The organism is Stenotrophomonas sp., from assembly GCF_050737075.1.
Classification (GTDB): domain Bacteria; phylum Pseudomonadota; class Gammaproteobacteria; order Xanthomonadales; family Xanthomonadaceae; genus Stenotrophomonas.
This window is the reverse complement of the sequence record NZ_JBOHXV010000004.1, coordinates 1-57,671: the sequence shown is the minus strand read 5'-3', so window position 1 is coordinate 57,671 and position 57,671 is coordinate 1. Positions and strand designations below refer to the sequence as shown.

Annotated in this window: 46 protein-coding genes (1 of these 46 running past the window's edge); 24 read left to right on the top strand and 22 right to left on the bottom strand. The window is 68.5% G+C overall.

Going from position 1 to position 57,671, the window contains the following annotated elements; translation table 11 throughout:
* The 6 genes from ACREPD_RS01730 to ACREPD_RS01705 form a co-directional block, all read left to right on the top strand.
* On the top strand, positions 1-2,911 hold the end of the coding sequence (locus ACREPD_RS01730) for a hemagglutinin repeat-containing protein (protein WP_431597681.1). The gene continues 7,856 nt to the left of window position 1, outside the view; only the last 2,911 of its 10,767 coding nucleotides appear in the window; the start codon falls outside the window, past its left edge; its stop codon occupies positions 2,909-2,911.
* A complete protein-coding gene (locus tag ACREPD_RS01725) occupies positions 2,908-3,324 on the top strand; it encodes a hypothetical protein (protein WP_431597680.1) in 417 nt (138 codons plus the stop codon). The genes ACREPD_RS01730 and ACREPD_RS01725 overlap by 4 nt, the downstream gene beginning before the upstream one ends.
* A gap of 118 nt (positions 3,325-3,442) precedes the next feature.
* Positions 3,443-4,255: a bifunctional DNA-formamidopyrimidine glycosylase/DNA-(apurinic or apyrimidinic site) lyase gene (gene mutM / locus ACREPD_RS01720; protein ID WP_431597679.1), complete on the top strand. Its 813-nt coding sequence runs from the start codon at positions 3,443-3,445 to the stop codon at positions 4,253-4,255.
* Positions 4,256-4,320: 65 nt separating this feature from the next.
* Positions 4,321-4,887: an ECF-type sigma factor gene (locus ACREPD_RS01715; protein WP_431597678.1), complete on the top strand. Its 567-nt coding sequence runs from the start codon at positions 4,321-4,323 to the stop codon at positions 4,885-4,887.
* 74 nt (positions 4,888-4,961) lie between these two features.
* Entirely contained in the window at positions 4,962-7,835 is a 2,874-nt protein-coding gene (locus ACREPD_RS01710; RefSeq protein WP_431597677.1) for a protein kinase domain-containing protein, read from the top strand.
* Between the two features lie 48 nt (positions 7,836-7,883).
* Positions 7,884-9,485, top strand: coding sequence for a glucan biosynthesis protein (locus ACREPD_RS01705; RefSeq protein ID WP_431597676.1), 1,602 nt, complete (start codon positions 7,884-7,886; stop codon positions 9,483-9,485).
* A gap of 39 nt (positions 9,486-9,524) precedes the next feature.
* On the opposite strand, the gene ACREPD_RS01700 is transcribed toward ACREPD_RS01705, so the two are convergent.
* A complete protein-coding gene (locus ACREPD_RS01700; RefSeq protein ID WP_431597675.1) occupies positions 9,525-10,145 on the bottom strand; it encodes a thymidine kinase in 621 nt (206 codons plus the stop codon).
* Between the two features lie 171 nt (positions 10,146-10,316).
* On the opposite strand from ACREPD_RS01700, the gene ACREPD_RS01695 reads away from it, so the two are divergent.
* The gene (locus ACREPD_RS01695) at positions 10,317-12,293 is read left to right on the top strand and encodes a UvrD-helicase domain-containing protein (protein ID WP_431597674.1); all 1,977 of its coding nucleotides are present in this window, start codon (positions 10,317-10,319) and stop codon (positions 12,291-12,293) included.
* A gap of 131 nt (positions 12,294-12,424) precedes the next feature.
* A complete protein-coding gene (locus ACREPD_RS01690) occupies positions 12,425-12,967 on the top strand; it encodes a GNAT family N-acetyltransferase (protein WP_431597673.1) in 543 nt (180 codons plus the stop codon).
* A 69-nt stretch (positions 12,968-13,036) separates the two neighbouring features.
* Here the strand turns inward: ACREPD_RS01690 and ACREPD_RS01685 are convergent, their stop codons facing one another.
* Positions 13,037-13,702: a YceH family protein gene (locus tag ACREPD_RS01685; protein ID WP_431597672.1), complete on the bottom strand. Its 666-nt coding sequence runs from the start codon at positions 13,700-13,702 to the stop codon at positions 13,037-13,039.
* Positions 13,703-13,812: 110 nt separating this feature from the next.
* Between ACREPD_RS01685 and ACREPD_RS01680 the strand changes: the two genes are divergently transcribed.
* The 5 genes from ACREPD_RS01680 (at position 13,813) to plsB (ending at position 20,375) form a co-directional block, all read left to right on the top strand.
* The gene (locus tag ACREPD_RS01680; protein ID WP_431597671.1) at positions 13,813-14,736 is read left to right on the top strand and encodes a 5'-nucleotidase, lipoprotein e(P4) family; all 924 of its coding nucleotides are present in this window, start codon (positions 13,813-13,815) and stop codon (positions 14,734-14,736) included.
* On the top strand, positions 14,733-15,452 hold the full coding sequence (gene pyrF, locus ACREPD_RS01675; RefSeq protein ID WP_431597670.1) for an orotidine-5'-phosphate decarboxylase: 720 nt from the start codon (positions 14,733-14,735) through the stop codon (positions 15,450-15,452). The genes ACREPD_RS01680 and pyrF overlap by 4 nt, the downstream gene beginning before the upstream one ends.
* Positions 15,453-15,669: 217 nt before the next feature.
* Positions 15,670-16,491 (top strand): S1 family peptidase, encoded by an 822-nt coding sequence (locus ACREPD_RS01670; RefSeq protein WP_431597669.1) that lies wholly within the window; start codon positions 15,670-15,672, stop codon positions 16,489-16,491.
* A 201-nt stretch (positions 16,492-16,692) separates the two neighbouring features.
* Positions 16,693-17,679: a hypothetical protein gene (locus ACREPD_RS01665; RefSeq protein ID WP_431597668.1), complete on the top strand. Its 987-nt coding sequence runs from the start codon at positions 16,693-16,695 to the stop codon at positions 17,677-17,679.
* Positions 17,679-20,375, top strand: a complete 2,697-nt coding sequence (gene plsB, locus ACREPD_RS01660; protein WP_431597667.1) for a glycerol-3-phosphate 1-O-acyltransferase PlsB — start codon at positions 17,679-17,681, stop codon at positions 20,373-20,375. Before ACREPD_RS01665 ends, plsB begins: the two co-directional genes overlap by 1 nt.
* Positions 20,376-20,620: 245 nt before the next feature.
* Here the strand turns inward: plsB and ACREPD_RS01655 are convergent, their stop codons facing one another.
* Entirely contained in the window at positions 20,621-20,824 is a 204-nt protein-coding gene (locus tag ACREPD_RS01655; protein ID WP_421568292.1) for a YdcH family protein, read from the bottom strand.
* Between the two features lie 96 nt (positions 20,825-20,920).
* Here ACREPD_RS01655 and ttcA point away from each other — a divergent pair, with 96 nt between their 5' ends.
* The 3 genes from ttcA to ACREPD_RS01640 all read left to right on the top strand — a co-directional run bounded on the left by ttcA (position 20,921) and on the right by ACREPD_RS01640 (position 23,728).
* The gene (gene ttcA, locus ACREPD_RS01650) at positions 20,921-21,820 is read left to right on the top strand and encodes a tRNA 2-thiocytidine(32) synthetase TtcA (protein WP_431597666.1); all 900 of its coding nucleotides are present in this window, start codon (positions 20,921-20,923) and stop codon (positions 21,818-21,820) included.
* A gap of 50 nt (positions 21,821-21,870) precedes the next feature.
* A complete protein-coding gene (locus tag ACREPD_RS01645; RefSeq protein ID WP_431597665.1) occupies positions 21,871-22,776 on the top strand; it encodes a recombination-associated protein RdgC in 906 nt (301 codons plus the stop codon).
* Positions 22,777-22,948: 172 nt separating this feature from the next.
* Complete coding sequence (locus ACREPD_RS01640) at positions 22,949-23,728, top strand: M48 family metallopeptidase (RefSeq protein ID WP_431597664.1); 780 nt, start codon at positions 22,949-22,951, stop codon at positions 23,726-23,728.
* A gap of 359 nt (positions 23,729-24,087) precedes the next feature.
* Here the strand turns inward: ACREPD_RS01640 and ACREPD_RS01635 are convergent, their stop codons facing one another.
* Entirely contained in the window at positions 24,088-24,966 is an 879-nt protein-coding gene (locus ACREPD_RS01635) for a methylglyoxal synthase (protein ID WP_431597663.1), read from the bottom strand.
* A gap of 242 nt (positions 24,967-25,208) precedes the next feature.
* Here ACREPD_RS01635 and ACREPD_RS01630 point away from each other — a divergent pair, with 242 nt between their 5' ends.
* On the top strand, positions 25,209-25,478 hold the full coding sequence (locus ACREPD_RS01630; RefSeq protein WP_431597662.1) for a hypothetical protein: 270 nt from the start codon (positions 25,209-25,211) through the stop codon (positions 25,476-25,478).
* Positions 25,479-25,652: 174 nt separating this feature from the next.
* Here ACREPD_RS01630 and ACREPD_RS01625 read toward each other — a convergent pair whose 3' ends face one another.
* The 3 genes from ACREPD_RS01625 to ACREPD_RS01615 all read right to left on the bottom strand — a co-directional run bounded on the left by ACREPD_RS01625 (position 25,653) and on the right by ACREPD_RS01615 (position 32,099).
* A complete protein-coding gene (locus ACREPD_RS01625; protein ID WP_431597661.1) occupies positions 25,653-27,098 on the bottom strand; it encodes an FAD-dependent oxidoreductase in 1,446 nt (481 codons plus the stop codon).
* An 18-nt stretch (positions 27,099-27,116) separates the two neighbouring features.
* Positions 27,117-31,571 carry a glutamate synthase large subunit gene (gene gltB / locus ACREPD_RS01620; RefSeq protein WP_431597660.1) on the bottom strand — a complete coding sequence of 1,485 codons (4,455 nt, stop codon included), beginning with the start codon at positions 31,569-31,571 and terminating at the stop codon, positions 27,117-27,119.
* A 165-nt stretch (positions 31,572-31,736) separates the two neighbouring features.
* Positions 31,737-32,099, bottom strand: a complete 363-nt coding sequence (locus tag ACREPD_RS01615; protein WP_431597696.1) for an I78 family peptidase inhibitor — start codon at positions 32,097-32,099, stop codon at positions 31,737-31,739.
* A 186-nt stretch (positions 32,100-32,285) separates the two neighbouring features.
* On the opposite strand from ACREPD_RS01615, the gene ACREPD_RS01610 reads away from it, so the two are divergent.
* Complete coding sequence (locus tag ACREPD_RS01610) at positions 32,286-33,347, top strand: DNA topoisomerase IB (protein ID WP_431597659.1); 1,062 nt, start codon at positions 32,286-32,288, stop codon at positions 33,345-33,347.
* 15 nt (positions 33,348-33,362) lie between these two features.
* Here ACREPD_RS01610 and ACREPD_RS01605 read toward each other — a convergent pair whose 3' ends face one another.
* On the bottom strand, positions 33,363-33,704 hold the full coding sequence (locus ACREPD_RS01605; RefSeq protein ID WP_431597658.1) for a hypothetical protein: 342 nt from the start codon (positions 33,702-33,704) through the stop codon (positions 33,363-33,365).
* A 174-nt stretch (positions 33,705-33,878) separates the two neighbouring features.
* On the opposite strand from ACREPD_RS01605, the gene ACREPD_RS01600 reads away from it, so the two are divergent.
* The 3 genes from ACREPD_RS01600 (at position 33,879) to ACREPD_RS01590 (ending at position 37,354) form a co-directional block, all read left to right on the top strand.
* Entirely contained in the window at positions 33,879-34,985 is a 1,107-nt protein-coding gene (locus ACREPD_RS01600) for an SDR family oxidoreductase (protein WP_431597657.1), read from the top strand.
* Between the two features lie 137 nt (positions 34,986-35,122).
* Complete coding sequence (locus tag ACREPD_RS01595) at positions 35,123-35,509, top strand: BlaI/MecI/CopY family transcriptional regulator (protein WP_431597656.1); 387 nt, start codon at positions 35,123-35,125, stop codon at positions 35,507-35,509.
* A gap of 3 nt (positions 35,510-35,512) precedes the next feature.
* The gene (locus ACREPD_RS01590) at positions 35,513-37,354 is read left to right on the top strand and encodes a M56 family metallopeptidase (protein WP_431597655.1); all 1,842 of its coding nucleotides are present in this window, start codon (positions 35,513-35,515) and stop codon (positions 37,352-37,354) included.
* 98 nt (positions 37,355-37,452) lie between these two features.
* Here the strand turns inward: ACREPD_RS01590 and ACREPD_RS01585 are convergent, their stop codons facing one another.
* The 3 genes from ACREPD_RS01585 to ACREPD_RS01575 all read right to left on the bottom strand — a co-directional run bounded on the left by ACREPD_RS01585 (position 37,453) and on the right by ACREPD_RS01575 (position 41,386).
* Complete coding sequence (locus ACREPD_RS01585; RefSeq protein WP_431597654.1) at positions 37,453-37,782, bottom strand: I78 family peptidase inhibitor; 330 nt, start codon at positions 37,780-37,782, stop codon at positions 37,453-37,455.
* Between the two features lie 68 nt (positions 37,783-37,850).
* Positions 37,851-38,909, bottom strand: a complete 1,059-nt coding sequence (locus ACREPD_RS01580; protein WP_431597653.1) for a ribonuclease H-like domain-containing protein — start codon at positions 38,907-38,909, stop codon at positions 37,851-37,853.
* Positions 38,906-41,386, bottom strand: coding sequence for a DEAD/DEAH box helicase (locus ACREPD_RS01575; protein WP_431597652.1), 2,481 nt, complete (start codon positions 41,384-41,386; stop codon positions 38,906-38,908). Before ACREPD_RS01575 ends, ACREPD_RS01580 begins: the two co-directional genes overlap by 4 nt.
* Before the next feature lie 182 nt (positions 41,387-41,568).
* On the opposite strand from ACREPD_RS01575, the gene ACREPD_RS01570 reads away from it, so the two are divergent.
* Both ACREPD_RS01570 and ACREPD_RS01565 read left to right on the top strand, forming a co-directional pair.
* Positions 41,569-42,009, top strand: coding sequence for a hypothetical protein (locus tag ACREPD_RS01570; RefSeq protein ID WP_431597651.1), 441 nt, complete (start codon positions 41,569-41,571; stop codon positions 42,007-42,009).
* Between the two features lie 39 nt (positions 42,010-42,048).
* Positions 42,049-42,717 (top strand): hypothetical protein, encoded by a 669-nt coding sequence (locus ACREPD_RS01565; protein ID WP_431597650.1) that lies wholly within the window; start codon positions 42,049-42,051, stop codon positions 42,715-42,717.
* A gap of 8 nt (positions 42,718-42,725) precedes the next feature.
* Here the strand turns inward: ACREPD_RS01565 and ACREPD_RS01560 are convergent, their stop codons facing one another.
* The 9 genes from ACREPD_RS01560 to ACREPD_RS01520 form a co-directional block, all read right to left on the bottom strand.
* On the bottom strand, positions 42,726-44,555 hold the full coding sequence (locus ACREPD_RS01560) for a hypothetical protein (protein ID WP_431597649.1): 1,830 nt from the start codon (positions 44,553-44,555) through the stop codon (positions 42,726-42,728).
* Positions 44,552-46,708, bottom strand: coding sequence for a hypothetical protein (locus ACREPD_RS01555; RefSeq protein WP_431597648.1), 2,157 nt, complete (start codon positions 46,706-46,708; stop codon positions 44,552-44,554). The genes ACREPD_RS01560 and ACREPD_RS01555 overlap by 4 nt, the downstream gene beginning before the upstream one ends.
* Positions 46,705-47,826 (bottom strand): BatA domain-containing protein, encoded by a 1,122-nt coding sequence (locus ACREPD_RS01550; protein ID WP_431597647.1) that lies wholly within the window; start codon positions 47,824-47,826, stop codon positions 46,705-46,707. Before ACREPD_RS01550 ends, ACREPD_RS01555 begins: the two co-directional genes overlap by 4 nt.
* Positions 47,823-48,713 carry a DUF58 domain-containing protein gene (locus ACREPD_RS01545; RefSeq protein WP_431597646.1) on the bottom strand — a complete coding sequence of 297 codons (891 nt, stop codon included), beginning with the start codon at positions 48,711-48,713 and terminating at the stop codon, positions 47,823-47,825. Before ACREPD_RS01545 ends, ACREPD_RS01550 begins: the two co-directional genes overlap by 4 nt.
* Positions 48,714-48,720: 7 nt before the next feature.
* Positions 48,721-49,707, bottom strand: coding sequence for an AAA family ATPase (locus ACREPD_RS01540; RefSeq protein WP_431597645.1), 987 nt, complete (start codon positions 49,705-49,707; stop codon positions 48,721-48,723).
* A gap of 61 nt (positions 49,708-49,768) precedes the next feature.
* Entirely contained in the window at positions 49,769-50,470 is a 702-nt protein-coding gene (locus ACREPD_RS01535; protein ID WP_431597644.1) for a DUF4159 domain-containing protein, read from the bottom strand.
* Positions 50,471-50,513: 43 nt separating this feature from the next.
* Entirely contained in the window at positions 50,514-51,848 is a 1,335-nt protein-coding gene (locus ACREPD_RS01530; protein WP_431597643.1) for a TldD/PmbA family protein, read from the bottom strand.
* A gap of 21 nt (positions 51,849-51,869) precedes the next feature.
* On the bottom strand, positions 51,870-53,504 hold the full coding sequence (locus tag ACREPD_RS01525) for a TldD/PmbA family protein (protein ID WP_431597642.1): 1,635 nt from the start codon (positions 53,502-53,504) through the stop codon (positions 51,870-51,872).
* Positions 53,505-53,527: 23 nt separating this feature from the next.
* On the bottom strand, positions 53,528-55,156 hold the full coding sequence (locus ACREPD_RS01520) for a TldD/PmbA family protein (RefSeq protein ID WP_431597641.1): 1,629 nt from the start codon (positions 55,154-55,156) through the stop codon (positions 53,528-53,530).
* A 138-nt stretch (positions 55,157-55,294) separates the two neighbouring features.
* Here ACREPD_RS01520 and ACREPD_RS01515 point away from each other — a divergent pair, with 138 nt between their 5' ends.
* Complete coding sequence (locus ACREPD_RS01515) at positions 55,295-55,915, top strand: DUF938 domain-containing protein (protein WP_431597640.1); 621 nt, start codon at positions 55,295-55,297, stop codon at positions 55,913-55,915.
* Here the strand turns inward: ACREPD_RS01515 and ACREPD_RS01510 are convergent, their stop codons facing one another.
* Both ACREPD_RS01510 and ACREPD_RS01505 read right to left on the bottom strand, forming a co-directional pair.
* The gene (locus ACREPD_RS01510) at positions 55,916-57,193 is read right to left on the bottom strand and encodes a type II toxin-antitoxin system HipA family toxin (RefSeq protein WP_431597639.1); all 1,278 of its coding nucleotides are present in this window, start codon (positions 57,191-57,193) and stop codon (positions 55,916-55,918) included.
* On the bottom strand, positions 57,190-57,671 hold a 482-nt coding region (locus tag ACREPD_RS01505), incomplete at its 5' end, for a helix-turn-helix transcriptional regulator (RefSeq protein ID WP_431597638.1). The genes ACREPD_RS01505 and ACREPD_RS01510, both read right to left, overlap by 4 nt.

Sequence of the window (57,671 nt, the reverse complement as noted above, 5' to 3'; positions counted from 1 at the left end):
GGCCGTGGTGGTACAGGCAGGCAGCCACCGTTCCAACAGCGCCGAGAACGGAAGCACCAGCGACGCGCGCGTCAGCCAGCTCACCGCCGGCGGCAACCTCACCCTGATCGCCACCGACGGCTCCATCACCAGCCAGGGCGCGCAGATGTCGGCCGAGGGCAACGCGGTGCTGGCGGCCAGCAAGGACATCGTCTTCGACGTCGCCCACAATACCGCCGCCAGTGGCAACAACAGCGACGGCAAGGGCTGGGGCATTGCCAACAATACCGCCCACCTTCCGGTTGGCATGCACAACAACAAGGGCAACGGTGCCGGCGTCAGTGACACCATCACCGGCACCCAGCTGTCGGTAGGCGGCAACGCGACCCTCACTACCACGCAAGGCGACATCAGCCTGACCGGCAGCAACATTGCCGCTGACGGTAATGTCAACGTCCATGCTGCCGGCGACCTGACCATACGCAGTGGCCAGGACACCCGCAGCAACGCCAACCAGTCCGACAACAAGGCCATCGGTACCGTGGTGGTGTCCGACACCGAGCGTTTCTCGGGATACCACACCGAGCGGCACCGCGACGCCAACGACCAGGTCACCCAGGTGGCAAGCAACGTGGCCAGCCTGGGCGGCAATGTGTCGTTGTCGGCGGGAGGCACCTATACGCAGCAGGCCTCCAACGTACTGGCGGCCAACAGCGTGGACGTCACCGCGCGTGACATCCAGCTGCTGACGGCCGAGAACAGCGGCAGCCAGATGAGCCGCGACGACAGCCTGAAGGTGGGCGTCTTCGCCCGCGTCAGTTCGCCACTCATTGATCTGGTGAACAACGTGGACGCCGCGCGCCAGGCCGATGGACGCCTGCAGAACATGCAGGCGCTCGCCGCTGTTGCCACGGGGTGGAATACCTACAAGGCCGCCACCAGCGGGACCCTGGCCAGTGCCGAGGCCGGTGTCGGCTTTGCCACCAGCAACAGCCAGTACGACGCCAACTACCAGACCTCGCAGGGCTCGACGATCAGCGGTGGCGGGAATGTCAGCATGACCAGCACCGCAGGGGACATCCACGTGGTGCAGGGGAATCTGAAGGCAGGCAACACCCTGAGCCTGGATTCGGCCAACGACATCCTGCTGGAAGCGGCGCGCAATGAAGCGGCCGAGAAGGCACGCAGCAGCTATTCCGGTGCCGAGGTAGGCGTGGGCGCATCGGTCGGCGCACAGACCGGCGTGTACGTCTATGCACAGGCCAGCGTGGGCAGCAGCCGCAGCGACGGACAGTCGTCCACTTACCAGAACACGCAGCTGACCGCCGACAATCTGCAGCTGACCTCGCGGGGCGACACCACGCTGCGCGGCGCCTCCGCGCAGGCAAACACGATCTCGGCGGACATCGGCGGCGATCTCAACATCGAGTCGCTGCAGGACCGCATCACCCAGGAGTCCAAGAGCAGTGAAGTGGGTGGTCGTGTGCAGATCTCCTTCGGTACTGCCTGGAGCGCCGGCGGCAGCGCCAGCTCGTCGAAGGCCAACAGCGACTACACCGGCGTAAACGGTCAGTCCGGCCTGTTCGCCGGCGATGGTGGCTTCGACATCCGCGTCGGTGGCAACACCGACCTGAAGGGTGCCGTGATTGCCAGCACCGCCGACCCGAGCAGGAACTCCCTGTCTACCGGGAGCCTCACCGCGTCGGACCTGGCCAACGAAGCCAGCGGCAAAGCCAGCAGCGCCAGCTATTCGGTCAGCAACGACATGCTGAGCGGCAGCAAGTACGGTGCGGCCATGGGCATCATCAAGAACACGATGGGCGAGGGTAGCGACAGCGAGGGCCGTTCAAGCACCACCCGCAGCGACATCGCGGCCGGCACCGTGGTCATCCGCAATGGCGATACCACCGCGTTGGATGGCATGGAGCGCACCGCAACCACGCCGGCCGAATCGCTGCAGCAGATCGATCTGCAGAAGCTGCAGAACAATGCGGCCGCCGAGCAGATCGGCAAGGCGCTGGTGTATGAGCAGGCGCAGAAGTTCACCGACGAGGCCTACAGGACCATGTTCCTGGAGGAGGCGAAGGTTTACGTGGTCGACCGCGACGAAGAAGGCAATGTCAGGAGGGATGCAGAAGGCAAGGCCGTTATCCGTGAGTTGACGGGGGACGAGAAGAAGAACCTGAAACCGGGCAAGGACGGAAAGATCCACATCGCGGACAACGGGATCAATAACGTACTTGAAGGTGCCGAAAAGTACGCAGATCAGCACTCCACGGCGGACGGTCCGCAGTACTTCATTCATTTCCCCAAGGCAACCAACGGCCTGTCCGAACTGCTGATCGCCGGCTATCAGAAGTACATGGAAAGTGACCTGCTTGGGCTGGCCAATGCTACCGAGCTGACCAAGCAGTACATGCTCGAGTACGGTCAGACCGGGCTCCATCTTGATGGCCACAGCCGCGGGTCGTTGACCATCGGAAACGCGATGGAATCCCTGTTGAACATGGAAAACCCCGTCGGAAAGCTCAGTGGCACCACCATCAGCTTCCTGGGCCCGGCATACAACGCCGCCGCCGCTGACAACCTGTTGTCCAAGTTGCAGGACCGAAATTCCTGGGAGGTTCCGCAGGAAGGCGTACTGACCCTGCAGAACCATGCAAACGATCTTGTCGGTCGCTTTATCGGAAAGAATCCGATTACAGGGGGCGGCACGCCCGACGACTCGTCGTCGCTTTGGGAGAAGCTTCGCGTTCTGGGCGGCACCAATACACCGCACAACTGCTATGGTGCTGCGCCTGAGGCTTGCCAAAGGTTGTGGGAGGGGTCGCCTGGCCTTCAGTCCGCTCCGATCCCGATCAACCAGATTGACATGACAAACGCGAACAAGTTCTGGTACGAGTTCGAGAAGCGTCGGGGAGCGTTCAAGTGATCCGGCAAATCATGGTGATTGTCGCGGTCATTACGATGGCCGGATGCCTTCCTCGGAATGCGTTCGCGCCGCCGCCGGACAACTGGGAAATGTGGAGGAAGCCAGGGACCGAGCAGGTGGTGCTATGGAAGGACCTGCTGAACTGCGGCTATGACAGCCCTTTCGGCGGCCTGCGGGTGAAGGAGCGCGTGCCAAGAACGCTCAGCCAGGTTGCAGGCTCGATGATCTGCATGGAGCAGCTTGGTTATATCCATTCTCCGGGAGGACATGACAAGCCGATCTGCCGCAGCAGCGGCTGGAAGGCGACAGATGCGTGTCTGTCGGGGAAAGATATTCCGACACCCGATCCCCAAAGGCGGTTGAACGGCGCCTATTGCAAACAGTACCCAAAGTCGCGCGCGTGCCTTCCCTGATCAGCATTGCGCTGCTGGAAACCGTAGAGCGGGGCTCTGCACCGCTGCACGTGCGCCATGCAGCGGGGCAGAGCCCCGCTCTACGGCGGTTCACCGGGAGACCCCTTAAAATCCCCCCATGCCCGAGCTCCCCGAAGTCGAAACCACCCGCCGCGGCCTGGCCCCGCACCTGGAAGGCCGCAGCATCCACGGCGTGATCCTGCGCAGGCCCGACCTGCGTTGGCCGATTCCCGACGAAATCAGCGCGCTGCTGCCGGGGCAGGCCATCCAGGGCGTGCGCCGCCGCGCCAAGTACCTGCTGCTGGATACCGCCATCGGCAGTGCGTTGCTGCACCTGGGCATGTCCGGCAGCCTGCGTGTACTACCGGGGGACACCCCGGTGCGCGCGCACGATCACGTCGACATCAGCTTGGACAACGGCCGCCTGCTGCGCTTCAACGACCCGCGCCGCTTCGGCAGCCTGCTCTGGCAGCCGGCCGGTGAAACCCATGACCTGCTGGCCGGGCTCGGTCCGGAGCCGCTGGACGACGCCTTCGACGGCGACTACCTGTTCCGGCGCAGTCGCGGCCGCAGCGCCTCCGTGAAGACCTTCCTGATGGACCAGGCCATCGTGGTGGGGGTGGGCAACATCTACGCCGCCGAGAGCCTGTTCATGGCGGGGATCAACCCGCTGCGCGAGGCCGGCAAGATCTCGCGTGAGCGCTACCAGCGCCTGGCCACGGCGGTGAAGCAGATCCTGGGCCACGCCATCACCCGCGGCGGCACCACCCTGCGCGATTTCATCAACCCGGACGGCGCGCCGGGCTATTTCGAGCAGGAACTGCTGGTGTACGGGCGTGAAGGCCAACCCTGCCGCCAGTGCGGGCGCCCGCTGCGCCACGCCACAATCGGCCAGCGCGCCAGCGTCTGGTGCGGCCACTGCCAGCGTTGAACCGTCGCACGCACGAGTACCTACGGGCGTTATAGTCGGCCCAACGTCACCGGCGGGGGTGTGCGATGGACGAAAGCCCGGATATCACCGTATGGCTGGACTCGGCCAGGGGGGGCGACCGTGCGGCGCTGGACCGGGTGCTGACCCTGCTCTACCAGGAACTGCACAGCATGGCCCGGCGCCAGCTGGCCGGCCAGCAGGGCCGCACGCTGGATGCCACCTCGCTGGTGCATGAGTCTTACCTCAAGCTGCTCGGCGCACGCGGCGCGGCGCGCTTCGAGGACCGCGCCCACTTCTTCGCTTATGCCGCCTCGGCGATGCGCAGCGTGGTGGTCGATTACGCGCGCAACCGGCTGGCCCGCAAGCGCGGTGGCGACCTCAAGCGGGTGGCCGAAATTCCCGAGAACAGCAGCAGCGGCGTGCGCCTGGACGAAGACCTGTTGGCGCTGGATGTCGCGCTCGCGCGCCTGCAGGCGGTCGATGGCCACCTGGCCAAGGTGGTGGAGCTGCGTTACTTCGCGGGGCTGTCCGAACAGGAAATCGCCGATCTGTGCCAGCGCTCGGAGCGCAGCATCCGGCGTGACTGGCAGAAGGCGCGCATGTTCCTGCTGGCCTCGGTCCGCGAGGACTGACACCGGCAGGCTGGGAGCCCGCGCAGGCGTGCGGGCAATGACACGATCGTGGGGCCAGGGGCGGGAGCGGGCCAATGGACGCAGTGCGCTGGCGGCAGGTGTCCATGCTGCTGGATCAGTTGCTGGAAATGCCTCCGGACCAGCGCGCGGCGCGGCTGGCGCACCTGCGCGCGGCCGATCCCGCGCTGGCCACCGACCTGCAGCGCCTGCTCGACCATGAGCAGGAAAGCCAGGAGTTCATGGCGCAGCCGCTGTGGACCGCCGCGCCGGAAGACAGCCGCGCCGGCAGCCACATCGGCCCCTACCGCTTGTTGCGGCAATTGGGCGAGGGCGGCATGGGCGAGGTCTGGCTGGCCGAACGCGCCGACGGCCTGTACCAGCGCCAGGTGGCGCTGAAACTGCTGCGCAGCGGCTATGCCGACCCGGGGCTGCGCCAGCGCTTCAGCCGCGAACGCGAAATTCTGGCCCGCCTGCAGCACCCGCACCTGGCCCAGCTGCTGGACGCCGGTGTGGACCTGCAGGGCCAGCCCTATCTTGCGCTGGCCTATGTGGAAGGCGAGCCGATCACCGACTACTGCCAGCGCCTGCAGCTGCCGCTGGAGCGCCGCCTGCATTTGATGCTGCAGGTGTGCGCGGTGGTGAGCCACGCGCACGCCAACCTGATCGTGCACCGCGACCTGAAGCCCTCCAACATCCTGGTCACCGCCGACGGCGAGGTGAAGCTGCTGGATTTCGGCATCGCCAAGCTGCTCGACGACGAAGAAGCCCGCATCAATGCAGCACATCCGCCGACCGAGGCGCGCGCCTTCACCCTGCACTACGCCGCGCCAGAGCAGGTGCGTGGCGAGGCGGTGACCACGCTGACCGACGTGTATTCGTTGGGGGTGGTGCTGTTCGAGGTGATTACCGGGCGCAAGCCCTACCGCCTGCGCCGCCATAGCGATGCCGAGTGGGAACGGTCGATCCTGGAGGTCTCCGCACCGCGCGCGTCCAGCGTGGTGCTGCGCGGCGACACCGCCGATGCGGCGCCGTCGGTCGCCACCCGCCGCCTTGCCCGGCGCCTGCGCGGCGACCTGGACACCATCCTGCTCAAGGCGCTGCAGAAGGAGCCGGCGCAGCGCTATGCCTCGGTGGAGGCGCTGGCGCAGGACCTGCGGCGTTTCCTCGAGGGTCGCCCCATCCATGCGCGGCCGCAGCGCGCGCTGTACCGCCTGCGCAAGTACCTGGGGCGGCATCGCTGGGGCGTGGTGCTGGGTGCGATCTGCGTGCTGGCACTGGTCGCGCTGGCGGTGCTGGCGCTGTGGCAGATGCAGCAGGCGCGGCGTGAGATCGCCCGCGCGCAGGCCATGCAGGACTTCACCATCGGCCTGTTCGACCGTGCCGCCAGCGTGCGCCACGGCAGTTTCGACGTGCGCCAGCTGCTGGCCACCGGGCAGCAGCGCGGCGAAGCCGAGCTGGCCGACCAGCCGCTGCCGCTGGCCGACCTGGAAGGGGTGATCGGGCGCCTGCGCATCGGCATGGGCGACTACCAGCTGGCGCTGCAGACCCTGGACCGGCAACGCGCGCTGCTGGAACAACTGGAGGAGGTGCCGCCCAGCCTGCAGCTGGAAGCGGTCACCCAGCGCGGCCGCGTGCTGCGCATGCTCGGCCGCTCCCGCGAGTGCGTGGCGCACATGACGCCGATGCAGGCGCTGGCCCTGGCCCAGCGCGAGGCGCTGCCCGCGCAGGTGGCCGAATACCACGCCCAGCTGGGGCGCTGCCAGCAACTGCTGGGCTACCGCGACGAGGCACGCGGCGCCTTCGAGCTGGCACTGGCGTTGCGGCGCGGTGCGGTCCACGACGTGACCGGCACGGCGGAGAGCCTGGCCGATCTGGCGGCGCTGGAGAACGACGAGGGGCATCCGCAGGCCGCGCTGTCCGGCTATCGCCAGGCGTTGGAGCTGCTGCAGGTACGCTCCAGCGAACGCCATCCGCAGCTGGTCACGCTACGCCGCCACCTGGGTGAAACGCTGGCGGCGCAGGGCGATCTGGATGCCGCCGAACAGACGCTGCACATCGCCTGGTCCGACGCGGTCAGCCTGTATGGGCCCGACCACCCGGAGACGCTGAACATCCGTCGCCTGCGCGCCACCCTGGCCCTGCAACGCGGCGACCTGGAGCAGGCCGAGGCCACCCTGCAGCAGGTGCACCGGTTGACCCTGCTCGCGCTGGGCGAGCAGCACCGCGACACCGGCCAGACCTGGCACGCGCTGGGGCGTTCGGCACTGGAGCGCGGCGACACCGAGGCGGCGGTGGCCGACTTCGCGCATGCCGTGGCGATCTGGCGACAACCCGATTGCGTCGGTCTGCTGCCGCAGGGCCTGTACGACTGGGGCAGCGCACTGGCCGAGGCGGGCCGCTGGCAGGAGGCGCTGGCCGCGCTGCGTGAGGGACGGCAGTGGCAGGCCGCGCAGCGGGGGGAGGACGACCCGGACGTGCGGCGCGCAGACCGCAAGATGGCCGAGATCATCGGTGAGTACGACGACCCGCGGGAGGCCGGCGACCGCCTGGCCGCCCTGATGCGGCACTCCGCGCGCGGTGGGCCGGACGCGCTGATGCAGCAGCAGGCCGTGCAGCTGGCGTGGGGCCGCAACCTGATCCGCATGGGCCAGACGGTGGAGGCGCAGCGCGCGCTGCAGCCACTCACCCAGGGCGAGTCGCCCGACCCGCGCAACATCCACCTGCGCTGGCTGGCACGCGCCGCGCTGGGCGAACTGGCCTGCGCCGAGTCGCCGGCGCGGGGCCGTGAGATGCTGCTGCGGCTGCAGGCCGAGGTGAAGCAGCAGCGTCCGCAGGGCGGCCGGGTGGAGCGCCGGATCGAGGCCGCGCTGCAGGCCTGTCCCACCCGCGGCACCTTGGCCCACAGAGGGCAGCCTGAACGACGGGTCGCCACCACAGCGGCGAATTAACGTCCGCGTGCCTATGATGGCCGGCCCTCTCCTGCCATCGCTGCCTGCATGCAACGACGCGACTTCATCCGCAACGCCTCCCTGGCCCTGGCCGCCATCGGTTTTCCCGCGCTGCCGGCCTGTGCCGCGCAGGGCAGCCAGGTGGGCCTGCGCCGGCTCGGCCAACCGCAGCCCTTCGACTTCGCCACGCTCAAGGGGCAGGCGCGCGCGCTGTCCGAGGCGCCGTACAAGACCCACCGGCGCACCCTGCCAGGTCCGCTCGAGGCGCTGGACTGGGACCAGTACCAGTCGATCAGCTACCGCCAGGACCACGCGCTGTGGGCCGACCAGCCCGGCCGCTTCCAGGCCAAGTTCTTCCACCTGGGCCTGTACTTCCACTCGCCGGTGCGCATGTTCGACATCGTCGACGGCAAGGCGCAGGAACTGGCGTATGACCCGGCGGCATTCGACTACGGCAAGAGCGGCCTGAAGAACGGCCACCTGCCGGCCGACCTGGGCTTTGCCGGGTTCCGCCTCAACACCCGTGCCGACACCGACCGCGACTTTGCCGCGTTCCTCGGCGCCAGTTACTTCCGCGCGGTGGGCAAGGAAGGCCAGTACGGCCAGTCCGCGCGCGGCTTGGCGATCGACACCGGCATGGACCGTCCGGAGGAATTCCCGGACTTCATCGCCTACTTCCTGGAGCAGCCGGCGGCCGATTCCAACACGCTGGTGGTGTATGCCCTGCTGGATTCGCCCAGCGTGGCCGGCGCGTACCGGTTCGCCATCACCAATGGCGATGTGCTGCTGATGGACGTGGACGTGGCGCTGTATCCGCGCAAGACCATCGAGCGCTTGGGCATCGCGCCGTGCACCAGCATGTACCAGGTGGGCGAGAACGACCGCCGCATGGCCTGGGACTGGCGCCCGGAGATCCACGACACCGATGGCCTGTCGATGTGGACCGGTGCCGGCGAGTGGATCTGGCGCCCGCTGTCCAACCCGCGCCAGCTGCGCTTCAACATGTTCGTGGACAACAATCCGCGCGGCTTCGGCCTGCTGCAGCGCGACCGCAACTTCGACCACTACCAGGACGACGGAGTCTTCTACGAGAAGCGCCCGTGCCTGTGGGTGGAACCGAAGGGGCAGTGGGGCAAGGGCTCGGTGCAGCTGGTGGAGATTCCCACCGTGGACGAGACCTTCGACAACATCGTGGCGTTCTGGAACCCGGAAGCGAAGCCGCAGCCCGGCCAGGAAATGCTGCTGGGTTACCGCCTGTACTGGGGCGCCGAGCCGCCCGCGCGGCCGCCGCTGGCGCAGGCCGTGGCTACCCGCACCGGACTGGGTGGGGTGATCGGCAAGAAGCGCGAGTACTTCTCGTGGCGGTTCGCCGTCGACTTCCAGGGCGGCGAGCTGGCTGCGCTGATCGACAAGGGCGAGGTCGAGGCCGTGGTGCAGACCAGCCGTGGTCGCACCGAAACCGTGTCGGCGCGTCCGCTGCGCGAGATCAAGGGCTACCGCGCCATGTTCGACCTGGTGCCGCCGGACGACAAGACCGACCAGATCGATATCCGCCTCTACCTGCGCAGCGGCGGCAAGACGCTGACGGAAACGTGGTTGTATCAATATTCGCCGCCGCCGGCGGGGGCGCCGGAACGAACGTTGTATTGATGACGGGTACCCACCAACGGTGGGTACCTACCGGCGCGGTTACAGCGGTAACCGCGCCTGGGCCGGATCAATCCGGCCCTCGCCCCGCGTGATCTTCTTGAACTCGGCGCGGCTGACCGACACGTAGCGCTCGTTGCCGCCGATCTCCACCTGCGGGCCGTCCTGCACGGCGTGGCCGTGTTCGTCCACACGCACGGTCATCGTGGCCTTCTTGCCGCTGTGGCAGATGGTCTTGATCTCCTGCATCTCGTCGGCCCAGGCCAGCAGGTACTGGCTGCCCTCGAACAGCTCGCCGCGGAAGTCGGTGCGCAGCCCGTAGCAGAGCACCGGAATGCGCAGCTGGTCGACCACTTCGCTGAGCTGCCAGACCTGGCTGCGGCTCAGGAACTGCGCCTCGTCCACCAGTACACAGCCCAACGGCCCGGCACTGGCGATGTCCGCGCGGATCAGCTGTTCCAGGTCGGTATCACGGTCGAAGGCGACGCCATCGGCCTTCAAGCCGATCCGCGAGGCCACCACACCGCGCCCGGCGCGGTCGTCCAGGCGTGGGGTCAGGATGGCCACGCGCATGCCGCGCTCACGGTAGTTGTGCGCCGATTGCAGCAGCGTGGTGGTCTTGCCGGCGTTCATCGCCGAATAATAGAAATAGAGCTTGGCCATGCCGGAATTCTAAACGTCCGCCCGCCCGCCGTCGCCGTCATGAACCGGTTCAGCAGCAGGGCGCTCCGCTCGCACCGGCAGCTGTGCCCCGGACCCCGTTACAATGCCGCTCCCTGCGCGCGCGGGTTCGACCTCGCGAAGCCACGCAGGGCGTGGCTCTACGGAGAAGGCATGCACGGTCTCAACCCCCCCCAAAGCGCGGCAGTCCTGCACTGCGAAGGTCCCCTGCTGGTGCTCGCCGGCGCGGGCAGCGGCAAGACGCGCGTGATCGTGGAAAAGATCGCCCAGCTGATCGCCAGCAAGCGCTACCCCGCGCGGCGGATCGCGGCGATCACCTTCACCAACAAATCCGCCAAGGAAATGCGCGAGCGTGTGGCCAAGCGGTTGCACGGTGGCGACGCCGAAGACGTCACCATCTGCACCTTCCATGCGCTGGGGTTGAAGTTCCTGCAGATCGAACACGCCGCCGTCGGCCTCAAGCGCGGCTTCTCGATCTTCGACGCCGACGATTCCACCTCGCAGGTCAAGGACCTGATGTACGGTGCCAAGCCGGACGACATCGAGGACGTGAAGAATCTGATCTCGCGGGCGAAGAACGCCGGCTTGTCGCCCGAACAGGCGATGGCCGCCGCGCGCAGCAACCGCGAAAAGGAAGCGGCCAGCGTCTACGAGCGCTACCAGCTGCGCCTGAGCGCGTTCAACGCGGTGGACTTCGACGACCTGATCCGGCTGCCGGTGCAGGTGCTGGAGGAAAACCCGGAGATCGCGCTGGCCTGGCGCGAGCGCATCGGCTACCTGCTGGTCGACGAATGCCAGGACACCAACGATGCGCAGTACCGGCTGCTCAAGCAGCTGGCCGGCAGCGTGGGCAACTTCACCTGCGTGGGTGATGACGATCAGTCCATCTATGCCTGGCGCGGTGCGAACCCGGAAAACCTGCAGCAGATGGCGCGCGATTATCCCGCGCTGGAGATCATCAAGCTGGAGCAGAATTACCGCTGCTCCAACCGCGTGCTGCGCGCGGCCAACGCGTTGATCGCCAACAACCCGCACGAGCATCTCAAGAAGCTGTGGAGCGACCAGGCCGACGGCGAGCGCATCCGCGTGTGGGAGTGCCGCAACAGCGAACATGAAGCGGAAAAGGTCGCGGCCGAGATCTCTTACCTGGCCACCTCCAAGCAGATTCCGTGGAGCGACTTCTGCATCCTGTTCCGCGGCAACTTCCAGTCGCGGCCCCTTGAAAAGGCGCTGCAGCTGGTGCGCGCGCCGTACCACATCACCGGCGGCACCGCGTTCCTGGAACGCCAGGAAGTAAAGGACACGCTGTCGTGGCTGCGCCTGCTGGTGAACCCGGACGACGACACCGCCTTCATGCGTGCGGTGCAGTCGCCCAAGCGCGAAGTCGGCGCGGGCACCCTGGCCAAGCTGGCCGAACTGGCCTCGGACAAGGAGCTGCCGATGGCGCATGCGGCCGAGGCGATCGGCGCGCTGTCGCAGCTGCCGCCGCGCGCGGCCAATGGCCTGAGCCGCTTCACCGACATCCTGCGCGACCTGCGCGCGGAAATGCCGAAGCTCAGCTCGGGTGACCTGGTGCGCAAGCTGGTGAAGGACTCCGGGCTGGTGTCCGAGCTGCGCGGGGCGTGCAAGGAAGAATCGGTGTATCAGCGCCGCGTCGGCAACCTGGAAGAACTGGCGCAATGGTTCGAAGGCGGCCCGCGTGGCGCCACCACCGCCGACCTGGCCGCGCAGCTGGCGCTGTTGTCGCGCAACGACAAGGACGATGGCGGCAACCAGGTGCGCATGATGACCATGCATGCGTCCAAGGGCCTGGAATTCCCGTACGTGTTCATCATCGGCTGCGAAGACGGCGTGCTGCCGCACCAGGTCAGCCTGGACGAAGGCAACCTGCAGGAAGAGCGCCGGCTGCTGTACGTGGGCATTACCCGGGCCAAGGTGCAGCTGTGGATGAGCTACAGCAAGCTCACGCGCAAGTTCGGCGAACACATACGGCTCAAGCCCAGCCGTTTCTTCGATGAGATTCCCGCCGAGGAAATGCAGCGCGACGGCGCCGACCCGGTCGCCGACGCCGCCCGCAAGAAAGAGCGCGCGAGCGCGGGTCTGGCGGCGATCGAGGCACTTTTCGATTAGGCAACAACCGGCTGGGTAGAACCGACTGGGTAGAGCCGACTGTTAGTCGGCTGCCGTTCGCGCGGGCGCCCAGGGGCAGCCGACTAACAGTCGGCTCTACAATCCCACTCATCCAGCCTGCGAGGAACGCCATGTCCGCCCTGATCCAGACCGACCGCCTGCATCTGCGCCTGATCGATCCCGATCATGATGCCGCCGACATGCTGGCCCTGCTCAACGAACCCGGCTTCATCCGCCATATCGCCGACCGCGGCGTGCGCACGCTGGCGCAGGCGCGCGACTACACCGCCGAACGCGTGCTGGGCAGCTACACGCTCAACGGGTTCGGCATGTACGCCGTGATCCGGCGCAGCGACGGAGCGTGGCTGGGCAACGCCGGCCTGGTGCGCCGCGACGGGCTGCCGGCACCGGATGTGGGCTACGCGTTGCGGGCGCAATACGAAGGCAACGGGTACGCGTTGGAAGCCGCACGCGCGGTGATGCATTACGCCCGCGACGTGCTCGGCTACACCGATCTGTACGGCATCGTGGCGCCGGAGAATCTGCGTTCGGCGGCGCTGTTGCGCAAGCTGGGCATGGAAGACCGCGGCGACCTGCGCCTGCCGGGCCCGCGCGATGAAGAAGTGCTGCTGCTGTTCGCTACGCCGGGGGCGCCCGCGGTGGTGGGGGCATGAATGCCTGACGGGCGGCTTCGTCCAGCCGGGTCGCGGGCGCCGTAGAGCCGGGCTCTGCCCGGCTGCCCTTCAGCCGCCCAGCTGCGCGCGCAGTTCCGCCAGCTGTTCCTGCAGCGCGGCCACCGTGGTTTCCAGTTCCTGCACGCGCGCTTCCAGCGCCGCGTTGCCGCCGCCGCCGCCGCTCGCGGGCGCTGACTTGTACTGCTCGGCCAACGCCTGCACGTCTACCGGGCCGGCCAGCAGGTGCATGTAACGGTCCTCGCGCTGGCCGCCGGCACGCGGCAGCATCACCGCCAGGCCGCGCTGGATCATGCGCTCCACGTGGTGGCGCAGTTCGTCGGCGTCCTGGAACTGGAACAGGCGCTCGCTGCGGGTGAGCAGTTCGTTGACCGTCTGCGGGCCGCGCAGCAGCAACAGGCCCAGGATCGCCAGCTGCTGCCGGGTCAGGTCCAGCGCACTGCCGGCGCGGTGTTCATAGCGCTCGGCGCGCGAGGAGAACTGCTGGCGCGCCAGGCCCATCGTCTCCAACTGGCGCAGCGCATGGTGCACATCGCCGGTCGACAGCTGCAGCACCGGCTCGCGGGCCGTCTTCTGGTTGGCGGCCACCTGGGCGGCATTGACGGTGAGCGGGTAGGCATCCGGGGTGGTGGCCTCCTTCTCGATCAGGCAGCCCAGGGCGCGGGCCTGGGCCGCGCTGAGCACGGGCAGGGCAGGGGTCTGGGTGTCGTCGGTCACGCGGCGCTCCGGGGTGTTTCTGGGGCATGCAGCATAGCCGAGGCTCGTCCCGGGCATGAACGCAGGCGGCCAAGCCGGTAAACTGGCGCCACTCAGTTCTGGTGATTCCCATGCGTCATACCGCTGTTTCCCTGTCCGTGCTTGCCTGTGCCGTGATGGCGCTGGGTGCGTGCAAGCGCACCGAAACCCCCGCCGAAGCCGCGGCCCCGGCACCTGCTGCGACCACCGCCGCGCCGGCCGCCACCGGCGATGCCGCCGTCGCCGCCAACGACAACCTCAACGCCGTGCTGTGGATGCAGCGTTCGCAGGAATACCGGGCGATCACCGAGCAGACCTACCGCGCCGCCGCCGACCACCTGGACAAGGCGCTGAAGGAAGCCAACTGGGATGCGCTGGTGCCCGAAGAGCGCGGCAATGCCGCCAAGGGCCTGAAGCCGGCCGTGGTGCTGGACGTGGACGAAACGGTGCTGGACAACTCGCCCTACCAGGCGCGCCTGGTGCGCGACGGCGGCGAGTACGACGAAATGAGCTGGGACCAGTGGGTAGCCGAAAAGAAGGCCAAGGCCATTCCGGGCGTGGTCGACTTCGCCAAGGCCGCCAATGCCAAGGGCGTGACCCTGCTGTACATCTCCAACCGCGCCGTGCATCTGAAGGAGGCCACCTTGGCCAACCTGCGCGCCGAAGGCCTGCCGGTGGCCGATGACAGCGTGTTCCTGGGCCTGGGCACCGTGGTGAAGGACTGCGAGCAGGCCGGCAGCGAGAAGAACTGCCGCCGCCGCCTGGCCGGGCAGAACTACCGCGTGCTGATGCAGTTCGGCGACCAGCTGGGCGACTTCGTGGAAGTCACCGCCAACACCAACGAAGGCCGCGACGCGCTGCTGCAGCAGTACCACGACTGGTTCGGCGAGCGCTGGTGGATGCTGCCCAACCCGACCTACGGCGGCTTCGAGCCGGCGCAGTTCAACAACGATTACAGCCAGTCGCGCCAGGCCCGCCACGATGCCAAGCGCGCCGCGCTGGATTACGCGCCGTGAGCCGCGCCCCGCTGCCGCTGCGTGAGGACGAACGCCTGATCTTCGCGCTCGACGTGCCGGGGCGCGAGGACGCGCTGGCCTGGGTGGACCGGCTGGGCGACGCGGTGTCGTTCTACAAGATCGGCATGGAACTGCTGGCGTCGGGCGAGTACTTCCAGGTGCTCGACGCCCTGGCCGCGCGCGACAAGCGCGTGTTCGTCGACCTGAAGTTCTTCGACATTCCGGCCACCGCCGCGGCGGTGATCAGGCGGCTGTCGGAGTGGCCGGTCAGCTACGCCACCATCCACGGCTGGCACCCGGCCATGATGGAGGCCTGCGCGGCCGCCAACAGCAGCGACATGCGCCTGTTGGCGGTCACCGTGCTGACCTCGATGGGGCGCGATGACCTGCGCGGCATGGGCATCGACCGCGAGCCGGTGGATGTCGTGGTGGAGCGCGCGCTGGCCGCACAGGCCGCCGGCATCGACGGCGTCATCGCCTCGGGCCAGGAAGCAGGGCCGATCCGCGCCGCCACCGGTGCCGGGTTCTCGATCGTGTGCCCGGGCATCCGTCCCGGTGGGCCGGTCGGCGATGACCAGAAGCGCACCGTGGGCGTGGCCCAGGCCTTCGCCGACGGCGCCGATGCCATCGTGGTCGGCCGCCCGATCCGACTGGCCAGCGACCCGCGCGCCGCCGCCCTGGCGATCCAGGCGGAGATCCGCAGCGCCCAGCGCTGATTCGCGGTGGACACATCGCGCATCGGGACGGACCTCCGTCTCGATGCCGCCATGCGCCCGTTCGCAGAAACGCATCCATCAATCGCTGGCTCCCTGTTTTTGCGGGTGAAACGGGACCCGCGACGCAGTTGATCCGCCTCCTTTGCCGTCGAATCGACCTGGCGCGAGCCACCGGCCGCGTGCCGTTCGATTCCATTCACCGCAAAGGAGTTGCTGTATGCGTACCCGTTACCAACCGGCCTGGGTTGTGGGCCTGATCTTCTCCACCCTGTCCCTGTCCGCCGTGGCCACCCCGCCGCTGGACGGCCAAGCGCCGCGCATCATCGGCGGTACTGATGCCCCGCCCGGCGAATACCCCTTCATGGCCAGCCTGCAGCAGCTGGGACGGGGGGACTCGGACCACGCGCGGCACTGGTGCGGCGGCACCCTGATCTCACCGTCGTGGGTGCTCACCGCCGCGCACTGCGTGGCCGGCCAGGCGCCGGCCGGATTCACCGTACTGGTCGGCCAGACCCGGCTGGAGGACACCCCGCGCCGCCGCGTGTCGAACGTGAAGGCCATCCACGTGCACCCGGCGTTCGAGTCGCGCGGGCTGGTCAACGATGTGGCACTGATCCAGCTCAAGCGCCCCATCACCCGTCTCGAACCGGCCGACCCGCTGCTGGGCGGCGACACCAGCTACCTGCGCCCCGGGCGGGGCTTCACTGTCATTGGCTGGGGAGTGACCGGCCACCCGGACGCCCCGCTGCCGACCGCACTGCAGACCGTGCAGGTCCCGTTCGTGCCGTTCAACGCCTGCAAGGCCGCCTACCCGGGCGTGCAGGCCGGCACCGTGATCTGTGCAGGCGCCGAAGGCCTGGACAGCTGTCAGGGCGATTCCGGTGGCCCGCTGATGGTGCAGCGGGAGGGCCGGTGGACCGTGCTGGGCACGGTCAGCTGGGGCGAGGGCTGCGCGCAGGCCGGGGCGCCCGGCGTGTACGCGCGCCTGTCGGGGGGCTATGTGCGGGATTTCCTGCAGGCCACCTGGACGCGTGACTGAAAATCGGTAGCGCTCTGTCGTGACCGGGGCCGGCCCCGCGTGGGGTCGGCCCCTGCCTTGCCTGCGTCGGTTCGTCGCCCGCCGCTGTTATCCAGGTTTTTCAATGGCTTGCCCCTGGGGGAGGCCGCTCGCTGCGGCCACCGGCTTGCCGCTGCGCAGCGCAGGCCGCAAGATGCGGACCGGTCCGGGGAGTCCGAATTCATGTCCATGCTGTTGATGCCGGGGCGTTACCGACCCTGGGTGCTGTCGCTCTCACTCTGTGGACTGGTGCTGCTGTCGGCGTGCAAGCGTGACCGGATCGATCCGGATGCGCCCGCCGCCGAACCGGTGGCCGCGTTGCAGCAGTTGGCGCGCCATGTGGCCGACAACGATCTGGTGGCGTACGCCAAGGCGTCGGTGCCGCCGGCGCAGTACGCCCGGTTGCAGGCGGCCTGGGCCGACGGGCACAGCCGCTGGCCGCTCACCGACCTGCCGCTGGATGGCCAGTTGCTGCCGATGATGGCGGCCCTGTCCGCACCCGATGCACCGCAGCGCCTGCAGCGTTCGTTTGATACCCAGATTGCGGGCCAGGCCACCGGCGTGCGCCAGGCCGCCCATTCGATGGGGCTGTTCGGGGTGCAGTACCTGCGCAACCAGACCGACTACACCGCAGACGAACGCGCCCATTACAGCCAGGTGGTGGACGTGCTCAGCCGCTGGGCCGCCGCCGCGCCGCTGACCGACAAGCAGCGCGCCCGGACCACCATCACCCTGCTGACGGCCACCGCGCGCACCAGCGGCCTCTCCACCGACGCCCAGCTGCAGGCGGCGGGCATGGAAGACTGCCTGCGCCGGCTGGGGACGTTCGAAAAGGCGTTCAAGACCGCCCTGGCCAGCTATGGCCTGTCGCTGGACGCGGCCCTGACCGGGCTGCGCGGCGAACTGGTCTCCCAGGAGGGCGACAACGCCGTGGTCAGGATCCAGTACCCGCTGGCCGGCGAGCAGATCGAGGCCCAGGTGCGGATGACCCGCCGCGATGGGCATTGGTACCTGGCGCGCACGCTGGAAGAGACCGACGCGCTGCTGCTGGCGGCCGATGCCGCCACCGCCGCGGCCGCCGCGCTAGCTGAACATGACGCCACGGTAGCCGCCGAAGCAGAGGCCGCCGCCCCCGTCAAGGACGCTGCTCCTGCACCGGCTAAGCCATAATGAAGCCGATGCCGAACCAGAATCCCCTGCCTTTCCCCGGCGAAGAGCCGCCCAAGACGCCGGACGCACCGTCCGCGTCGCCCGACAGCGCGCCCGCTGCAGACCCGGCCGCCGAGGCGGCGCCTGCGTCCGCCGCACCGGGTGCGACCGACCCGGGCGCGATCGTACCGACGCCCACCGCTGCCGCGTATGTGCCGGCCGGCCGCCGCCCCTGGTGGGCGCGCCTGCTGGGCCGCCTGGTCGAGCCGTGGCTGTCGCTGAAGATCGAACCCGAACACCCCGGCCAGTACAACGACGGCCGCCCCGTGGTCTACGTGCTGGAGGACTACGGTCTGTCCAACGCGCTGATCCTGGACAAGGCCTGCCGTGACGCCGGCCTGCCGTCGCCGCTGGTGCCCATTGCCGGCGACCCCACCGGTCGCAAGCGTGCCTACGTGGCGCTGTCGCGCCGGAGCAGCAGCAACTCGCTGATTCCCGAGCAGCGCGGGGCCAAGACCCATTCCGATTCGCTGGCCAAGGTGCTGCAGGCCCATCGCGCGCGCGATGAGCTGGACGTGCACCTGGTGCCGGTGTCGATCTTCGTCGGCCGCGCGCCGGACAAGCAGAGCGGCTGGTTTGCCGTGCTGTTCTCGGAAAACTGGGCGCTGGTGGGCCGCTTCCGCCGCCTGCTGGCCGTGCTGCTCAATGGCCGCAGCACCATCGTGCGCTTCGCCCCGCCGATCTCGCTGCGCAGCACGATCAACGAGGGGCTCGACCCCGAGCGCACCGTGCGCAAGCTGCAGCGCGTGCTGCGCACCCATTTCCGCCGCATCCGCGAGTCGGTGATCGGCCCGGACCTGTCCACCCGCCGCCTGCTGGTGGACAAGGTGCTGGAAGCGGACACGGTACGCGAGGCCATCGCCTCGCAGGCCAAACGCGACAACACCAAGCCGGCCGATGCCTGGAAGAAGGCGCACGCCTACGCCTGGGAAATCGCCGCGGACTATTCCAGCCCGGTGGTGCGCTCGGCCAGCTTCATGCTCAGCCACGTGTGGAACCGCATCTACGCCGGCGTGCTGGTCCACCACCTGGACAAGTTCAAGGCCGCCGCGCCGGGCCATGAAGTGGTGTACGTACCCAGCCACCGCAGCCACATGGATTACCTGCTGCTGTCCTACCTGCTGTACGACCGTGGCATCGTGCCGCCGCATATCGTGGCCGGCATCAACCTGAACCTGCCGGTGGTGGGCACGCTGCTGCGCAAGGGCGGCGCGTTCTTCATCCGCCGCTCGATCCGCGGCAACGCGCTGTATTCGGCGGTGCTGAGCGAATACGTGGCGCAGCTGGTCGCCGGCGGCTACTCGATCGAGTACTTCGTCGAAGGCGGCCGCTCGCGGACCGGGCGCCTGCTGCAGCCCAAGGGCGGCATGATCTCGATGACGCTGCGCGCGTTCCTGCGCCAGCCGCGCAAGCCGGTGCTGTTCCAGCCGGTCTACATCGGCTATGAAAAGCTGATGGAAGGCGGCAGCTACCTGGACGAACTGAGTGGCCGGCCCAAGGAGAAGGAATCGATCTGGTCGCTGCTGTGGTCGATCCCGAAGGTGCTCAAGCAGAACTACGGCCAGGTCGTGGTGAACTTCGGCGAACCGATCGCGCTCAATGACGTGCTGGCCCGCCAGGCCCCGGAATGGGATGGCGCGCCGGTGGGCGAAGACGAGAAGCCCAGTTGGCTGTCGGGCACGGTCGATCACCTGGCCGAACGCATCCAGGTGCACATCAACGGCGCCGCCGACGTCAATCCGATCAACCTGCTGGCGTTGGCGCTGCTGTCCACGCCCAAGCACGCCATGGGCGAGGCCGACCTGATCGCGCAGATCGAGCTGTGCAAGACGCTGCTGGTCGAGATGCCGTATTCGGACCGGGTCACGGTCACGCCGCATTCGCCGGAGCGGATCATCGCCCACGCCGAGGAAATCAACGTCCTCACCCGCATCAAGCACCCGCTGGGTGATGTGCTGAGTGTGAGCGGTGACACCGCGGTGCTGCTCAGCTACTTCCGCAACAACGTCATCCACCTGTTCACGGCGTCGTCGTGGGTGGCGTGCTGCTTCCAGAACAACCGTCGCATGAGCCGTACCGGCCTGGTCCAGCTGGGCCGCACCGTGTACCCGTTCCTGCAGGCCGAGCTGTTCCTGCCGTGGGACGAGGACCAGTTCGCCCAGCGTATCGAGCAGACCATCAACGTGTTCGTGCGCGAAGGCCTGCTGCAGAACGTCAACGACGACGATGGCGGCATCCTGGCGCGCAACACCGGGCAGACCGACGAAGTGTTCCGCCTGCGTGCGATCGGCCACTCGCTGCAGCAGGCATTCGAGCGCTATTACATCGCCATTTCAGTGCTGGTGAAGAACGGCCCGGGCACGCTGGGTGCGGCCGAACTGGAAAGCCTGTGCCAGCAGGCCGCGCAGCGCCTGAGCCTGCTCTACGCACCGGCCGCACCGGAGTTCTTCGACCGCACGCTGTTCCGTGGTTTCATCCAGAAGCTGCGCGAGCTGCGCCTGGTATGGCCGGACGAGAACAGCAAGCTGCTGTTCGACGCGCGCCTGGACGCATGGGCCAAGGATGCCAAGTTCATCCTCGGCCGCGAGCTGCGCCACACGATCGAGCGGGTCAGCCCTGAAGCGGCAAAACCAGAGGAACCGGTAACGCAGGATTGACGACCACGTCGTCAATCCTGCGCATCCGAAGCGCACCGCGTTCGCCAGCAATTCGTAGATCCACGCCATGCGTGGAGACCGCGCGCCAGCGCGGCACAAGCGTCCGTATTCCGGGTAATGCGGCGTGCATTGACCGGCCGACGTTGATCATTGTCCGAAGACGCGTTTCAGGCGTTCATGACGCTTGAGCGGAGGGCCGCGTAGCGACACGCCATGCGTGTCCAACGGAACATCCGGTCGCCCGGTTACGCCGGCTCGTCCGGAATCAGCATGTCTTCCAGCTTGGCAATGCAGTCCTTGAGCTGCAGCTTGCGCCGCTTCAGGCGCTTGGCTTCCAGCTCGTCGTCGCCGTTGGCGGCCATGCGTTGGATCGCCTCGTCCAGCTCACGATGCTCCCGCCGAAGGACGGCAAGGCGGCTGCTGATCTGCTCGGGCGTGAAGGTATCCACAGAGACGCAGCATACACATCCGCGGCGACGCCCGGGAGTGAACGCAGTCACTTCGCGGCGCCGGTGAGGGGCGATGCGAGCCGGTAGAATGGCCGGATGCCCGCCGTCCTGCCGCTGCCAGATCCCGTCCGTCGCGCCAGCCGCGACGATGACGCCGCGCGCGACAAACTGTCACGCCGGTTGCGTCGGCAGGTGGGCCAGGCGATCGCCGATTTCGGCATGATCGAGGCCGGTGACCGGGTCATGGTCTGCCTGTCCGGTGGCAAGGACAGCTACACCCTGCTGGACGTGCTGTTGCAGCTGCAGAAGAAGGCACCGGTAGCGTTCGAGCTGGTCGCGGTGAATCTGGACCAGAAGCAGCCGGGGTTTCCCGCGCACGTGCTGCCCGAGTACCTGGCCGGCATTGGCGTGCCGTACCAGATCATCGAACAGGACACCTATTCGGTGGTCAGCCGGGTGATTCCGGAGGGGCGCACGATGTGTTCGCTGTGCTCGCGCCTGCGCCGTGGCGCGCTGTACCGGCACGCGGCCGAGCATGGCTTCACCAAGATCGCGCTTGGCCACCATCGCGACGACAGCGTGGCCACGTTCTTCCTCAACCTGTTCCACCACGCCAAGCTGTCGGCGATGCCGCCGAAGCTGCGCAGCGACGATGGCCGGCATGTGGTGATCCGCCCGCTGGCCTATGTCAGCGAAGCCGACATCCAGGCACACGCGCAGGCGCGCGGGTTTCCGATCATTCCGTGCACCCTGTGTGGCAGCCAGGACAACCTGCAGCGCCGCCAGGTGGCGCAGATGCTGCAGCAGTGGGAGCACCAGCATCCGGGCCGCATCGACCAGATCGCGCGCGCGCTGGGCAACATCCATCCCTCGCAGCTGGCCGATCCGGCCCTGTTTGATTTCCTGGCGCTGGGCCGCACCGCGGCGCCGCCTTCCGCCCCGACGGCCTGGGCCGACGGGGCATCCGATTCGGGCGATGATGTCGGTCTGGCCTGAGCCACGCCGTCGACCGCGCCTTCCCTTTCACACCTTTACTCCGGAATTCCATGTTCTTTCGCAACCTGACGCTGTTCCGCTTCCCGACCGCCACGGATTTCTCTGAAGTCGACACCCTGCTGCCGCAGGTACTGCTCAAGCCGGTTGGCCCGCTCGAAATGAATTCGCGCGGTTTCATTTCCCCGTTCGGCCGCGAAGAGAAGGCCGTGTTCTCGCACCGCGTCGGCGATGCGCTGTGGCTGACCGTGGGCGGTGAGGACAAGATCCTGCCGGGCGCGGTGGTCAACGACCTGCTGGCGCGCAAGCTGGAAGAAATCGAAGAGAAGGAAGGGCGCAAGCCCGGCGGCCGCGAACGCAAGCGGCTCAAAGATGACCTGCTGCACGAGCTGATGCCGCGCGCGTTCGTGAAGAGCTCGCGCACCGACGCGCTGATCGACCTGACCCACGGCTACGTGGCGGTGGACTGCTCGAGCAGCAAGAAGGGCGAGAACATGATGTCCGACATCCGTGGTCTGCTCGGCAGCTTCCCGGCCATGCCGCTGAACGCCGAAGTGGCGCCGCGCTCGATCCTGACCGGTTGGATTGCCGGTGAAGAACTGCCCACCGGGCTGAGCCTGGGCGAAGAGTGCGAGATGAAGGATCCGGCCGAGGGCGGCGCGGTCGTCAAGTGCCAGCACCAGGAGCTGCGCTGCGAGGAGATCGACAAGCACCTGGACGCCGGCAAGCAGGTGACCAAGCTGGCCCTGGTGTTCGAGGACAACCTGTCCTTCGTGCTGGGCGACGACCTGATCGTGCGCAAGCTGAAGTTCCTGGACGGCGCGCTGGACCAGCTCGAGCACGCCGACGAGGACGGCCGCCGTGCCGAACTGGATGCCCGCTTCGCCCTTCAGAGCGGCGAAGTGCGCCGCCTGTTCCTGCTGCTGGAAGAAGCCTTCAAGCTCAGCAAGGCCGACTGACCGCACCGGGGCTCTGCCCTCGGTGCCGAACAACGCCGTAGAGCGGGGCTCTGCCCCGCTGCGCGCGATCCCTGCAGCGGGGCAGAGCCCTGCAGCGGGGCAGAGCCCCGCTCTACCGTCCCCGGAGCCCCCGCAGTCATCTGCGGGGCGCCGTCGGCGCTATGCTGTACCCATGCCCGGATTCCTCCGCCGCCTGATCTCCCCGGCCGTCGCCCCCACCCTGCAGCGCGATACCGTGCGCCTGCGCCTGGAGGATGCCGAGATCGACGTGCTGCGCGTGCGTGATCCGCGTGCGCGCCGGATCAAGCTCAGCGTCGACGAGCGCGGCGTGCGTCTTACACTGCCACCGCGCGCGAGCCTGGTGATGGGCGAACGTTTCCTGGAACAGCACCGCGACTGGTTGTCCACGCAGCTGCGCAATTACCAGGCGCAGAACCTGCCGCCGCCGCTGGTGATCGGCGAACCCGGGGTGCTGCCGTTGCGGGGCGAACTGTTGCCGCTGCGCTGGGACACCGGGCGCTATGCGCGCCTGGAACTGGAGGCCGATGGTGCGTGCATGTACCTGCCGGCACGCGGTACCGATGCCACGGTGAGGCGCGCGCTGCGCGAGTTCTACGAAGCCCAGACCCGCGCCGATGTCGGCCAGTGGTTGCCGCGCTATCTGCCCAGCCTGCCGCGCGCACCCGCGCGGTTGCGGTTGAAGGTGATGTCCTCGCAGTGGGGCTCGCTGGCACCCGATGGCAGCATGGCGCTGGATCTGGCCCTGGTGCTGGGACGGCCGTCGGCGTTCGAGTACGTGCTGGTGCACGAGCTCTGCCACCTGATCCAGGCCAATCATTCGGCTGCGTTCTGGGCGGAAGTGGAGCGGCGCTTCCCCGCGTGGCGTGAGGAGCGGGATTACTTCCAGGTGGAAGGGCGCAGGCTGAAGGCGATGTTGCGGCAGTTGTTGTAGGTGCGGGCGCCTGCAATGCATCGTAGAGCCACGCCATGCGTGGCTGCGCTTCGTTCCGTGGTCATGAACGTCTGACACACGGCTTCGGAAGGTTTAAACGTTGGTCGCGATGCGTGTAACGGTGGTGACCCGTCTGCGGTGGCTTGTGCCGCGCTGCGCGCGGTTGCCACGCTACCAAGCATATTCCGTTGTTGCGGGCACTCCCGGGCGCGTGGCGACGCGCTGATTGAAACGGCGCCCACGTTCCATGGGGCGCGGCGTGGCACTACGACCCGTTACGTGCGCAGGACGATTGGGCTGTAGAGCCACGCCATGCGTGGCTGCTCTGCGTTCCGTGGCCATGTACGTCGGCGATGTTTCTAGCGCGATGCCTGCGCGCGCAGCGTTGCCGCCTGCGCCCAGCGCGTGGCCACGCGGGGCGCGGTGATGCACACCGCCTGGTCGGTCACGGTGGTGACCGCGCGCTCCAGCAGCTGGATGTCGGCCTCGTGCTGGCGCGCAACGTGCGGGTCCTCGAAGAAGATCGCGCGCTGGCAGCGCCCCTCCAGCACCTGGTCGGCGATCTGCGCGTCGCCGCCCATCGGGCCGCTCTGGTAGCGCGTCACCCAGGCCTGGTCGGCGGGCCAGCCGCGGCTCCAGGCCAGCTCATTGAGACGCTGGCCGGTGGTGCCGGTGCCCACCCGGGTACGGAAGCGCGACAACAGGGCGAAGTGTTCGTCGGCGAAGGCCAGCATGGCCGGCTTCATCGCATCGTGGGCGATCAGCGCGAGGGTGTGCTGTTCGAAAGCGTGCAGGTCATCCGCGCCCGGGACGGCGGCCAGGCCCGCCTGCATGCGCTCCACCTCGACCCAGTCGCGTGCTGTCGCCACGGTGGAAATGAAGGGCTTGCCGTGGATCACGCACTGGCGCTTGAGTGCGGTGGCCTCGGGGAACACCGAGGAGGGATCGACCGGATCCATCAGGTAGATCGCACCGTCCAGGGTGCGCTCGGGGGTGCCCATGCCGACGACCTCGGCGACCAGCTTCATCAGGCCCCCCTCGCGCCCGTTCGGGTAGCGCCGCAGGGCAGGGAATTCGCGCAGGAAGCCCAGCCGCTGGATCGCGTCGAAGGTGCGCCCGACCGCATGCAGTTCCACCCCCAGCTCGCGCAGCCCGCCATCGCTGGCGCCGAGCCAGCGGAACAGCGCGGCGTGCTTGTCGTGGTGGTGCAGGCGGTTGGCGGCCAGGCCGATGCGCATGGGGATCCTTGGGTGGGCTGTAAACGACATTCTAGGGCGCATCGTGTGTCGCGTTGCGGTCCGGCACCGCGTGGGACACGCATGGCGTGTCGCTACGGGGCATGTTTCTGTTGCGTGTCCCACGTAACTCCCGGCCCAACGGGCGCCCCTCCCTTCACACCAATTCGTATTAGTTGCATAGCCGCAAACCGGGCCATAGCCGACAGTTGCCCCCCAAGCCCGTCAATCAGGACAGCCCTCTCATGCCCCTCTCCGCCTCCCGCGCCCAGCCGTCGGTGCACACCCTGGCTGCCGACCGCGGCGCCCGCATCCGCACGCTGGGCCGGCTGCTGCGCCATGCCGCCAGCGGCGATGCCGACGTGCTGCTGGTAGGCCTGGCGCGCATGCTGGACGCGCATATCGGGTGCGGCCACGGCGACAATGCGGGCAATGCGCGCATCCGTGCCCAGCTCGATGAGATCGAGCTGCTGCTGGCGCTGGAAATCGAGCGGGCCGGGCTGCGCGCCGCGTGACGTAGCGCCGGGCTCTGCCCGGCAGGTTCAGCGGCAGCGGGGCAGAGCCCCGCTCTACGTCGGTGGTGCAGCGGCAGCGGGGCAGAGCCCCGCTCTACGTCGGTGGTGCAACGGCAGCGGGGCAGAGCCCCGCTCTACGTCGGTGGTGCAGCCGCAGCGGGGCAGAGCCCCGCTCTACGCGGTGATCAGCTGGACAATGCTGGCCGCCGCATCGCGCCCTTCGGCCACGGCCGTCACCACCAGGTCCGCGCCGCGCACCGCGTCGCCACCGGCGAACAGCCTGGGGTGGGCGGTCTGGTAGGGCAGGCGGCCCGTTCCCCCCGCCACGATGCGGCCGTTGTTGCCGGCCTCCACGCCGTGTGCAGTGAGCCAGGCCGGCACGCTGGGCGAGAAACCGAACGCGATGATCACCACGTCGGCCTCCAGCAGCGATTCGCTGCCATCGATCGGCACCGCGTTGCGGCGACCCTGCGCATCGGGTTCGCCCAGGTGGGTCTCAACCACGGTCACGCCAATGGCCTCGTCGTCGGCGCCGGCCTCGATCGACAACGGCTGGCGGTTGAACAGGAAGCGCACGCCTTCCTCGCGCGCATTGGCGACCTCGCGTGCCGAGCCCGGCATGCTGGCCTCGTCGCGGCGATAGGCACAGGTGACGCGCGCCGCACCGAGGCGCACGGCGCTGCGCACGCAGTCCATGCCGGTATCGCCGCCGCCCAGCACCACCACGCGCTTGCCCTCCAGGTCGGGCAGGGCAAGGGTGTCTTCCCAGCCGGCAATGGGCCGGCCCTGCGCGTCGCTGCCGCTGACGATGCGGCTGTTCTGGACCAGGAACGGCAACGCCGGCAGCACGCCCTTCAGGTCCTGCCCGGGCAGGCCGCCGTCGGTGTAGCGGTAGGCGCCGGTGCCCACGAACACCGCGTCGTACTCGTCCAGCAGCGTCTCCATCTCGATGTCGCGGCCGATCTCCACGCCCAGCCGGAACTGCACGCCCATCCCTTCCAGGACATTGCGGCGGCGGCTGATCACCGACTTGTCGAGCTTGAAGCTGGGAATGCCGAACTGCAGCAGGCCGCCGATCTGCTCATAGCGGTCGTACACCACCGCCTGCACGCCGGCGTGGGCGAGCCGGTCGGCGCAGGCCAGCCCGGCCGGGCCGGCACCGATCACCGCCACACGCTTGCCGGTGGCTTCCACGGCGGCCATATCCGGGCGCCAGCCAGTGGCCAGCGCGGTATCGACGATGTACTTCTCCACCGCACCAATGGTGACCGCGCCGAATTCTTCCAGCGTGCAGCTGCCTTCGCACAGCCGGTCCTGCGGGCACACCCGGCCGCACACTTCCGGCAGCGGGTTGGTGGAATGGCACAGCGTGGCCGCTTCGTGGATGCGGTTTTCCTGGACCAGCTGCAGCCACTGCGGAATGGCGTTGTGCACCGGGCACTTCCAGCTGCAGTACGGGTTGCCGCAGTCCAGGCAGCGACCCGCCTGGTACTGGGCGTCTTCCTTGCCGAACTTGCCGTACAGCTCACCCCAGTCGCCGGAGGTGCGCAGTTCGACCGGAATGCGCTGCGGCATGGTCCGGGGCAGGTCGAGGAACTGGAAAGCTTGCTTGCGGCTCATGTATGGGAATCCAGGAAATCAGGCGGCGCGGCGCAGCGATTCGGTCAGCGATTCAATGCTGGCGGCCTTGGGTTTGACCAGCCAGAACTTGCCCACGTAATCGCGGAACTCGTCGAGGATCTGCTGTGCCCAGATGCTGCCGGTCAACTCGCGGTGGCGGCTGATCAGCGTATGCAGGTGCTGGCGATGATTCTCGAAGCCCTCGGCGGAGATGCGGTGGATGTCGATCAGTTCGTGGTTGTAGCGGTCCACGAAGTCGCGGTCGATATCCAGCACGTAGGCCAGGCCGCCGGTGAAGCCGGCGCCGAAGTTCAGCCCCACCTTGCCCAGCACCAGCACGATGCCGTCGGTCATGTATTCGCAGCAGTGGTCACCGGCGCCTTCGATCACCGCCAGCGCGCCGGAGTTGCGCACACCGAAGCGCTCGCCGGCACGGCCCGCGGCGAACAGCTCGCCGCCGGTGGCGCCGTACAGGCAGGTGTTGCCGATGATCGCGGTGTTGCGTGCCTCGAAGCGTGCGCCACGCGGCGGGCGCACCACCAGGCGGCCGCCGGCCATGCCCTTGCCGACGTAGTCGTTGGCTTCGCCTTCGACCTCCAGCTGCAGGCCGCCCACGTTGAACGCGCCGAAGCTCTGCCCGGCGGTGCCGCGGAAGCGCAGGGTAAGCGGGGCATCGCTCATGCCCTGGTTGCCGTGCACGCGCGCGATCGCACCGGACAGGCGGGTGCCGATCGAGCGGTCGGTGTTGTGGATCAGGAAGCGGTGTTCACCGCCGAGCTTGCCGGCGATGGCCGGGGCCAGCAGGCCGTCCATCTGCGTGGCCAGGCTGTCCGGTGATTCGTACAGGCGCTGCGCGGCGCAGTGGCTCCCGGCGTACTGCGCCGGGTTGAGCAGGCGCGACAGGTCTACCTTGACGCCGGGACGCGGGGCGACCTCCAGCTGCTGCAGCAGGTCGGTACGGCCGACGATCTCGTCCAGTGAACGCACGCCCAGGTAGGACAGCCAGCCGCGCACTTCCTCGGCCAGCAGCCGGAAGAAGTTCTCCACGCGCTCGGGCAGGCCGGTGAAGTACTGCGCGCGCAGGCGCTCGTCCTGGGTGGCCACGCCGGTGGCGCAGTTGTTGAGGTGGCAGATGCGCAGGTACTTGCAGCCCAGCACGATCATCGGCGCGGTGCCGAAGCCGAAGCTGTCCGCGCCCAGCAGCGCGGCCTTGATCACGTCCAGGCCGGTCTTCAGGCCGCCGTCGGTCTGCAGCAGGGTGCGCCCACGCAGGTCGTTGGCCACCAGGGCCTGGTGCGACTCGGCCACGCCCAGTTCCCACGGCACGCCCGCGTAGCGGATCGAGCTGACCGGGCTGGCACCGGTGCCGCCGTCATGGCCGGACACGGTGATCAGGTCGGCGCCGGCCTTGACGACGCCGGCGGCAATGGTGCCCACGCCGGCATGCGAGACCAGCTTCACCGACACCAGCGCGTCCGGGTTGACCTGCTTGAGGTCGTAGATGAGCTGGGCCAGGTCTTCGATGGAGTAGATGTCGTGGTGCGGCGGCGGCGAGATCAGGCCGATGCCCGGCTTGGCATAGCGCAGCCGCGCGATCAGCTCGTTGACCTTGTGCCCGGGCAGCTGGCCGCCTTCGCCGGGCTTGGCGCCCTGGGCCACCTTGATCTGCAGCACTTCGGCATTGACCAGGTATTCGGCCGTGACGCCGAAGCGGCCCGAGGCCACCTGCTTGATCTTGCTGCGCTTGTTGGTGCCGTAGCGCACCGGGTCTTCGCCGCCTTCGCCGGAGTTGCTGCGCCCGCCCAGCTTGTTCATGGCGATGGCCAGCGCTTCATGCGCCTCGGGCGACAACGCGCCCAGGCTGATCGCGGCGGTATCGAAGCGGCGGAACAGGTCTTCGGCCGGGGCCACCTCGTGCAGCGGGGTCGGCGTGGGCGCCGCCTTGAGCTGCAACAGGTCGCGCAGCGCCGACACCGGCCGGCCATGCACGGCCTCGCAGTAGCGCTGCCAGTCGGCGGCCTCACCGCTGCGCGCGGCGCGCTGCAGGGTCATGACCACGTCGGGGTTGTACATGTGGTATTCGCCGCCGTGCACGTACTTGAGCACGCCGCCGACGTCCGGGCGCAGCAGGTCGTTCCAGGCGCGCACGGTGAGTTCGCGCGCCTCGTCGTCCAGCCGCCCGAAGCCCACGCCGGCCACGCGCGACGGCGTTTCCGGGAAGCACAGGTCGACCACTTCATCGTCCAGGCCGACGATCTCGAACAGCTGCGCGCCGCGGTAACTGGCCACGGTGCAGATGCCCATCTTGGAGATGATCTTGGACAGGCCCTTGTAGATGCCCTTGCGGTAGCTGCGGCCGATCTGCGACTGCTCGCCGCCCTTCTTCAGCTGCAGGATGCCGCGCCGGCCCAGGTCGAACAGGGTCTGGTAGGCCAGGTACGGGTACACCGCCGTGGCGCCGAAGCCGAGCAGGCAGGCCATGTGGTGCGGGTCGCGGGCGGTGCCGGTTTCCAGGATCAGGTTGACGTCGCAGCGCAGCCCGGCATTGGACAGATGGTGGTGTACGGCGCTGGTGGCCAGCAGGGCATGCACCATCGGCCGGTCGGCAACCGGGTAACGGTCGCTGAGCAGCAGCATGACGATGCCTTCGCGCGCGGCGGCCTCGGCCTCGGCGCAGATGCGCTCGATGCCCGCCTTCAGGCCCTCGTCCAGGCTGTAGGAGAGGTCGATGAGGCGGTTGCGGTCGACGTACTGCTCCATCTTGATCAGCTGGCGCAGCTTGCGCTGGCTGAGTACCGGCGAATTGAGGATGACGTGGTTCACCGTCTCCGCACCGGCATGGAAGATGTTGGTCTCCTTGCCGAGCTGGGTGGTCAGCGACATCACGCAGTCTTCCCGCAGCGGGTCGATCGGCGGGTTGGTGACCTGCGCGAATGCCTGGCGGAAGTAGTCGTAGAGCGGCCGGCTCTGCTGGCTGAGCACCGCCATCGGGGTGTCGTCGCCCATCGAGCCGGTGGCTTCCTGCTCGGTCTCGGCCAGCGGGCGCAGGATCTGCTCCACTTCCTCGGTGCTGAGCTGGAACAGCTTGTGGTAGCTGCGCAGGGTGCGCTCGTCGAACGGTTCTTCCACCAGCGACGGATCGATCAGTTCGGTCTGCAGGTAGGTCACGCCCTGCTGCAGCCACTGCTTGTACGGCGCGCGGCCACGGTTGATGCGGTCGATGGCATCAGAGTCGAGCAGGTCGCCGCGCTTGAGGTCGATGGCCATCATCTCGCCCGGCCCCAGCTTGCCCTTGCGCACCACGCGCTCGGCCGGCACTTCCCACACGCCGGCTTCGGAGGCGACCAGGAAGTGGCGGTCGGAGGTGAGCATCCAGCGGGCAGGGCGCAGGCCGTTGCGGTCCAGCGTGCAGGCGGCATAGCGGCCGTCGCAGGCGACGATGCCGGCCGGGCCATCCCACGGCTCGCTGTTGAGGCCGTAGAACTCGTAGAACGCGGCCAGGTCGGCGTCCTTGAATTCCAGCGACTGGGTCGCCGGCGGCACCAGGATGCGCAGCGCCTGGATCAGGTCCATGCCGGCGCTGACCATCAGCTCCAGCATGTTGTCCAGGCTCTGCGAATCGGAGCCGTGCATGGAGATCACCGGGTCGAACTCGCCGATGTCGAAGCGCGGGGTCTTCCACACCTTGCTGCGCGCCTGCGCCCAGCGGCGGTTGCCCTCGATGGTGTTGATCTCGCCGTTGTGCGCGAGCATCCGGAACGGATGCGCCAGTGGCCAGCGCGGCAGCGTGTTGGTGGAGAACCGCTGGTGGAACACGATGGCGCTGGACGCCAGGTCGTTGCGCTGCAGGTCCGTGTAGAACCGGCTCAGCTTGTCCGGCAGCACCATGCCCTTGTAGCTGATCGCGTTCGGGCTGAGCGTGGTGACGTAGTAATCGGCGTGCTCGCGCAGCTGCTGTTCGCTGCGGCGGCGTGCGAGGAACAGCGCCAGGGTGAACGCGGCTTCGTCCTGGCCATCGCCGGCATCGACGAACACCTGTTCGATGTGCGGCAGCGTGTCGCGGGCCAGCTGGCCGCACACGCTGGGGTCGGTCGGCACCACGCGCCAGCCGAGCGGCTGGCAGCCGGCGCTGCGCAGCTGCTGCTCCAGGAGGTCGCGACAGGCCTGCGCGGCGGCCGCGTCGTGCGGCAGGAACACCACACCGGCTGCATACAGCCGACCGAGGGTGATGCCGGCTTCGGCGGCGAGCGCCTGCAGGAAGGCTTCCGGGCGGCGCAGCAACAGGCCGCAGCCGTCACCGGTGACACCGTCGGCGGCGACGCCGCCGCGGTGGGTCATGCGCGACAGCGCGGCAATGGCGGTATCAACCAGCAGCCGTGACGGCTGGTCGTCGAGTTGCGCGACCATGCCGAAACCACAGGCGTCGCGTTCGTCTTGCGGGTCGTAAAGCCCTTGGCGGTTGCGGGGGGCCATCTCTGCCTCAAAGTCGGGTGAGCGGCGACACTCGTCCCCGCTCAATCCGTTGAGCGCATCTGGAGGCACCGGATGCTTCGACTAGAGCATAGTTGTTGCAACGCCGCAATACACGGTTTCAGGCGCAACCAAACCCCTCAAAAACCCGCTCCGCGCGCGCCCAATTCAGCCGCAGCGCAGGCCGGTGATCACGCTCTTTTCGTCCAGCTCGATATTCAGCCGCTCGCCGACGAATTCCATGGTGGTCACGTCATCGGGCTTGAGCACGCGCAGGTCGCGCGCGCCGGCATCCTGCTGCGCCTGGGCGCCGATGTCGTCGGTGTAGGCCTGGCCGATCAGGCTCTGCACCTGGGTGGCGTCGCAGTTGCCCACGGGCGGTGCTTCGGTGGCCTTGCCGGTGGTGTCGGTCGGGGAGGCGGCTTCTTCCGCAGCCTTCTGCGCGTGGGTGCCCACGGCTTCCTGTTCGTCCATCGGCGGGGCCTTGCAGGCGCCCAGCAACAGCAGGGTGGGGACCAGGGCGACGGCCATGATCGAGGGGCCAAACGAACGCCGCACGCGGCGGGACGACAAGGACGACATCGGGACTCCAGAGTTCCAGGCAGGAAATGAAGGAGGATATCGTCAAGCGGGGTGTGAGGTGTTTGTGTTGCGTTATTGACGCGGCGCCGCACTGCCGGCAACCACACTGCAGGCCCGCTGCCCTGTTGCCCGCCCATGCCCGCACGCATTGCCACCCCCGAAGCCGCCGCCGCCCGCGAGGCCGGCCTGCGTTACGTCACCGACGCGCAACCGGGCATCGCCCGGCGCCGCGCGGGCAAGGGCTTCAGCTATCGCGATGCGGACGGCCATGCGGTGCGCGATGCTGCGACCCTGGCCCGGATCCGGGCGTTGGCCATTCCGCCGGCCTATCTGGACGTGTGGATCTGCGCCGCCGCCAACGGCCACCTGCAGGCCACCGGGCGCGACGCCCGCGGTCGCAAGCAGTACCGCTACCACCCGGACTGGTCGCGGGTGCGCGGCGATGGCAAGTTCGACCGGGTGATCGCCTTCGGCAAGGCCCTGCCCGCGCTGCGCCGCCGCCTGCGCCGTGATCTCAAGCTGCCCGGGTTCCCGCAGGACAAGGTGCTGGCGATCGTGGTGGCCCTGCTGGCCGAGACCCTGGTGCGGGTGGGCAACCCCGAGTACGCCCGCGACAACCGCTCCTACGGCCTCACCACCCTGCGCAACCGCCACTTGGAGCTGGCCAGCGGCGGGCGCGCACGCATGCATTTCCGCGGCAAGTCCGGCCAGGAGCACGAGGTCGAGATCGATGACCGCCGGCTGGTGCAGCTGATCCGGCGGTGCCAGCAGCTGCCCGGGCAGGCCCTGTTCCAGTACCGCGACGATGCGGGTGCACTGCAGCCGGTGGACTCGGGCCAGGTCAATGCCTACCTGCGCGACGCGATGGGCACTGACTTCAGCGCCAAGGATTTCCGTACCTGGGGCGGTACCGTGGCGGCACTGCGCCAGTTCGCCGCCACCGCGCTCCCCGAGAAACCCAGCGAGCGCGCGTTGGCGGCGCTGCAGAAGGAGGTGGTGTGCGAGGTGGCCACCCTGCTGGGCAATACGCCGGCGGTATGCCGCAAGGCCTACATCGATCCGAGCGTGTTCGAGGGCTGGCGTGCGGGCACGCTGGCCGGTCTTGCCGGGCTGCGCGGCGACCGGCAATGGGAACAGGCGACCCTGAAATTCCTGCGCGGCGCCCGGCGGGTGCCGCGCGCAAAGGCCGCGCGCTGAGTCGCGGCCGGGACCTCAGCCGCAGTAGATCGCGGTGATGTTGTTGGTACGTCCGGTTTCGATGGTCAGGCGGTCGCCGCCACTCTCCGCACCGGGCGTCGGGTTGCCCGCGCCGCTGGCGGTGGCGCCACTTGCCGCGCGCTGCCCGCGCACCACATTGACCTGCAGGCTGTCGCTGTCCACGCGGGCGCGGTCAACGGTGGCGGAAGAGGCGGCCAGGCCGACCGCGCCGCGCACCTTGTCCACGTGGCACTGCCCGGAGATGACGCCGTCGATGGGCTGTACCTGTGCGACCTGCGTGGTGCTGCAGGCGGTGAGAGCGGTCAGTGCGGCAAACGCGAGCAGGGGACGAAACATGGGGCGACTCCAGCGGGATTCTGGTGCCCACGATGCCGCTGCACGCGTATGCGGCGGATGAAGCCGTACACGGCATGGCGACATGGCATTCACCGCGTGCGACGGCGGCGGTGACCACACTGCCCTTGCCTCGCCCTCCACCCGCATCGAGGCACTGCTACGAAGGAGTTGCCCATGGCCACGGCCAAGAAGACCCGTAAACGCACCACGACCGCTTCCACCGCGCCCGCCGCCGAACCGAAGGCCGCACGTCCGCGCACTCCGGTAGTGAAGACCGCCACCCGCAAGGCCGCTGCCACCGATCCGCGCGCCGCGCGCGTGGCGGCCCGCCAGCGCCGCCTGCAGGACCAGGAAAAGGCCAAGGACGCACGCGCCGCAGAGAAGAAAGCCAGCAAAAAGGCCACGAAGAAGGCCGTCCAGGCCGGCAGCCGCACGCAGCCCGACACCATGCCAGCCCAGCACATTGCCAAGCCCGGCAACGAACACGAACTCACGCTCGCACCGCGCTTTCTCGCGCCCGACTACGTCGGCAGCGGCAAACTCAAGGGCAAGCGCGCCATCATCACCGGTGCCGACTCGGGCATTGGCCGCGCCGTCGCGGTGCTGTTCGCCCGCGAGGGCGCCGATGTGGCGGTGCTGCACCTGGACGAACACGACGATGCCCAGCTCACCCGCGACCATGTGGAAGCCGAAGGCGGGCGCTGCGTGGTGATCGCCGGCGACGTGCGCGACCCGACGTTCTGCAACAAGGCGGTCAGGCAGGTGGCCAAGGCGTTCGGCGGCATCGACATCCTGGTCAACAACGCCGCCTTCCAGCTGCACTGCGAGCGCCTCGAAGACCTGGAAGACGCGCACCTGCAGGAAACCCTGCAGACCAATATCGGCGGCTACATCCAGATGGCGCGTGCAGTGCTGCCGCACCTGCAGGAAGGTGACTGCATCATCAACACCGGTTCGGAAACCGGCCTGTTCGGCAGCAAGGCGCTGATCGACTATTCGGCCACCAAGGGGGCCATCCACGCCTTCACCAAGGCGCTGGCCAGCCAGCTGCTGCCGCGCGGTATCCGCGTCAACGCGGTGGCGCCGGGCCCGGTGTGGACCCCGCTCAACCCCGCCGACAAGCAGGCCCCCGATGTGGCCGAGTTCGGCAAGGACAGCGACATGGGCCGCCCGGCGCAGCCCGAAGAGTTGTCGCCTGCGTATGTATTCCTGGCATCGCCGATCACCGCCAGCTACATCAGCGGGGTGATCCTTCCCGTCATGGGCGGGCCGCGGGGGTAAGCACCCGCTACCTGCGTCGCGATCACGACCGTTGGTCGTGACCGCCGCAGACCGTTCGTCGGCACACGCCGTCCGGCACTTGACGACATTTGTAGTCACGGGCATGGTGGCGACACGTGTAGTCATCGGAGAGTGTCATGCGCGGCAAGACCATCGGGGACCAGGAGCTGGCCCTGCTGCAGTACATAGCGGAACAGGAAGACGCCAGCGTTGGCGAAGTGGCGGCCGGCTTCGGTGAGGAGCGTGGCCTGGCCCGTTCCACGGTGCTGACCATGATGGAACGCCTGCGCGGCAAGGCCTACCTGCAGCGCCAACAGGTCGAGGGCGTTTACCGCTATTCGGCCACCGGCGAACAGGACAGCGTGGTCCAGGGTGCGGTGGCCAGCTTCGTGGAGAAGACGCTGCAGGGCTCGGTGTCGCCGTTCGTGGCCTTCATGTCGCACAAGGCCGACGTCAGCGACAGCGAACTGGCCGAACTGGAAGCGCTGGTGGCGCAGCTGCAATCACGCAAGCGGGAGGGCTGAGCCATGGATACCTTCATGATGGAAATGCTGACCCGCCTGGCCTGGACCAGCGTGCAGAGCGCGGTGCTGGTGGCAGGGGTGTGGGGCGTGTGCCGGCTGCTGCCGCGCTTGCCGGCGGCCACGCGCTGCCGCTTGTGGTGGCTGGTGGCATTGCAGGCCGTGCTGGGCCTGGTGTGGAGCAGCCCGCTGGAACTGGCCGTGCTGCCGGCGCCCGGCATCGACGCCGCCACGCTGGCGGCGCAGCCGATGGTGCCGGTGCAGCTGGAACTGACCGGGGCCCTGGTGGAGGTGGCGCCGTCTACCGCTGCTGTGTCGCTGCTGCCCGCGCTGTCCTGGCAGACGGCGCTGTTCGCGTTGTGGGCGGCCGGTGCGCTGGTGATGCTGCTGCACAGTCTGCGCGCGTATCGGCAGAGCCGCGCGCTGGTGCGCGACGCAGCGCCCTGCACCGATGCCGGCCTGCAGCAGGCGCTGCAGCTGGCCGCCGAAGCGCACGGCCTTGCACGCGCGCCGGAATTGAAGATCTCCGCGCAGATTCGTTCGCCGCAGCTGATCGGACCGTGGAATCCCGTGCTGCTGCTGCCCGCCCGCGAGCTGCCGGCGATGGCCGCCGATGACCTGGACATGGCACTGACCCATGAGCTGGTTCACCTGCAGCGCCGCGACCTGTGGTTCGGGCTGTTGCCCGCGCTCGCCCAGCACCTGCTGTTCTTCCACCCGCTGCTGCACGTGGCCGTGCGCGAATACGCGCTGGCCCGGGAAGAGGCGTGCGACAGCGCGGTGGTGGCCGGTCATGGGCATTGCCGGCACGACTACGGCCGCCTGCTGGTGCAGCTGGGCGTGGCACCGCGACCGGCCGTGGGCGTGGCCAGCGCCTCGCCCAACTTCCGCAGCCTCAAGCGCCGCCTGCTGACCCTGCAGCAGACCGGCAGCTTCCCGCGCGTGGCCTCGGTGGCGATCACCGCGCTGTTCGTGGTGATCGGCGTGGCCCCGCTGCGTCTGGTGGCCGCGGTACCGCCGCCGCCGCCGGCGCCTCCGGTGGTCGCGGCCCCCGCGGCCCCCGCCGTTCCGGCAGCACCGGCAGCACGGCCGGCAGTAGCTGCCCCGGCCGCTCCGGCCGTGCCCCGACCGGCGCCCGCGCCGCACCCGGTCGCTGCACCGCGTCCGCCGGCAGCCCCGGCCGCGCCCGCACCCCCGCCGCATCCGGATGACGAGAGCACCACCATGATCACCCACGGCCGGCTGGACTTCTCGCACCAGCCGCGCCAGGCGTTCGTGCTGATGGGCGGTGGCGACAACTTCGTCGATGCCTCGATGGACGACCTCAAGCAGGCAAAGCGGGACGCGAAGGGCGGCGACCCGGTGCTGTGGGTACGGCGCGGCAACGAGCGCTACCTCGTGCGCGATCCAGCGCTGCTGAAGTCACTGGCCAACGCGCAGCGGCAGGTGAGCATACTGGGCCGGCAGCAGGGTGCGCTGGGCGACCGCATGGGTGATCTTGGTGAGCGCCAGGGTGAGCTGGGCGAGCGCATCGCCGCGCTGTCCCTGCGCGCCAGCCGCGATGCGCTGGAGTCGATGGACGCAGCGGAAATGGCCAACAATGCGGCCCGCAGGGTACAGGGTGATACCGCGCTGGCCGAGCGGGCCGCGCTGCGTGCGAAAGCGGATGCAGCGGCGGCAATAGACCACCGCGCCATTGCCGAACTCTCCCGCCAGCAGGCCGAGCTCGCCCGCCAGCAGTCAGGCCTGGCGCAGCAGCAGAGCGTGGCCACGGCGCAGATGGCGCGCGATGTGCGCACGGCGATCGACAAGGCGCTGGCCGACGGCAGCGCGCAGCGGTTGCGGTAGAACAGGCAACCGGACGTAGAGCCACCCCATGGGTGGCTGCGCGGAATGCCTGGGCACCGCGCCAGCCACCCATGGGGTGGCTCTACGTCAACCAGGGATCAGTTACAGCCGATCCGCTCGATCTTGTTCTGCGCATCCACGTTGATCGTCAATCGATCCTCACGGAAATCCATGGTGACGGCCATGCCCGGTTTCACTACCCGGGCATGCTTGGCGCCGCTGTCGGCGACGGCCTTCTTGACCAGCGCCTCGGTGGCGACCTGGCCGGTCAGGCCGGTCAGCTTGTCCGGGTTGCAGTTCCCGGCGCCTTCGGCCACGACTGGCGCCGGGTCCAGGGTCGCAGGCGGCGCGCTGCTGGTCTTGGGGGGACTGGCGCACGCGGCCAGCGGCAGGACACCAGCAACCAACATCAACACAGGCAGGCGCATGGCCCTCTCCAACGGTGGAAGTGGCGCCAGCTTGCACCTCCCCGGCTGCACGTCGTGTCAACGCCCGCTCAGCCCGGGTCGGGACCGCCTTGCAGCGCCAGCGTCTCGCGTTCGCGCCGCTCTTCGGCCACCAGCCGCTGCATCAGCAGCGACAGGGTGACCACGTCCTGGTGGTTGTGCTCGGCCACGCGGCGCAGGTTCAGCGCGCTGCCGCCGCGCAGGTAGTTCAGCCACGCCGCCGGGGCTTCCGAACCCGGCAGGTCGTCGTCACGCACGATCTGCAGCAGTTGGCGCTCGATGGTGCCCAGCCGGCAGTTCTCCCACGTGCCCCGGTAGCGGCGACGGGTGGGGAACAGCAGGTCCACGTGGTCCAGCGGGGTGATCGGGCAGCGCTGCCGTGCCAGCCGGTAGCGGGTCTTGAGCAGCGGCGCGTCGTAGCAGCGGCCGTTGTAGCTGGAGAAGACCGTGGTCGGCTGCAGCCAGCGGGCGAACTCGGCCAGCATGGCGCTCTCGGCGGCCATGGTGGTCATCAGCAGCTGCCGGATGCGCAGGCCTTCGCGCGTGGCATCGCACTGCCAGTCGGCCGCGCCGATCATGAAGGCGCGGGTGCCGGTGCCGCCGGCCAAGCCGGTGGTTTCGGTATCGAAGAACATCAGGTCCTGCGGCTGCACCTGTTCGCCCTCGCGCTTGGCGAACGCCAGCGAGAGCGGCTGCGACGGGATGGCCTGCGGGACGAACGACTCGATCAGGAACAGGCCCGGCGCGATTTCCTCGCCGGGCACGTGGCGGTCCTGCGCGTTCGCACGCGGGCGTGCCGCCGCAGCGCCACGGTCGCGCAGGCCCAGCAGGCGATGCAGGCCACCCACATCAGGCTTGCGCAGCGCGACCGGCGCGGGTGATGCCGTTACAGGCGCGGCGTCGCCGGTCGGCTTGTGCCGGATTTCCTGCTCGACCCAGGCGAACACGGAGTCGGGCGCGGGGCGGCGGGCGCGCGTGTCGTTGGCCGCCGCCGGCAACGTCGGAGCCACCGGCGGCTCCGGCGTGGCCGGGCGTGCCGCCGCCGATGGCGGCGTGGCATCACCGGCCTGCCGCCGCAGCAGGCGCAGCTTGTCCAGGCTCAGGCTCAAAACGGAATCACCTCGGTGTCCGGGTGCACGTGCGCCGTCGGATCGGGCAGTACCTGCGCATCGAGCAGCGCCAATACCTTCAACGCCAGCGCCTTGGGAGTGGTGGCATCGTCTTCCTGGCCTGCCAGCACCGGGCCCACGCAGGCCGGGCAACCGGCCTTGCAGTCGCAGCGCTGCACCAGTTCCTGCGCGCGCTGCAGCAGTTCGTCCTGGCGCAGCCACAGCGGTTCGCTCAGGCCTACGCCACCGGGGAAGTTGTCGTACAGATATACCGTGGGCACGAACTGCTGCTGCAGCTCGATCGCGCTGGCGTCGAACTCGGCGCCGCGCAGCTGGCCGCGACCGCTCTGGTCGGCCACCGCGAACCAGGCGCCATCGCCATTGCCTACCGCCTTCTGCAGGTCGCGCGCATCGGCCATCACCGCCACCGTGGCGACGATGTGCAGTGCATAGGCCGCGCCCAGGAAGCCATCCAGCGCCTCCTGTTTGGAGTCGAACGCGGTCAGCAGCAGCGCCTGCGGCAGCTGCCACCACACCGCCGTAGTGTGCAGTTCCTGGTCGGGCAGGTTGACCGGCCCGTAGCCGATGTTTTCGTGGGTGTAGTAGCGGATCTTCTTGTAACCGGCCACCCGCCGCACCACGTGCACTTCGCCATGGTGCGAATCGCCCTGGCCGGCCATGCAGCCGTCGAAGCGGTCCAGCACCTTGAGCTTGGTGAAGTCGATGCTGTCGGTGTAGTAGTCCACATGGGTACGGGTGACGTAGGCCTTGCGGCCTTCCCAGTCCAGCCGCTCCACCTGGTAGGGCGTGGACTGCACCATGTGGATGGCGCCTTCATACAGCGTCAGCGCGGCGGCGGAGTAGTCCACCTCGGCGATGATCTGCTGCTTGCCGTCGCTGCGGTCGACCACCACGAAGTTGCCGTCGGCCACCGAGCGCAGGCTGACCGCGTTGGCCGGGTAGCTGTCGGCGATCCATTCCCAGCGGTCGCCCTCGCGGTGGATCACCTCGGTTTCGGCCAACGCTTCCAGGAACACCAGCGGGTCGATCGGGCCGAACGGGTCGCCGGCCAGGAACGGCAGCTCGAAGGCCGCGCAGCGGATGTGGTCGAACAGGATCAACGGCTGGTCCGGCGCAATGCGCGCATGCTCCGGCGAGGCGTCGGCGAAGAAGTCCGGGTGGCGCACCACGTACTGGTCCAGCGGCTGTGAACTGGCCACCAGCACGCCCAGCGCCGGTTGCTGGCGCCGGCCGGCGCGGCCGAAGCGCTGCCAGGTGGCGGCCACGCTGCCCGGGTAGCCGTTGAGCACCACCACGTCCAGGCTGCCGATATCCACGCCCAGTTCCAGCGCCGAGGTGCTGACGATGCCGTCGATGGTGCCGGCGCGCATGGCACGTTCGGTCTCGCGGCGTTCGGTGGGCAGGTAGCCGCCGCGATAGGCGCGGATGCGCGCCGGCTTGCGCGGGTCGTGGTCGAAGATGTCCTTGAGGTACTTGGTCAGCACTTCGACCATCAGCCGGCTCTGGGCGAAGATCAGGGTCTTCAGCCCGGACTTGATCGCGATACGCGCGATGCGGTTGCTCTGCGAGCGTGCCGAGGCACGCAGGCCCAGGTCGGCGTTGACCACCGGCGGGTTCCACAACAGCACGTGCTTGGGCCCGGTGGGGGCGCCGGATTCGGTGATGGCGGTGACCGGTGCCTCGATCAGCGCCTCGGCATGCGCCTGCGGGTTGCCGATGGTGGCCGAGCACAGGATGAACTGCGGCTCCACGCCGTAGAAGGCGCAGATGCGCTTGAGCCGGCGCAGCACGTTGGTGACATGGCTGCCGAACACGCCGCGGTAGGTGTGCACCTCGTCGATGACGACATAGCGCAGGTTCTCGAAGAACTGCGCCCACTTGGTGTGATGCGGCAGGATCGCCTGGTGCAGCATGTCCGGGTTGGAGACCACGATGTCGCCATGCAGGCGGATCGCCTGGCGTGCGTCGCCGGGGGTGTCGCCGTCGAAGGTGAACGCCTTGACCCCCAGGTCGCCGGCGCGGTTGAGCTCCAGCAGTTCGGCCACCTGGTCCTGGGCCAGCGCCTTGGTGGGGAACAGGTACAGCGCCTTGGCCTTGCCCTGCATGGCCGCGCTGACCACCGGCAGGGTGTAGCACAGCGATTTGCCGCTGGCGGTGGGGGTGACGATGGCCACGTGCTCACCGCGCTGGCTGGCGTCCCACGCCTCGGCCTGGTGGCTGTAGAGCTGTTCGATGCCGCGTGCCTTCAGGGCGGCGGTCAGCGCGGCCGGCACATCGGCCGGAATCGGCGCGTAACGGCCTTCGCGGCCCGGCATGGTGAAGCTGCCGGTGATGCGGTCTGCGTAGCGCTGCTGCAGCCGCGCGGTGAGCAGCGCGCCGTTGCGCGAGGGCAGCCCGTCAGTGGTGGACAGGCGGCGCTCGGCATCTTCGGTGCGCTTGGCAAGTTCGTAGGCCATGGGAACAACGGTCAGCAAAGGACGCCATGGAAGCACAAACGCGTCTCAGTGATTGAGACACCCGTGGCTGGAGGGGTGAATGATTCAGCGCCGGCGACCGGCCAACGAAATCTGAAGGTCGTCTCCGTATCCTGCGCGCAGGACGCTGCTGACAGGACGGACACGTGGCCTTACGCGCAAGGATGGCAACAACGACATTGCTCACCGGCCTGCTGGCTGTCCCGGCGCTGCACGCCCAGCAGGAACAGACCGATCCCGCCCATAGCGCGAACGCCGACGTCACCACGCTGGGCGAGGTGCGTGCGCTCAAGCCCGAGGACGATGTGCCGGTGGACCTGTATCGCTTCACGTCCCCGGTGCAGCCCGAACCGAATGCCTTCAACCGCAGCTGGCGCGAGCCGCCCTCGCTGCAGGAGGTAGGCATGCGCGGCGGATACGTGATGATGGGCATCAACTACGCCATCGCCAAGACCGCGCAGGGCCTGCACACGGTGACCCGCGCACCGGACCCGATCCAGCCGGCCATCGCGCGCCCGCCGCCTGCATTGGATGCGTCCCAGCAGCGCCGCGCGCTGCAGTTCTGTGATCCGCAACAGGGCTGCGCGGCACAGGCGGGGGACTGAGCCGGTATCCTGACCACCGCCTCTTCGATCCTGACGCCCATGCCCCTGCGCCCACTGTGTCTGCTCACCCTGCTGCTTCCGCTGCCTGCACTCGCCAGCGACATGGCCGATGGCGGCAGCTGTCGCAACGGCGCGTTCCCGTCGGAGCAGAGCAGTTTCGCGCAGGCCAAGGTGATCGGGGCGCAGCGCCTGTATCTGCTCGATGACATGAACGGGTGTCCCGCCAAGGGCGAGCCGGCCTGCCGCCACGGCACCTATGTCGTGACCGGCGACACGGTCATCAGCGGTCGCGACCTGGGCGACTACCGCTGCGTGTTCTTCCCCAACAAGGTCGGCGGCAGCGCCGGCTGGGTCGACAAGACCCGGCTGCAGACGCTGCCCACGCGGACCCCTGCGCTGAAGGACTGGGCCGGGCACTGGCGCAACGGCGACGACAGCCCGGTCATCCGCGTGCAGGGCAACGCGCTGCAGGTGGACGGCGACGCCTACTGGCCTTCGGCGAACCCGACCCTGGAACAGCGTCCAGGCGGGCCGAACCTGGGCCAGGTAGCGGCGAGCGCCGCCCCCACCGGTGGCACCGTCGTGTTCCGCGAAGACACCTGCGAAGTGCGCGCGCAGTGGCTCGGCGACACGCTGCTGGTGGCCGACAACGCCGAATGCGGGGGCATGAACGTGCGCTTCAACGGGGTGTATCGGTTGAAGAAATAGCGTAGTCGCTACGCCGTCGGCGCCGTTGGCCGACGACGTTCCAGCCACCACAGCAGGCCGGCGATGGCGATGAAGCCCAGCAGCCACGGCCAGCGGGGGCCGGGGGCTTTGCTGGGCGCTGCGGCGACACCTGCCGTGGTTTCGGCCAGCCGGCGTGCGGTGGCGGCGCGCAGTTGCTGCCGATGCAACGGTTGCGCGGTGGCCGGGTCGAACACGTAGAACGCCTGCGCGGCGTCGCCGTGCTGGAGCTGGTGCCAGCCGGGTTGCTGCGGCCAGTAGCCGGCGCAGTGGCTGCTGCCGCTGGCAGGGTCTATCTGCAGGGCGACCGTGCGGCCTTCGGCATCGCGGACCCGGCTGCCGCTGGGCACCTCGCACAGGGTAAGGCGCTCGCCCGACCAGGGCGTCGCGGACTGCAGGCGAACGGCCGGCGCGCCCGGCAGCGCACGGGCCACCTTGGCCAACACGCCCGACCACAGTTCGGCGTAGCGGTCGTCGCGGCCGGAGAGCACCAGCCGATAACTGTCGGTCACCGGCACCAGCGCCACGCGGCCGCGACCGACGCCGCGCCAGCCGCCGATGGCGTTGCCATTCGCATCGGCGAACAGGGCATCCGCACCCGGCAGCACCGCGTCGAACTGCTCCAGCGCAGGCGGCAGCGCACTGTGCGACGCTGCATCGGCCTCGTCGATCCAGGCTGTGCTGTCGGTGGACGGTCGCTGCGGGCCGCGCCGCGCCTGCAGCAGCGCAGCCTCCGGATCGGCCTGCAGCTGCAGCGGTGTCGCACGGCTGCCGCCGTTCACCGGCAGGCCCCAGCTGCGCAGCGCCTGGCGCGTGCTGTCGTTGAGCGGGCCGCTGCTGCGCACCACCAGGCCCAGCCCGTCGCGCAGCGCCTGCCCGACCAGCGTGCGTTGCGCGGCGCCGAGTGCGGCCAGGCTGCGTTCGTCCAGCACCAGCACGTCGGTGGCAGCGAGGCGGGCCGCGCTCAGTGCCACCGGTACGTCGCCCAGCAGCACGCCGCCACCGGCGCTGGCCTGGGCCTGCACGGCCAGGCCGGTATCGGTGGCCCAGCGGCGCAGGTACTTCAGTTCCGGGCCGGGCGCGCCGGCAAGAATCATCACGCGCGGCGGCGATGCGGCCACGGTCTGCAGCGGCACGGGCACGCTGTCCACGGTGTGCTGCTGCGCATCGAGCAGGCGCAGGGTGAACTCGCTCCGCCCCACGGCGCGCGCGCTGCCTCGCAGGTACACGTTGCCGCGAGCGTCCAGCGGCGCGCGGTCGACCACCACACCGGCCGGGTCGAGCAGTTCGGCGCGTGCTGCGTCTACACCGCCTGCGCGCGCGCTGATCTCGAACAGCGCACCGGGCGCGGTGACGGCCGGTGGAGACAGTTCCAACCAACCGCGTGGCGCGCTCGGCGATTGCAGGGTTACCTGTGGCGGCAGCGCGACATCGCGATCGCGCGCGGACAACCCGTCGCCCACCAGCAGCAGCGAGCTGCCGCCCGGATGCTGGCGCAGCGCGGTGGCCAGGTCGGGCGCGCGCACGGCATCGGCGTTGGCAGGCGCCTCGGGCAGGGCGATCACGGTCGCGCCGGCAGGCACGGTGCCAGCCAAGGCGGCGTTGCCGGTCAACACGATCAGTTGGCCGGCGTCCACGTTGCGCTGCGGCGGCACCAGGGTGAAGTAGAGCAACAGTGAGGCCAGGGCCTGCAACCCGAGCAGTTCGATGCGCCTGGTCAGCGGCGGGCGGGCAGCACCCGCCGCCACGCGCAGGATTCGCACGCTGCCCACCACGATGATCAGGACCAGTGCGATGGCGATCCACGTTGCCATGCTCATCGCGTGCCCTCCAGTGCATCCAGGTAACGTTGCGCCATCGGGTCGGGTGCGCTGCGGCGCTCCAGCTGCGGCAACGGGCGCAGCAGCGCACGCCACAGCTGCGCGCGCAACGTGTTGCGGCAGGTGGCGCAGTCGGGGGCCATGCGCAGCTCCTCGACCGCCGCCGCCAGGCTGAGCGGATCGGACAGCCGCGATTGATGGCGGCCCAGCCATTGGCTCAGCGCGTCCAGATCCGGCGTGGTGTCGGCGTCGGCCAGCTGCTGCCAGACCGCCACGATGGCCGGATCGGGTGCGTCCACCGGGGTGATCGTCGAGGTACGGCTGCCGAGATCGGTACGGTCACCGCTCATGCGGCGGCTCTCGTCGATGGGCGGCAGCTCCGGTCCCACGCGGGCCAGGTAGATGCGTTCGGCCTGCTGCACCTGCTTGATGAAGGCCAGCGCCTTGTTGGCGAACGGCAGTGCACGCTCCGGGCGTCCCTGGCGCAGTTCGCCTTCCGAGGACCACATCTGGTCCAGCGCCGCCTTCAGGATCGCGCGGGTCTGCGGGTCCAGCAGGGTGGCCGCTTCGGCATGGTCGTGGGTGTGGCCGTACTCGGAGAGCACGTCGGTGGCGGCGCCGAACACGGGCGGGCCGTCGGCCTTGGCGGCGCCATGGTCGTGATCATCGTGACCGGCCTGCGCACCTGTGGTTTCGTGGTCATGGTCATCCGGATGATCCGCCGCAGGCGCATCGCTGGTCGGCAGGTTGTCGCTGGTCGGCGGCGGCTTGGCCCCGCCTTCGCTCTCTTCGCCCAGGAACTGGCCATAGCGCAGGCGCAGGATGCGCTGGTCCACGCCGATCGCATCGGAACGCTTCACGAACTCCTCGGCCGGCAGCTGGCGGCGCAGTTTGATCAGCGCCTCGGCGTCGATGATGATCTGGCGCTGGCTGCGGAAGTAGGCCGGCAGCGTCTTTTTGACCATGCCTTCCATGTCCGTCCCCAGCACCTGTTCTTCGCTGGGCAGGCGCAGGATCAGGCTGGTGCTCTGCGCGGTCTGCGCCGTCGGCGTGCGGTTGTCGCGCACCTGCAGCTGGGCGATCACATCGTTGCCGGGGCCAGCGCCCAGCGCGGCCAGGTCCAGCGTGCGCGCGAAGCGGCGCTGGGTTGCCGGGCCCGTGCCGGCCAACGCGATGCGCTGCTCGCGGAAGGTGATGTTCTCGCCGCTGCCCTGGGCCAGGGTGAGGTGCAGTTCGGCGTTGGCGGCCACGCCGAAGTCGTCGTTGGCTTCGAACGCCAGCGACCATTGCCGTTGGCCGGGCGTGGCCAGCACCAGGGTGCGGTCCGGGGCGATCACGCGCACGCTCGGCGGCCGGTCGGGCACCACATCCAGGCGATACAGCCTGGGCGCGGTCAACGCCGGCTCGGTGACGATGCGATACAGCGTGGGCTTGGCGGCCTTCCACTGCGCCACCCATTGTTCGCCGTCGCGGCGCAGGTCGATGCGGGTGCCATCGTGCAGCTGCAGCGCGGCCCGGGTGGGTTGCGCACTGAAGCGCAGCGACCAGTCCAGCACGCTGCCCTGTACCACCTTCGCGTCCAGCGCCGTCTGGGTACGCAGGGCCTGTCCGGTGTAGTTCGGCGCCTGGATCTTCAGTGTCGATGATTGCAGGCTGGGCGGCTGCGCCACGCTGGCGGCGGGCGTGGCATGGCCGGGAACCACTGGCAGCGATGCGCCCGGCGCGGGCCAGCCCACGGCCAGCACCGCTACCAGCATGCCGCCGGCCCACGACAGCGCCAGCCAGCGCTTGGGCCACGCAGCGCGAAGATCCGGCGGCGCGGCCTGCAGCGCGGCGGTGACGCGCGCCTGTTGGCGCTGCTGCAACGGATTCAGCGTGGCGGTATCGGCGAACAGCAGGTCGGCGCTGTCCTGCGTAATGGCATGGCGGTCCAGCTGCCGCACCAGCCAGTGCCGGTCCAGCCGCCTTGCGCGCCAGGTGGCGGTACCTGCGACCACCAGCAAGGTCGCCAACAGTGCGACGGACGCGATGCTGATGCCAGCCACGCGCGCGGTGATCGCCGTGATCGCCAGCGCCAGCGGCAGCAGAAGTGCAATGGTGATCCACCACTGCCGACGACGCGCGCGCTGCCATGCATCGTGGATACGGTTCATGCGCTCGCCCCGCGGCGCGGCGCGGTGGCCATCCAGCGCTCCACTGCGAACAAGAGCACGATCAACAGCAGCAACCAAGGCGACAGATCACGCGGCTGTGCCAACGGGGCAGCGGCGCCGGTCAGCGGCGCGTGCGCGGCGGCAGGCGCCAGCTGCGGCGGCGGCACCGGTTGCACCTGTTCCAGCAGGCGGCGCGGGAACGACGGCTCCCGCAGAATCGGCAGCGCGTCGGGCGACAGCGCGGCGGTGAAGCGCAGCACCTGGCCGCGCCCGAGTGCGTGGCGCACGATGGCGGCGTTGCCGCGGTCATCCTGAAGCACCGTGGTCCCCGTGCCAGGGGCCGCCTTGGGCGAGACGCCCAGCACGCTGCCGCCGGCCTGCACCCACGCCTGCCAGCCGGGCGGCAGCGGCGCATCGGCCAGCCACACGCCGACCTGTCCCGCTTCCGGCACGGCAGCGGTAGCGAGCGGTGCCGGCAGCGCCTGCCCGCCCCACGCGCGCTGCACGGCATCGAGCACGCGCAGTGCCGACGGTGTGGCGCCCGTGCCGACGACACGCAACTGCGGCGCGGTGTTCTGCACTGGCACCACAACCGGCGTGGCCACCGGCCGCCATTGCACCGCACGCGACAGCCGTGGCCGCTCGCCATCCAGGCCCGGCATGGGATCGGGGACGTACACCGTCAATACCGTGCCCTTGGGCAGCGACTGATCCAGCTCGCGCAGCAGGCTGGCAAGCGGTTGCGCGGACGCCGGGGCGGTGTCCTGCAGCGGTGGGAACCCGGGGGCCAACCAGCGTCCCTCGCTACCCGCAGGCAACGTAGGCGGGCTCAGTCCCGGCGCGACCACCACCCACGGTGGTGTCTGTACCGGTGCGCCATGCAGCAGCGGCCGCGCCAGCAGCACGGCCAGCGCGGCCAACAGCAGCAGGCGCACCAGCAGCAGCGGCCATTCGTCGAAGCGGATCCGCTGGCGCGGGCGCGCCTTCGCGCGCAGCCAGCGCAGCGCGGCGAACTCCAGTGGCGCGTACTGGTGGCGGCGTGCCAGGTGGATCAGCAACGGCACCAGCAGCGACGCCAGCGCCAACAGGCCCAGCGGGAACAGCAGCGACAGGGTCATCGCGCGCTCCCCGCCAGCAGGCGCAAGGGTGCGTCCAGGGGTTGGTCGGTGTGCGTCACCACATGGGTAACGCCACCGCGCTGCAACCGCGCCTGCAGCACCCGCTGCGCGTCGGCGAAGCGGGCCAGGTAGTCGTCGCGGATCGCGCGACCGTCGCCGAGCAGTTCCTCACCGGTTTCCGGATCGCGGAAACGGTGGCCGTCCTGGAACGGAAAGTCGCGCTCGTCGGCGGTCAGGATCTGCAGCTGCACGACATCGCGGCGGGCCGCGGCCAGGCGCTCCAGCAGCACGGTGCCGGCGTCGTCGAACCCGTCGCCGAGCGCCACCAGCATGTCGTTGGCCTGTACCCGCTCCCATACCGGGCGCAGCGCATCCGCGCCGGGCCATGCACCGCGTGCCTGCAGGCGGTGCAGCAGCAGGTGGATGCGGTCGCGCTGGCGTGCGCCGCTGCCGGCGGGCACCAGCTGCACGCCGTCGCCCGTGATGGCGATCAGGCCGAAGCGATCCCCCTGCTGCAGTGCCAGTTCCACGATGCAGGCGGCGGTGGCACCGATGTGATCCAGCCGCGACAGGGTGGGCTGCGCGCGATCGCGCTGGCGTGCGGACGCCGTCGCATCGACCAGGATCCAGATCGTGACGGGGCTTTCGCGCTCCGATTCGCGCACGAAGAAGCGGTCCGAACGCGCGTACAGCTTCCAGTCGATCTGGCGCAGTTCATCGCCGGGTTCGTAGGCGCGGTACTGGGCGAACTCCAGGCCGGCGCCGCGGCTGCGGCTGGCATGCTGGCCGATGCCCTGTGCACCGGTCGCGCGCCGCGGCAACAGCCGCAGCGCCTTGAGGCGGCTGCGGACATCGGCGGGGATGGCGATCGGAACGTGCGGGCTCACGGCAGGCTCAGGCGGGGAAGGGCACGGCCTGCAGCAGCGCGGCGATCACATCGTCGGCGCTCTTCTGCTCGGCTTCGGCGGCAAACGACAACAGCAGGCGGTGGCGCAACACCGGCGCCATCAACGCCTGCACGTCGTCGCGGGTCGCAGCGAAGCGCCCCTGCAACAAGGCGCGCGCCTTGGCCGCGAGCACCAGCGACTGGCCGGCGCGCGGGCCGGCGCCCCACTTGATCCAGTGGTTGACCGCGTCGGGCGCGCCGGTACCGGGACGGCTGGCGCGTACCAGCCGGGTGATCCAGCTCAGCACGTCGTCGCTGACATGCACCTGGCGCACGGCCGCCTGCAGCGCGAGCACGTCATCGGCCTGCATCACCTTGGGCACCGTGCCGCTGCTGCTGCCGGTGGTCTGCACCAGGATGTCGCGCTCTTCCTGTTCGGTGGGGTAATCCACCCGCACGTGCAGCAGGAAGCGGTCCAGCTGGGCTTCCGGCAGCGGGTAGGTACCGGCCTGCTCGATCGGGTTCTGCGTGGCCAGCACGAAGAACGGCGCCGGCAGCGTGTAGGTGGTGCCGGCGTAGCTGACGGTGCGCTCCTGCATCGCTTCCAGCAGCGCGGCCTGGGTCTTGGGCGGGGTACGGTTGAGCTCGTCGGCCAGCAGCAGGTTGGTGAAGATCGGACCCTGCTGGAACCGGAAGTGGCGGTGGCCGGTGCCGTGGTCTTCTTCCAGCAGCTCGGTACCCAGGATGTCGCTGGGCATCAGGTCGGGGGTGAACTGCACGCGGCGGAACTGCAGTTCCAGTGCCTGCCCCAGCGAACGCACCAGCAGGGTCTTGCCCAGCCCGGGCGCACCTTCCAGCAGCACGTGGCCGCCGGCCAGCAGGCCGATCAGCAGCTGCTCCACGACGTCGTGCTGGCCCACCACGGCCTGGCCCAGCGCGTCGCGCAGCGGCTGAAGCTTGGAAAGAAGGGCATCAATGGGGCTATCGGTCTGCATGGCACGCTCGCAACAATGAATGTAGAGCCACGCCATGCGTGGCTGAAGAAATAAGCGAAACCTAATTGTTCAACGCATACATCACGATGTTCACGGCAAAGCGCGTGTTGTCTTCGGCCAGGAACCGCTTGTTGCGCCAGTCATAGTCCCACTCGCAACCGTAATCCTTGTTGCTGTAGAGCACCCCCAACCGGCCATCGACCTCGATGCCCTTGAGGTAATCGTGCACCAGGTCATCGCCCCATCCGTTGAGCTCGAAGCCGGTGGCCGGTGGACCGTCCGGGAATTTGAAGAAGCTGCGGTACAGCGCATGGTTGTTGGGCAGCTTCTTCAATGCGGCCGGCCCGAACAGCTTGGCCATCTGCGCTTCGAACGACTTGGCGAAGAGTCCGTCGATATCGTGGTTGCAGTCATCCACGAGCACGAAGCCACCGTTGCGCACGTAGCGCACGAAGTTCTGCCGCTCGGCCGCGTTGAACTCGACCAGTTTGTGCCCGGCCAGGTAGCAGAACGGTGCTTCCAGCATGCGCGGGTCGGACAGCGCGACCACATGTTCGGTCGGGTCGACCCGCAGCGAGGTGTAATCGATCAGCGAGGTGATGACGTTGGACGGCATGCGCGCATCCACGTCCCAGTCGCCGGAGTCGTACTTGAGGCGGGTGAACCAGAAGTCGTACCGCCCGGCCTGCGCACGGGCGAACGAGGGCAGGGCCGCCAACGCGGCCCCCCCAAGCATCAGCCGCAGGAACTGCGCGCGGTTCATCGCCGCGCGCAGCCTCCGTAGCGTCTGCCGTTGCCGCGTTCCATCAGACCGCGTCGGACAGCGAGGTGAAGGTGAAGTCGCGCAGCTTCATCGGCGGAATCATCATCACGAAGCTGGATTCGTCGCCGGCCACACGCACCGGCTTGCCCAGCTCTTCGATGTTGTTGAGCATGATCACCGGCGATTCGTTGAAGCGGAAGTTCTTCACCGGGTACTTGATCTGGCCGTTCTCGATGTAGAACGTGCCGTCGCGGGTCAGGCCGGTAAGCAGTACGGTCTGCGGGTCGACCATGCGGATGTACCAGGTACGGGTGACCAGGATGCCCTTCTGGGTACCGCGCACCAGCTCGGCAGTGCTCTTGTCGCCGCCGCTCATCAGCAGGTTGCCCGGCGTGGCGTTGGCGGTCTTGCCCTGCTTCTGCGCCCAGAAGCGCGAGTAGTCCAGGTTGGCGACCTTGCCGTTCTCGATGATGGCCAGCTTGCTGCGCGGCAGACCCTGCTGGTCCCACGGCAGCACCGGTGCTTCGGGATGCCACGGGTCGGCGTACATGTTCACGCGCGGGTCGTAGACCTGCTCGCCCAGCTTGTTGCCGCCACCCTTCTTGGACAGGAAGCTGCGGCCCTCATCGGCCGAACGGGCATCGAAGAAATTCATCATGAAGCTGATCAGGCCGGCAGCCGCGGCCGGTTCCAGGATCACGGTGTACTTGCCCGGCTCCAGCGCCTTGGCTTCGGACGACTCGGTGGCCTTGCGCATGGCGATGCGCACGTCCTGGTCGGCCTTGAAGTCGGCGGCGTCCTTGAGGTTGCGGCCGACCCAGCCCGAGCCGCGCCCGTCTTCGGTGCGCACGGTGCAGGTGTAGTCGAAGTTGGTGGTGCGCTGGAAGCCGAAGTTGCCGTTGCTGTTGGCGGTGGCGTAGAAGCCCTGTCCGTCTTCCAGGAAGCCGGCGGCGATCAGGCCGTTGCCACGGCACGGGGCGATCGAATCGGCGGCGACCTTGGCGCGGAACGCCGGGTCGATGGCGGCGGTGGATGCGCTGAAGGTGGGGCTGGCGGTATAGGCCTGCTTGCCGATGGCCGGCAGGAACTCCGGGTTTTCCGGGGCCAGGCGGGCCAGGTCTTCGGCTCGGCGGACCACCCGTTCCAGCGCGGCGTCGTCGAACTCGTTGATCGAGGCGGTGCCCACGCGCTTGCCGAAGGCGACCGTGACGGCCAGCTCGGTGTTGTCGACGATGCCGCTGGTGGAGACGTTGTTCAGCGCGAAACGGATGTTGCCGTTGATCGAGCCGGCCAGCACCGCGGTGGTCTCATCGGCCTTGGACAGCGCGATGACCTTGTCGAGGATGGCCTTGGCCTGGGCTTCGGTGAAGATACTCATGGAATAAAGGCTCCTGACCGGTCAGCCGAGGCTGCGCGCGGTGTTGATGACGTTGATGCCGTTGAAGCGCGCGGTGGACGAACCATGCGAGACCGCCGAGACCTGGCCCGGCTGGCCCTTGCCGTCGAAGAACGAGCCGCCCAGGCGGTAGTCGCGTTCATCGGCCACGGCACTGCAGGCGTTCCAGAACTCCGGCGTGCGGATCTGGTAGGCCACGTCCTCCAGCATGCGGGTGATCTTGCCGTTCTTGATCTCGTAGAACAGCTGGCCGCCGAACTGGGCGTTGTAGCGCTGCTGGTCGATCGAGAACGAACCGTCGCCGATGATGTAGATGCCGTTCTCCACGTCCTTGACCAGGTCGGCCACGCTCAGTGGGGTCTTGCCCGGCGCCATCGAAACGTTGGCCATGCGCTGGAACTGCACGCTGGACCACGAGTCGGCATAGCAGCAGCCGTCCGATTCGGTCTTGCCCAGGATGTGGGCCTGGTCGCGGATGGTCTGGTAATCCACCAGCTTGCCGTTGCTGATCAGGTCCCAGCGCTTGGTCTTGACGCCTTCGTCGTCGTAGGCGACCGCGCCGAGGCTGCCGGTCTGGGTCTTGTCGGCGAAGATGTTGACCAGGTCGCTGCCGTACTGGAAGTGCTGTTCGCGCTTGTCCAGGGTGGCGAAGCTGGTGCCGGCGTAGTTGGCCTCGTAGCCCAGCACGCGGTCGAGTTCCAGCGGGTGGCCGACCGATTCGTGGATGGTCAGCCAGGTATGCGACGGGTCCAGCACCAGGTCGTACTTGCCCGGCTTCACCGACGGCGCCTTGAGCTTTTCCTGTGCCTGCTTCGCCGCCGCGATGGCGTCTTCCTTCATGTCGTAGGACGAGCCGTAGTTGACCACCCCATTGGGCGTGAGCACCTTGCCCGCCGCCGCGCCGTCCAGGTATTCGTAGCCCATGCCCATCGGCGAGGACAGGCCTTCGCGGGTGCGGAACTTGCCGCTGGCCTTGTCGATGGCGGTGACCGTCATCGGCGCCCAGATGCGGTGCACGTCCTGGTCGATGTAGGAGCCATCAGTGGAGGCGAAGTACTTCTGCTCGTTGACCAGGAACAGCATGGAGTTGACGAAGCTGGCGCCGGCGCCGATCGCCGCCGCATTGACGTCCAGCAGCAGCTCGACCTTCTCCTTGATCGGCACGTCCATGGCGTTCTTGCGGATCGGGGTCTTCCAGCTCACCTCACCCACGCCCGGCGTGGCAGCCAGCTGCACGCGGGCGGTCTGCACCCCGGCGTTGGCCTTGGCGATGGCCACCGCCTGCTGCGCGGCGCGGGCGACGTCGGTCGGGTTGAGCTGGTTGGTGGCGGCAAAGCCCCAGGCACCGTTGACGATCACACGGATGCCCACACCGGTGGATTCGGTGTTGACCACGTTCTGGACCTTGTCCTCGCGGGTGATCACGAACTGGCGCAGGTAGCGCCCGATGCGCACATCACTGTAGGTCGCGCCGCCCTGGCGCGCGGCAGCGAGCGCGGCATCGGCCAGGCGCTTCTTCAGCGCCGGGTCCATCGTGCTGTGCAGCTGCTCGGCGGCGATCACCTTGCCGAAGAACGACGGCACGATCAGGCCGCCCGCAGTAAGCCCGGTCAGGGCAAGAAAGTTACGTCTTTGCAAAGCCGCTCTCCATGTGAGTGCACTCAGCCCAGGCTGCGTGCGGTGTTGATGATGTTGATGCCATCGAAACGCGTGGTAGCCGAACCGTGCGACACCGCCGAGACCTGGCCCGGCTGGCCCTTGCCATCGAAGAACGAGCCGCCAAAGCGGAAGTCGCGCTCGTCGCAGATCGCGCTGCAGGCATTCCAGAACTCCGGCGTGCGGATCTGGTACGCCGCGTCTTCGACCATGCCGGCGATCTTGCCGTTCTTGATCTGGTAGTACAGCTGCCCGCCGAACTGCGCGTTGAAGCGCTGCTGGTCGATGGAATAGGAACCGCGACCGTGGATGTAGATGCCGTTCTCCACGTCCTTGATCATGTCGGCTACGCTCAGCGGGGTCTTGCCCGGCGCCAGCGACACGTTGGCCATGCGCTGGAACTGCACGCTGGACCAGGAGTCGGCGTAGCTGCAGCCGTGCGATTCGGTTTCGCCGAGCAGGTGGACCTCATCGCGGGTGGCCTGGTAGTTGACCAGGATGCCGTCCTTGACCAGGTCCCAGCGCTTGGTCTTGACGCCTTCGTCGTCGTAGCCGACCGCACCCAGGCTGCCCGGCGCGGTCTTGTCGGCGAAGAAGTTGACCCGCTCGCTGCCCCAGCGGTAGCCGGCGTCGCGCTTGTCCAGGGTGGCGAAGCTGGTGCCGGCGTAGTTGGCCTCGTAGCCCAGCACGCGGTCCAGTTCCAGCGGGTGGCCGACGTTCTCGTGGATGGTCAGGAACAGATTGGACGGGTCCAGCACCAGGTCGTATTTGCCCGGCTTGACCGACGGCGCCTTGAGCTTCTCGCGGGCATGCCGCGCGGCGGCGATGGCATCTTCCACCGGGTCGTAGGAATCGCGGTAGGCGGTGATGCCGCCCGGCAGCTGGATCTTGCCGCTGGCCTGGCCATCGAGGAATTCGTATCCCATGCCCATTGGCGAGGAGAGCCCGGCGCGGGTGCGGAACTTGCCGGTGCTCTTGTCGATCGCGGTGGCGGTGAATGGCAGCCAGATCCGGTGCACGTCCTGGTCGATGAACGAGCCGTCGCTGGAGGCGAAGTACTTCTGTTCGTTGACCAGGAACAGCGTGGAGTTGATGAAGTCGGCGCCGGCATTGATCGCTGCCGCGTTCAGGCTGAGCAGCAGGTCGACCTTGTCCTGGATCGGCACCGCCATGGCGTTCTTGCGGATCGGCGTCTTCCAGCTCACATCGCCCACCCCGGTGACCGGGGCCAGCTGCACCGGGCGGGTCTGGATGCTGGCGTTGGCGCGGGCGATCGCCGCGGCCTGCTCGACCGCGGCCAGGACCGCGGCCGGGGTCTGTTGGTGGGTGGCGGCAAAGCCCCACGCACCGTTGACGATGACCCGGATGCCGATGCCGGACGATTCGCGGTTGGTGATGTTCTGCACCCGCGCCTCGCGGGTAATCACCGACTGGTTGAGGTAACGACCGATGCGCACATCGCAGTAACTGGCCCCGGCCCGCTTGGCGGCGGCCAGCGCCGACTCGGCCAGGGCCTTGTTGCGGACCACGTTGCCGGGCTCGAGCAGCTGCTCGGCGGCAATCAGGCGGGAATGCGGCAGCATCAGGCCGGCGAGGCCCATTCCAGACAGCGTCAGAAACTCACGGCGTTGCACAGCTTGCGATTCCCCGGGTAGGCGCCCGCGAACGGCGGGCGACAATGAACAGCCCTCGACTTTCGGTGGCGCCCGGCGGTGGCACAAGTGACTGCGGTCATGGTTGGATGCAGGTTGTCACGACAATTTCGATCCGATATGACCCAACAACGCTGGTCCGAGGCCTGTGAGCGCAACCGCGACCCGATCCTGGGGGTGCTGCGCCGCCACCTGCATGACCGCCGGCGGGTGCTGGAGGTCGGCAGTGGCACCGGCCAGCATGCGGCGTACTTCGCGGCCGGCCTGCCACATCTGCTGTGGCAGGCCAGCGACCATCCGGACTACCTGCCGGGCATCGCCGAGCGCCTGGCCGAGGCAGGGTTGCCAAACGCCCCGGCCCCCTGGCCGCTGCAGGCGGTGCTGGTGCCAATGCCCGGATTGGCGCCACTGCCGGCAGAGCACCTGGCATTCGATGCCGTGTTCAGTGCCAACACCTTGCACATCATGAGCTGGCCGCACGTACAGGCGCTGTTCGCCGGATTGCCGGGCGTGATGGCCGACGATGCGCTGCTGTGCGTGTATGGACCCTTCAATGACAACGGCAACTACAGCAGTGACAGCAACCGGCAGTTCGATGCATGGCTGAAGGCGCGCGATCCGGAATCGGGCATTCGTGACGCCGAGGCGGTGGATGCGTTGGCCGCTGCGCAGGGGCTGGCGTTGATCGAGGACGTCGCGATGCCGGCGAACAACCGGTTGCGGGTGTGGCGGCGCGGGTGATCAGGCTTCGCTGGAGAATCTGGCAAGGCACCGCGCGCAGCTGGCGACGATCTCCTGCACCAGCGTCTCCAGGATGGGATGCGCGATACCTTCGTCTTCCAACTGCAGGCGCTGCTCCTCGGCAACGGCAGGCAGCTCCAGCGCCATGCGCGCTAGCATCTCCATGGCCATGGCTGGCGCAAGGCGCATCGCGGTGGCGGTGGCCTGCCAATCACGCAGCGTGATGTCCCACCAGCGATAGTGGCTGCCAATCTTCATGGCGAGCTTGATCTTGCGCTTCTGAAGCTGTGGGTAGGGCAGGGCGCTGGAAATGTCGTACAGCGGCGCGAGGCGGACCTGCTCGCTGTCCAGAAGCAGCGAGTAGTTCTTGGCGTGGGCGTCGGTCCCACCGATCAGATAATTGAATGCCAACGCGTTGAACAGCATTGCCACGTCCTGCTGTGGTTGGCTGCCGTGCTGCCAGAGGACATCGGCCAGGTCTGCCGCGCCCGGCCCGCCCTGGTTCTGGTATTTGATCTGCGGCATGACGCCCAGTGCCTGGCAGAAGTCCTCCTGGTGAACGCGGGTCCATCCGTCGGTGGTGCGCGTGCGGTCGTAGCGTTCGACGCAGATGGCGGACTCGCCCTCGATCTCGATCTTCTCCGAATGGGCGGCCGGCATACCCATCGCGCGGGCCAGACGCAGGCAGAACATCTCGTTCTCGACAAAGCCGCCGTAATCGCCGCCGGGAGGTTTGAGGATGTGCGTGGTGGGAATGCGACCGCTGGGCACGGCCCATCCATCACCCAGTTTAAGCAGGGCAATCTTGGCCTGCGCACCGGCGAGGCTGAACTGACCGATATCTCCCAGCCAACGCCCACTGCCGACGTCGCGTCGGACCTGTGAAAGGCGCGAGGCGACCTGCGCGTCGGTCAGGGGTTCGATGCCATCGGCCTCGCCTGCAATGACCGCCTCGACGCGGTCGGATGCAACGAACTGGACGGCGCCAGCGCAGTCCTCACCCACGTGCGCAAGCAGGGACACCGGATTGCGTGGCGAAACGTGGAAGCGCGACGCCCAACCCTGCAGCGTGGTGTCGTTGTCAGGCAGCAGACCCCACGCGACGGCCGCTACCGCGGCCGGCGGATGGGACGCCGCGCTCAGCGGCAGGCACAGCGACAACGGGAAGGCTCCGGCAGCGCCTCGCCAATCCCGGCTGTACGCAAAGTGTGGGTTGCCATGTGCATCTTGGCGCAACGTGCCCATGGGGACACCCTGCATAAGCACGTGCAGGCTCATTTCGGAGCCCGGCGCTTACCCGAATACGGCTTGGGCGTCTCATGGACGCTCGGCGTCTGCTCGGTGCGCTGGCTACCTGTAGCGACGCGCGCGCGTTCGAGGATCTGGGCATATGACAACGGCGTGCGATGCGGACCTGCCCCGGGCGATGCTGCAGGTACCGCGCGGTGGTGGTCGAGGATCTCATCCAGCCCGGCGCTGGGGATCGTGATACGGGCGGCCTCCGCCTGCTGATCCACGGCAGCCAGCTTCAGGCCGAGCACGTTCATGACCCGCAGTACCAACTGCAGTTCTGCTCGCGGCTTGCCTTTTTCGATATCCACAACCCATTGGCGGCTGACGCCGCATTCAGAGGCCAGGCGCGCCTGGTCCCATCCCAGTGCCTTTCGGCGCTGCCGGATGATGTTGCCGACATCTTCCGCTGTCCTGAACTTTGCCATGGCAGAAATGTACTCGAGCGAACACACTCCTGCAAGTG

Excerpts from the sequence above, each read along its gene's own strand:
- ttcA (WP_431597666.1), top strand. The coding sequence starts at position 20,921 with ATGCCCGCCGTCCTGCCGCTGCCAGATCCCGTCCGTCGCGCCAGCCGC.
- plsB (WP_431597667.1), top strand. The coding sequence starts at position 17,679 with ATGAAGCCGATGCCGAACCAGAATCCCCTGCCTTTCCCCGGCGAAGAG.
- ACREPD_RS01695 (WP_431597674.1), top strand. The coding sequence starts at position 10,317 with ATGCACGGTCTCAACCCCCCCCAAAGCGCGGCAGTCCTGCACTGCGAA.
- ACREPD_RS01680 (WP_431597671.1), top strand. The coding sequence starts at position 13,813 with ATGCGTCATACCGCTGTTTCCCTGTCCGTGCTTGCCTGTGCCGTGATG.
- ACREPD_RS01515 (WP_431597640.1), top strand. The coding sequence starts at position 55,295 with ATGACCCAACAACGCTGGTCCGAGGCCTGTGAGCGCAACCGCGACCCG.
- ACREPD_RS01665 (WP_431597668.1), top strand. The coding sequence starts at position 16,693 with ATGTCCATGCTGTTGATGCCGGGGCGTTACCGACCCTGGGTGCTGTCG.
- ACREPD_RS01585 (WP_431597654.1), bottom strand. The coding sequence starts at position 37,782 with ATGCGCCTGCCTGTGTTGATGTTGGTTGCTGGTGTCCTGCCGCTGGCC.
- mutM (WP_431597679.1), top strand. The coding sequence starts at position 3,443 with ATGCCCGAGCTCCCCGAAGTCGAAACCACCCGCCGCGGCCTGGCCCCG.
- ACREPD_RS01635 (WP_431597663.1), bottom strand. The coding sequence starts at position 24,966 with ATGCGCATCGGCCTGGCCGCCAACCGCCTGCACCACCACGACAAGCAC.
- ACREPD_RS01715 (WP_431597678.1), top strand. The coding sequence starts at position 4,321 with ATGGACGAAAGCCCGGATATCACCGTATGGCTGGACTCGGCCAGGGGG.
- ACREPD_RS01670 (WP_431597669.1), top strand. The coding sequence starts at position 15,670 with ATGCGTACCCGTTACCAACCGGCCTGGGTTGTGGGCCTGATCTTCTCC.
- ACREPD_RS01610 (WP_431597659.1), top strand. The coding sequence starts at position 32,286 with ATGCCCGCACGCATTGCCACCCCCGAAGCCGCCGCCGCCCGCGAGGCC.
- ACREPD_RS01510 (WP_431597639.1), bottom strand. The coding sequence starts at position 57,193 with ATGAGCCTGCACGTGCTTATGCAGGGTGTCCCCATGGGCACGTTGCGC.
- ACREPD_RS01570 (WP_431597651.1), top strand. The coding sequence starts at position 41,569 with ATGGCAACAACGACATTGCTCACCGGCCTGCTGGCTGTCCCGGCGCTG.
- ACREPD_RS01700 (WP_431597675.1), bottom strand. The coding sequence starts at position 10,145 with ATGGCCAAGCTCTATTTCTATTATTCGGCGATGAACGCCGGCAAGACC.
- ACREPD_RS01600 (WP_431597657.1), top strand. The coding sequence starts at position 33,879 with ATGGCCACGGCCAAGAAGACCCGTAAACGCACCACGACCGCTTCCACC.
- ACREPD_RS01625 (WP_431597661.1), bottom strand. The coding sequence starts at position 27,098 with ATGAGCCGCAAGCAAGCTTTCCAGTTCCTCGACCTGCCCCGGACCATG.
- ACREPD_RS01565 (WP_431597650.1), top strand. The coding sequence starts at position 42,049 with ATGCCCCTGCGCCCACTGTGTCTGCTCACCCTGCTGCTTCCGCTGCCT.
- ACREPD_RS01590 (WP_431597655.1), top strand. The coding sequence starts at position 35,513 with ATGGATACCTTCATGATGGAAATGCTGACCCGCCTGGCCTGGACCAGC.
- ACREPD_RS01710 (WP_431597677.1), top strand. The coding sequence starts at position 4,962 with ATGGACGCAGTGCGCTGGCGGCAGGTGTCCATGCTGCTGGATCAGTTG.
- ACREPD_RS01705 (WP_431597676.1), top strand. The coding sequence starts at position 7,884 with ATGCAACGACGCGACTTCATCCGCAACGCCTCCCTGGCCCTGGCCGCC.
- ACREPD_RS01540 (WP_431597645.1), bottom strand. The coding sequence starts at position 49,707 with ATGCAGACCGATAGCCCCATTGATGCCCTTCTTTCCAAGCTTCAGCCG.
- ACREPD_RS01645 (WP_431597665.1), top strand. The coding sequence starts at position 21,871 with ATGTTCTTTCGCAACCTGACGCTGTTCCGCTTCCCGACCGCCACGGAT.
- ACREPD_RS01690 (WP_431597673.1), top strand. The coding sequence starts at position 12,425 with ATGTCCGCCCTGATCCAGACCGACCGCCTGCATCTGCGCCTGATCGAT.
- ACREPD_RS01555 (WP_431597648.1), bottom strand. The coding sequence starts at position 46,708 with ATGAACCGTATCCACGATGCATGGCAGCGCGCGCGTCGTCGGCAGTGG.
- ACREPD_RS01605 (WP_431597658.1), bottom strand. The coding sequence starts at position 33,704 with ATGTTTCGTCCCCTGCTCGCGTTTGCCGCACTGACCGCTCTCACCGCC.
- ACREPD_RS01640 (WP_431597664.1), top strand. The coding sequence starts at position 22,949 with ATGCCCGGATTCCTCCGCCGCCTGATCTCCCCGGCCGTCGCCCCCACC.
- gltB (WP_431597660.1), bottom strand. The coding sequence starts at position 31,571 with ATGGCCCCCCGCAACCGCCAAGGGCTTTACGACCCGCAAGACGAACGC.
- ACREPD_RS01560 (WP_431597649.1), bottom strand. The coding sequence starts at position 44,555 with ATGAGCATGGCAACGTGGATCGCCATCGCACTGGTCCTGATCATCGTG.
- ACREPD_RS01535 (WP_431597644.1), bottom strand. The coding sequence starts at position 50,470 with ATGAACCGCGCGCAGTTCCTGCGGCTGATGCTTGGGGGGGCCGCGTTG.
- ACREPD_RS01615 (WP_431597696.1), bottom strand. The coding sequence starts at position 32,099 with ATGGCCGTCGCCCTGGTCCCCACCCTGCTGTTGCTGGGCGCCTGCAAG.
- ACREPD_RS01530 (WP_431597643.1), bottom strand. The coding sequence starts at position 51,848 with ATGAGTATCTTCACCGAAGCCCAGGCCAAGGCCATCCTCGACAAGGTC.
- ACREPD_RS01550 (WP_431597647.1), bottom strand. The coding sequence starts at position 47,826 with ATGACCCTGTCGCTGCTGTTCCCGCTGGGCCTGTTGGCGCTGGCGTCG.
- ACREPD_RS01630 (WP_431597662.1), top strand. The coding sequence starts at position 25,209 with ATGCCCCTCTCCGCCTCCCGCGCCCAGCCGTCGGTGCACACCCTGGCT.
- ACREPD_RS01595 (WP_431597656.1), top strand. The coding sequence starts at position 35,123 with ATGCGCGGCAAGACCATCGGGGACCAGGAGCTGGCCCTGCTGCAGTAC.
- ACREPD_RS01575 (WP_431597652.1), bottom strand. The coding sequence starts at position 41,386 with ATGGCCTACGAACTTGCCAAGCGCACCGAAGATGCCGAGCGCCGCCTG.